Raw genomic sequence first — 57,671 nt, 5'->3', positions numbered from 1 at the left:
CACTCATTAATGTTTCTGGAACATACTTGCCCCCAAAATCACCGAAACGACCTCTATTATCTGGATATGTTGTGTTCACTTTGACTCATCCTCTCCACTAGTTGCTCAATTAACCGTTTGGATTTCTCACCATTTTCTTCAATTCCACTTGATACATCAATTCCATCCGGTTGAAATCGTAATAACTCATCGATATTATTCGGATTGATTCCGCCGGCAATCATAAGCGGAACCTTTTGTTTTTTTGCTTCTTTTTGATAAGCAGGAATTTCGCTCCAATCAAAGGAGTGACCTGTTCCACCCCAAGCCCCTTGAAATTTACAGTCGATAATATAACCATCTACAAGCCCTGAGAAAGCAGCCATGTAAGCTAACGCTCCTTCTCCACTATGAACCACTTTCCAAATGGGAATGTCTACTTTTTCTTTTAATCGTGCGACATCATTAACAGATTCATTCCCATGACATTGAATGACATCAATAGGTAACGCTTCGATTGTTTCTAAAATCGTCTCAGTCGCTTCATTCACAAATAAAGCAACAATCTTTTTACGAGTTAGAGAATCTTGATAAGTGTTAAGCCACTCCGATACTTGTTTAATGGTCACTTGTCGTTTGCTGTTAGCAAAAACAAAGCCAATATAATCGGCTTTGCTTTTTAATGTCACGAAAACATCTTTTTCGGAATGGTTACCACATAATTTAAGTGTTGGCTTCAATCTTTTCTCCCCCAAACAATGTATGAATCCCTATTTCTGGGCTAGCCGCTCGCATTAAAGACTCTCCGACCAAAATTCCATTGGCACCAGCTTGTAAAACGGTTTGAACATCCTCACTAGTTAAAATGCCACTTTCACTCACAAATAGACTTTCTTTCGGAACGATTTCTCCCATTTCCTTCGTTTGTTCTAATGACGTTTTGAAAGTTTTTAAATTTCTGTTATTAATACCAACAATTTTTGGCGTAAAGACATCAAGGAGCTCTTCTAATTCTTCCTTCGCATGGACTTCGACTAAACATTCTAAACCATTTTGATAAGCATAGTCATAAAGCTCTTTTAACTCCCTTGTCGGTACTGTCCCAACAATTAAAAGCATCGCATCAGCCCCAATACGAACCGTTTCATCAATTTGTTCTTTACTAATAATAAAATCTTTTCGCATCACCGGAATCGAAACATGTTTTTTAATCTCGGTAATATAATCTCGTGACCCTTGAAAATATTGAATATCGGTTAAAACAGAAATAGCGTCCGCTCCCCCTTTTTCGTACCCGATCGCCGTTTTGACTGGATCAAAATTGGGCTGGATCACTCCTTTAGACGGGGATGCCTTTTTCACTTCAGCTATTAAACCAACAGAACGATTTTTATTTTGTAATGCTTTATATAAGGAATAGTTTGTTACAACTGCCTGTTCTGGTAAGACTAATGCCGCAATTTCTTCTTTTTTTGTTGCGATGATTTGATCAAGCATGCTGTGATTCCCTTCTTTCGCTTTGTAATTGTAAAAAATGCTCATACACTTCCCCAGCTTCCACCCTTTTTCGAACAACCTCAACCCCTTCTTGAATGGAAGCGACTTGATCGGCACCATAAAGGGCCACACCTGCATTTAAATAAACGATATTTTGCGAGGAATCATTTGCTGTTCCTTGCAACACTTCAAGAATTAACTTCGCACTTTCTTCAGGGGTATTCACTTGAATTTCCTCTAGTTTACCACGAACTAACCCAAATTGTTCAGGCGTTATTTGATAACGAATCCGTTCATTTCCTTTGATTTCAACCACATCGGTAAAAGTCGTAATCGAGCATTCATCAAGTCCTTCTCCACCTGTTACGACTAAAGAATGTTTTGTTCCTAATCGTTGCAATGCCTCGGCCATTTTATCTAGCATCTTTTCATCATAAACACCTAATAATTGGTGTTTCGCTTGAGCTGGATTGGTGAGTGGGCCTAACATATTAAAAATCGTCCGAAACCCTAACTCTTTACGAGGTGTAACCGCATGTTTCATCGATTGATGGTAAAGAGGGGCAAATAAAAAACAAAGATGATGATTCTCCAATGATTTCGCCGCTTCTTCGGGTGTACGCTGAATGTCAATACCTAATTGTTCAAGCACATCCGCACTTCCACTTTTGGATGAGACCGCTCGATTGCCGTGTTTTGCGACTTTTATTCCAAAAGAGGACAAAACAATCGCAACAGTTGTGGAAATATTAAACGTTCTTAATGAATCTCCACCAGTCCCACAAGTATCAATTAAGTGTTCGCTATTATAAGGAATCATTAATGAATGATGACGCATCGCTCGGGCAAAACCTGTTATCTCATCGACGGTCTCGCCTCTAAACCTCATAACCGTAATAAAACTAGCAATTTGTGCTGGGGTTGCGAGCCCATTCATAATCTCATTCATCACTTCCTCGGCACTGGCCTCTGATAATGTTTCCCCATTTAAACAAGCATTTAAGTGTCTTTTAAGCATCGACTTTGACCTCCTCATAGCCAAACATTTTTTCTGCCATTTGTACCGACCTTATTAACGCTTTTGCTTTATTTTGTGTTTCCTCATATTCCTTTAGCGGCACCGAGTCGGCGACAATCCCTGCTCCTGCTTGCACATAAGCTTTTTGATCTTTTAAAACGAGCGTTCGAATCGCTATACAAGAATCAATATTGCCATCAAACCCTAAATAACCGATGGCCCCAGCATAAATGCCTCTTTTGGTTGGCTCCAACTCTTGCAAAATTTCCATCGCTCTTATTTTCGGTGCTCCCGAGACTGTCCCTGCCGGAAAAGAGGACATGAGGGCATCTAGTGGTTTGACACCTGTACGGAGCTCGCCTGTTACTTTTGAAACGATGTGCATCACATGTGAAAATTTACCAATTTCTAACAAAGTAGGTGTTTGGACTGAACCATATTCCGCAATCCGTCCAACATCATTTCGAGCTAAGTCAACGAGCATATAATGTTCAGCCCGTTCCTTCTCATCAGCTAGTAGCTCCTCTTGCAATCTGTTGTCTTCCTCTTGATTTAGACCACGTTTTCTCGTTCCGGCAATCGGATGAATTTCAACATGACCGTCTTGAACTTGCACAAGTCGTTCAGGTGAACTTCCGACGATTTCTAAATCATCAAACTTTAAATAAAATAAATATGGAGATGGGTTAACCATTCGTAAAACCCGGTAAATCTCTAAACCAGATGAACGAACATCAACTTCAAAGCGTTGTGATAAAACCGCTTGGAAAATATCCCCTGCCCGAATATACTCTTTAATTCGTTCCACATCTCTTATAAAACTACTTTTATCATAATTCGATTTTATCTTTTCAAAGCTTACTTCTTGTTCAAAAGCAGGGGATGATTTGATCGATAAACCTCGAATCGGTTGTTCTAATTTTTGAACGATGTTTTTTAATATACTCACCGACTCATCGTATTGACTAGATAGGGTTAATTCAAAATCAATCGGCTTATGAACAATAATCGTCAATTGCTTTTGCACGTGATCATAAGCGATTAATGTTTCACAAAATAAAAATTGATAATAAGGAGCGACGTTTGTTGTATTTGCTTTTAAAACTGGCTCGATCGTTTCAATCGCATCATAGCTCATATATCCAACTGCTCCTCCTTTAAAAGGAATCGGCAAGTCAATCGGAGCTACATCCATCAGGGCCATTGTCGCTTCATATGCTTCTTCAAATGTCTGGCCATGAATGATTGGTTCTTTCTTTTTGGAGTAAGTAATAAATCGGCCATTCTCCTCAACTAACTCATAAAGTGGATTCAAACCGATAAACGAATAATTCGACCAAATCGAGGCTTCATCATGACTTTCTAACAAAAAGCTCACTTCTTCTGTAAGTTGATGAACGATTTGAATAGGCGTTAGTCCGTCCGCAAAAAATTGCTCAATAACAGGGATTGTTTTATGTTGTTTAGCCTGTTCACAAAAAGCTAAATAAGAGGTTTTTATCATGTGTATCGCTCCTTCATAAAAAGAGGGAGGATAAATTAAGGAGGGGTACGAGCACCAAAACATTGGCCCGAAATAGAGAATACATATAAAAAACCCTATGACCAATAGGCATAGGGTGTATATAAACATCCTTTGCTCCGCTCAGCTCTCCTCAACTAATCTCATACTCTTCTCGTCTCATATTTTCATTTCATTATAAATACTTTAAAAACTCTACTCTTCTCACTATGGATTCACTCTTTAAGAATCCTTCTACTTTTAGTTTAAACCGACTCGCTTTGATCCGTCAAGACTAAATCTGGTCTTAATTTTACCGCATCATTTAAATAAATATGAGTAATTTGGTCTTGGGCAACATCTGTATTCACCGTCATCATAATCCGAATACAGTTCTCTAAACTTCCTGGAACAGCTATTTCCCTCGCACACATAACAGGTACATAATCAAAGCCTTCAAAACGGCGTAACGCTTTAGCTGGGAACGTCGCGATTAAATCCTCTGTTACGGTTATAAGCACTTGTGCGACATCTTCTGGTTGTATCTCGTTTTTTTCAATCATTAATGCGAGCAATTCTTCTGTAGCGTCTAATACAACTTCTTCAACATCTTCTTTTACTGTCGTCGCACCTCTGATTCCTCTCACCAATACAATCACTCCCCAAGCATTTTTTCTATTAGCGTTAAAATCTCCTGCGCGTTCACTTCTTCCACTCGTACAGTACCGACCTCTTTCATCAAAACCATCCGAATGATACCTGCATTGACTTTTTTATCTTTTTTCATCGTAGCAAGTAACGACTCCGCCTTTAATGTTTTCGGTAGATTTGTTTGATAGCCCAATTGCATCAACCATTGTTTGAACTCATTAATCGGTAATTTCACCTGATAGAGCTGTTCACTTAATCGCATCGCAAAAATAATCCCAATAGCGACCGCCTCACCATGTGTTGTTTTTCCGTAACCTAATTGAGTTTCAATCGCATGACCAAGTGTATGACCTAAATTCAAATGGGCTCTTATCCCTGCTTCTCTTTCGTCTTCCGCGACAATCTCTGCTTTGACGGCAATCGATCGCTCAAGCAATTGCTCTAAAAGAGAAACATCTAAATCAACAAAGGAATCGATTTTTTCTTGTAACCATTGATAAAATTCGGGCACTTGAATTAAACCGTGTTTAAAAGCTTCAGCAAACCCTGAACGCCACTCTTTCTCTGGTAATGAAGCTAAAAGCTCAGGGTCATAAATAACCATTTCTGGTTGATGAAAAGCCCCGATCATGTTTTTTCCTAAACGGTGATTGATCGCAACTTTTCCTCCTACACTACTATCATGAGCAAGCAAAGTCGTTGGAATTTGTATAAAACGAATTCCTCGCATATAAGTAGCCGCAACAAATCCAGCGATATCACCTACTACACCACCACCTAAAGCAATAATCGTCGAATCTCTGTCTAATCCATTTTCTAGTGCAACCGTTAAAAGCTGCTCAAATTCAACAAATGACTTAGAGGCTTCTCCAGCAGGAACGACCGCTTCGACAAGTGGATAATGATCTTTTAATTGATTTTTCACCGTATCTAAATAAAGTTCGGCGACTGTGGAGTCTGTAATAATAAAAATCGAAGTAGGTTGTTTTTTCCAGCTTTTCAGCATCGGCAAAAGTTTATTAAGGCAACCGGCTTCAATCCATACATCATAACTTTTGGATTCTGTTTGAACCGCGACCTTTCTCATTAAAACTTCCTCGCCTCTTCATGATGAAGGTTAATATTCCGTTCAATCGTCTCGACTCGATCTTGGCCAAACGTTTCTAATAAAACGTTCGCTACTTCCCAAGCAACAACCGCTTCAGCTACGACAGATGCAGCCGGAACCGCACAGCTATCCGAACGCTCTATACTAGCTGCAAACGTTTCTTTCGTTTCAATGTCTACACTTTGTAGTGGTTTATATAAAGTTGGAATTGGCTTCATAACCCCACGGACAACAATAGGCATACCATTTGTCATACCGCCTTCAAACCCACCTAAATGATTAGTTTTACGGGTATACCCTTTTTCCTCATCCCAAATAATTTCGTCATGAACTTGGCTTCCAGGTTTTCTTGCCGCCTCAAAACCAATCCCAATTTCAACCCCTTTAAAAGCATTAATACTCATAACCGCTGCCGCTAATTTCGCATCAAGTTTACGATCATATTGAACATGACTTCCAAGTCCAATTGGAACTCCTTCAATAACGACCTCAACAACTCCACCGATTGAGTCACCTGCTTGTTTGGCTTCATCAATCGCCTCGATCATTTTTGTTGAAGCCTCTTCATCTAAACATCGAACTAACGAAGCTTCAGAACGGTCTTTTAAATCTTGAATGGAGCTATAATTCGTATGTTGGGCTTTCACGCCACCGATTTCTAAAACATGACCACCCACTTGAATGCCAAATGTCGATAAGATTTTTTTTGCAACCGCTCCTGCTGCTACCCGAACCGTTGTTTCACGGGCAGAGGAACGCTCTAATACATTTCGCATATCGCGATGACCATATTTAATCGCACCATTTAAATCCGCATGACCTGGTCTCGGTCTTGAAATTTTACGTTTTACTTCTTTCTCTTCTTCCTCTGATAAAGGTTCCGCCCCCATAACTTTTGTCCAATGGGTCCAATCCTTATTTTCGACTACTAACGCAATGGGTGCACCAGTTGTTTTTCCATGACGAACACCACTCGTTATTTGAACTTGATCCTTTTCAATTTGCATACGGCGACCACGTCCATACCCGCCTTGTCTTCTTGCTAGGTCTGTATTAATATCTTCTGCCAACAATTCTAATTGAGCTGGAACTCCTTCAATTATCGTTGTGAGTTGTGGTCCATGTGATTCACCTGCTGTTAAATATCTCATCTACGTCTCCTCCTCTAACTAACCACCAATCTCTTTATCGCTTTTATGCGTTAAATTATAACATATTTATTTTGATTTGTGTGATTAATTTCTCTTCATTCTATTTGATTATTTAGCCATTCTACCAAAAATAATAAAATACGTCTAAATCATTTTCTTTTTTTTCAGAAAAATATAAGATTCTTTAACTCATTTTCCGATAAAAAAACGTCTCATCTGCTTCTAATTGATATTGTTTAGCTTGAAAGATTTGTTCCGTACTACCAACAAATAAAATTCCACCAGGCCTTAAGGCTTGACTAAACTTTTGATACAGTTCATGTTTGGCTTCCTCCGTAAAATAGATCATCACATTACGGCACACAATTAAATCAAAGCCTGTTTCAAAACGATCAGCTAACAAGTTTTGCTTTTTAAAAACAATCGACTTTTTTATTTCGTCATTAATGCGATAACCAAGTTCTTCACGTTGAAAATAGGTCTTTAATTTCTGTTCGGGCACTTGCTGAACAGAGCGTTCTAAATAAAAACCACCTTTGGCCCGCTCCATAATTTGTTCATCAATATCAGTGGCTAAAATCATCTTTTCTCTTAATTGGACAAAATCTGAAAGCATGAGTGCCAACGTATACGGTTCTTCGCCAGAGGAGCAGGCTGCACTCCAAACTTTTAAGGAATTTGTTTCTTTCATTAATCTCGGCAAAATTTTCGTTTGTAACACATTCCAACGATTTCGATTTCGGTAAAATTCCGAAACATTAATCGTCATTCGCTCAAGAAATTCATCAAACAGAGCAGGACGTTCTTTTATAGCTACAAAAAAGTCCGAAAAAGTAACAAACCCATGTTTATTACGTAAAGTCGTTAATCTCCTTTTCATTTGTGTTTCCTTATATAAAGACAAATTAATTCCCGTTACATTATGTATATTCGTTATAAAATCATGATAATCTCGGTCCATCTTGTTTCTCCCCTTCTCTACATTCCCTCTAATCATATATGCAACAAGAAAAAAATTCTATAAAAAAGAAAAGCGGAGAAAGGCGGTTAGGAACGAGGAAAAATTTAGAACGACTGCAGAAGTCGCTTTTTCGGGGCGTTCCTCTTTCTTTTTTACATATCAACCACGGCCAAATCACTTCCGACGGCCATCCCCTATCTTTTTTACGTCTCATCCGCACTTACTGCAACTAGTAAATTTAGTTTATTTCTTCCATAAGAAAAAACTATCCTCAAATGAAGATAGTTTTTCGACGTATTGATTAAACCCAAACATTAACCGCTTTATCATATTCACAAAGCTCTTCTGCTGTAAAAAAGATTCCGATTTCACGTTCAGCACTTTCAGGAGAATCTGAACCATGGATAATGTTCATTGATAATTGTGCTGCATAATCACCGCGAATCGTTCCTGGTGCAGAGTCAGCTGGGTTAGTCGCTCCCATCATCGTACGAGCTGTTTTAATGACGTTTTCACCTTCCCAAACCATCGCAAAAACCGGTCCAGAAGTAATAAAATTCACTAACTCACCAAAAAAAGGACGTTCACTATGCTCAGCATAATGTTTTTTAGCTGTTTCTTCAGATATGGACATTAGTTTAGCTCCAACTAATTGGAAGCCCTTCTTTTCAAATCTTGTGACAATTTCACCGATTAAATTACGTTGTACGCCATCAGGTTTTACCATTAAATATGTACGTTCCATCTTTTTGACCTCGCTTTCAAAATATAACAAATAAACAACAAACTTAGTATATCAAAAAAATAAAACGCTCTCAAACCTTTTTTTACCAATTTTAAATTTTCAATTTTAGAGAATTCAAAAAGGATGAATGTCTATAAGCACGAACACTCATCCTCTTTATTAAAAAATGTTAAAATTTACGGCGACCAATATATGTAGCAATATCTGATAAATGTTGTTTTGCCTTAATATCTGGTAATAATTCAAGACGTTCAAAAGCCTTCTTTAAGTACAGATCACTTATTTTAGTCGCATATTCAATTCCACCAGAACCTTTGATTTCTTCTAAAAATTTGTGGAAGTGTTCTTTATCCTGATTAGAACCGTTGAAGAAATCATTTAACTCCACTTTTAATTGAGGTTTTTTTGTCAGTGCATAAAGGGCTGGTAATGTCACATTTCCTTGTAACAAGTCACCACCTGCTGGTTTGCCTAGCTGCTTCTCTGTCCCAATAAAATCTAAAATATCATCGGTAATTTGAAAAGACATACCAACAAAATAACCAAACCAATAGAGCTGTTTTTGTACATCAAGATCCGCTTTGGACGCAATCGCCCCGAGCTGTGAACTAATCGCAATAAGTAAGGCTGTTTTCCTTTTGATCCGACGTAAGTAGTCCTGCATAGTTTGTTCCCAATTATATTGATCACGGATTTGTTCAATTTCTCCTAAACAAATTTCAACCATCGCATTAGACATAATTTGATGAATACTCGGATTCACAAAAATAGCCGATGTTTCAACCGCTTTTCCAAAAATAAAATCTCCTGTATACATTGCCACACGGTTATCCCATTGCGATTTAACCGTCTTTTCCCCTCTTCTTAACTCCGCATCATCAATCACATCGTCATGAACGAGTGACCCCATATGAATAAGTTCAAGTGGAACCGCAATATGTTTTAATTTTTCAATATCATATTCACCAAATTTTGCTGCAAGAAGAACAAAAACAGGTCGAATTCTCTTCCCACCTGCTCTAAGCAAATGAACAGAGGCGTCTTCTAAAATCGGATTGGCAGTTTGAACATTTTTTTCTAATTCACGTTCAATCGTCTTAATATCTTCTTTATAGTTTATATAAATATCAGCTAAGTTCATTCACTTCACCTTACTTAGTCAATTTATCTTTCACAGGTTGCCATAATTTAAGGGTCTCTACTGGTTCATCTAAATAACCAAATTGGTAACATAAATCATAAAAAGAAAGCAGACCTTTTTGTTCAGCTTCTGAAAAATCGTATGTTAAGCCGTTAAAGTAATTCGACCAAAACGTAAAATCTCCTGCATGATCTTTCATAATCTGTTCGATCATCGGCTGAAATTGTGTTTGTATCGACATTTCCTTGCTAAATAACAATTCTCGATTTAATAATTCGAGTTCTGTTCTTTTTTCTTCGACAACTTCATTCCTAACCGCTAAAACGGCAAATGTCATCGGTAAACCCGTAAATTGATACCATAATTCGCCGAGATCATACTGATAAATATTCGTTTCTTTACTCCAAGTTGCTTTAATCGCATCATCACCAATTAATAAACAAGCATCAAACTGTGCAAGCATTTTATCATAGTTTGGCTCCTCAACTTCATAGTGAACTGTAAACTGATAAAATTGAGCCAAAATGACTTTTAATAAATGAACGGTCGTTGCAGAGCTTGACGTTAAAGCAATCCTTTTCTCATCTAATTGTTCAATTGGAACTTTAGAAAACAAAAATAAAGAACCAACCGAGTTATAAGAGGAAACCGACAAATCTGGTAAGAGCGTATAATTATGTTGATTTTTTGCATAGGCAAAGCTAGAAATACCACCGACATCAACCTCTGCCTTAGACATAGCCGCATTTAACTGTGCCGGAACTTGAGGAATAAATGTGAATTGTTCTTCTTTTAACTTATCTCTATCAACAAAATAAAAAAGAGGTAGAATATTTGTATAGGATATTTCTCCAATTCGAATCGACATTACTCTCCCCACCTTTTAAACATTTGATGCTCAACCCCAAGCCTATCCAACGTTTTTCCAACTACAAATTTAACTAAATCATCAATCGTTTGTGGCAAATGATAAAAGCCGGGCATAGCTGGCAAAATGTGTGCTCCCATTTTGGTTAACGTCAGCATATTTTCCAAGTGAATTTGATGAAGTGGCGTTTCTCTTGGAACAATGACCAGCTTACGACCTTCTTTTAACATCACATCAGCTGTTCTTTCCAACAGATTTCCTGATGCCCCATGTGCAATCCCTGAAAGAGTTCCCATTGAACAAGGAATAATAACCATACCTTCATTACGAAAAGAGCCACTCGCAATGGAAGCCGCATAATTATGTAAATGATGAACCGTTAAGTTGTGATAGCCATCAGCAAAAAGCTCAGAAAGCAATTGTTCACGATTGACTGTATCTAATAATAACTCTTCTTTAAAAACTTGCCAGCCGGCCTCTGTTATAATAAGATGGACATCAAATTCTTGTCTTAATAGTTCACGTACAAGCGTCACCCCATAAATCGCCCCACTTGCCCCTGTTATTCCAACGGTAAAAATTCTCTTTTTGTTTTGCATCATAGTAATAGCACATCTCCAATCGCAAATACGAACATTTGAATACTTAAAACTCCATTCATCGTAAAAAAGGCGACGTCTAGTCGAGACATATCATCAGCAGAAATAATCGAGTGTTCATAAATCATAATTAACCCAGCGATTATCACCCCAATCAAATAGAGCCAACCTAATGGTGTAAAAAAGTATAACGCTAAAAAGGCTAAAAAACTTATGATATGAAACCCTTTCGCTATTTTTAATGAATTTGCTAATCCAAAGCGACTTGGAATTGAAAAGACATTGTTATCACGATCGTAATCTAAATCCTGTGTGGCATAAATAACATCAAACCCAGCCGTCCACATCGCTACCGCTAAAAATAAAAGAAAGGCCTCCCATGGTAGGGTTCCGGTTGCCCCAACCCATCCACCAAGCGGTGCAATCGCAATCGTCACACCTAGAATGAGATGACAAGCCCATGTAAAGCGTTTCGTATAAGAATAAATAACTAAAAAGAAGACCGCAATTGGTAGTAAATAAACAGCCAACATATTTAATTGAAAAGCTGCAACAAATAAAAGAGCAAATGAAGCAATAATAAAAACAATCACTTCCAGTTTGGATAATAATCCAGCCGGAATAGCTCTTGATTCCGTGCGTGGATTTTTTTTGTCAATTTGAGCATCGATGACACGATTTAACGACATCGCAGCACTTCTAGCCCCAACCATTGCCAGTGTGATCCAAATCCATTGTGAAATAGTTGGTAAGCTCCCATTTATAACGGCACTACCAAGAACAGCCCCAAAAAAGGCAAATGGCAAAGCGAAAACCGTATGCTCAAACTTAATCATTTCTAAGATGATTTTTAATTTTCTAATCACTTTGTTATCCCCAATTCTCATTTACTCAGACGGTTTAATACCGAGGTGCATAGCCGCAACTCCACCGGTAAACGCTTTAACTTCAACCGGTTTAAATCCTACATCAAAAAACATTTGCTTTAATTGTTCACGCCCCGGAAAATTTTTGGTTGATTCGTTTAACCAAGAATATTCTTGATAACTTTTCGCAAATAACTTCCCAAAAACCGGCATAATATATCCGAAATAAAAAAAGTACAATTGCTTAAACCCTGGTATTGTCGGTTGTGAAGTTTCTAAACAAACGACCTTCCCTCCCGGTTTAACCACTCGGTACATTTCTTTAAGTACTTGAGTATAGTCTGGTACATTTCGCAAACCAAAACCAATCGTCACATAATCAAATTGATTATCTTCATACGGTAGTTCCATTGCATTACCGTGGACTAAATTAACTTGCTTTAATTTTAGGTTGTCCACTTTCTCTTGACCGACTTTTAACATATTTTGACTAAAGTCTAATCCTTCAACATGTCCAGTTGAACCAACAGCTTGAGCGAGTGCAATAGTCCAATCTCCCGTTCCACAACAAACATCTAAAGCCTGTTGACCCTTTTGCACATCCATTTTCTTCATCGTGCTTTTTCGCCATGATTTATGACGTTGAAAGCTAATCACAGAATTCATGACATCGTAGCGTTTATAAATCGATTCAAAAACTTGATGCACGCGCTCTTCTTTTGACTGTGTCATTTTATTCACCCTTCTTCTGCAACCTTCTTAGGACTAACCGTTACTTGTAAAACCCCTTCTAACCTTGCAACAATAATTCGTTCAACTGTAGCCATTGATTGACTCATTTGAAGAATTTTATCTTTTAAGACCTCGACTTTTTCTTCGAGTATCATTAAATCTTCAGCATCGTCTGGATGCTCCGATAACAAGGATTGAATGAGCGCATGTCTTTTTCCATTCTTCCAAGCTTTTTGTTCAATTAAAAGCCTTTTCAACAAAAAGAACTCTTTAAATAAGCTCAGCCATTTCCGTTCATCAAAATGTTCAGCAATGTTTTGTAGTAATTTCGATTCAACTGAAATGACTTCGTTTTCTATCTTTTTATACCCTTTTAGTGCAGCTGAGTTTTTATAAAGGTTCATTTTACACTCATTTATTTCTTGAATGGAGCGACTAAAAATGCGGATCATCGGAACATTTTGAGCTTTAGCTAGTAAATAATAATAGAGACTACTATAATAATCCCCTGCTAAAACGGTCAGTTGCCGTTCTTTTATCACTGCATCTGATTTTATTTTATGGAGAGTAACATCCTCATGCACATCTAAGGCTGCTTGTAACAACATAGCGGACAAGATAATCATCTTCACATCTTTATTAGAAAGGTGTGAAGATAGCATGGCATATAAAAAAATAATCTTATCTTCATCTATAATGGGACCCTCAATATGACGCTCCAAATATGTATGCTTTGTTAAGTCATTAAAGCTCTTTTTTATGTCGTTCAAAATCTCATTTAGCTCATTTTTGCTAACCATCAATAGTCCCCCAAATCACTTACCAACTTTACTGTTCGTCCGACCATTCCAATTTAATAGACAATTTATAAACCGCATACTATTATAGCATAATTTTAACGGTCGGACTAATAAAATCAACCTTCCACTAACCATTCGGTATAAGCAAAACCTCTTACTTGACTGAAATTAACAACCCCATTAAATAGTAATACCATCTCGTCCTTTGAGGCCTTATATTAATATGTCCAAAAAAAGATAAACTTGAACAAAATAGAAAAAAGCAGGAAATCCCGCTTTTATTCTTCTGTATCAATTGTCCCGTGTACGGTTTGGATAACAGCTTTACCTCTAATTTTTATCGCAGAAGTGTGTTCGGTAAACTGAGCGATCATAACCTCACCTTTATCAAGCTTTTCAGAATGATGAAAACGAGTATCTGACCCTCGTGTTAAACCGATGACATTTACTCCATTTTCTTTGGCTTTAATGACTATGCTCTCATTTTGATTACTCATAACTTCGCTCCTCTACACTCAACTTTTAATAAAACCTAATACCTCAGCTCTTAATGATGCATCTTCTGCATATTTTCCACGTACAGCAGTCGTAATCGTTTTGGCTCCTGGTTTTTTCACACCACGCATCGTCATACACATGTGCTCTGCTTCGACGACAACAATGACACCATGTGGGGCGAGTGATTCAACAATGGAATCTGCAATCGTTGCTGTAATTCGCTCTTGTAATTGCGGTCTTTTGGCAACCGCTTCAACAGCTCTTGCTAATTTACTTAAACCTGTGACTTTCCCGCCTCTAGGAATATATCCAACATGTGCATGTCCAAAGAAAGGAACAAGATGATGTTCACACATAGAAAAGAAAGGAATGTCCTTAACAAGCACTAATTCCTCATGGTCTTCGCCAAATACAGTTTGGAAATGCTCCTTAGGGTCTTGATTTAATCCTTGAAATACTTCTGCATACATTTTTGCTACTCGTTTTGGTGTATCCTCTAAACCTTCACGACTCGGATCTTCGCCAATGGCTTCTAAAATCATCGTGACAGCTTGTTGAATTTTTTCATGATCTACTGATTGCAACGTCTTTGCCTCCAATTATCCTTTTCTTGTCATAAAGGATGACATACTTAAATATTAGCACATTCTTTTCAAAAAAGGCAAAGAGGAATTCCTATATAACTAGGAATTCCTCTAAATCTTTGTTTATTTTGTCAAAAGTTATCACAACGATTATAAAATAATCGCAATTAATCCACCTGAGCCTTCATTAATGATTCGCTCTAATGTTTCTTTTAATTTGTAGCGAGCGTTTTCAGGCATTAAAGATAATTTCGCTGAAATTCCTTCCCTCACAATGGAATTAAGCGACCGCCCAAAAATGTCAGAATTCCAAATTGATAATGGATTTTCCTCAAAGTCTTGCATTAAGTAACGGACAAGTTCTTCACTTTGTTTTTCCGTTCCTATTATTGGTGCAAACTCTGACTCGACGTCCACTTTAATCATATGAATGGAAGGTGCAACAGCTTTTAAACGAACACCGAAACGAGCACCTTGACGGATAATTTCTGGTTCATCCAAACTCATATCTGATAAAGCAGGAGCCGCAATTCCATATCCAGTTTGTTTCACCATTCTTAAGGCATCAGACACTTGATCATATTCGGATTTAGCATGGGCAAATTCTTGCATTAATTGTAAGAGATGATCTTTCCCTCTTATTTCAACACCAACGACTTCTTTTAACACTTGGTCATACAAGTCATCTGGAGCAAATAAATCAATTTCTGCTATCCCTTGCCCCATCTCAATTCCTGCTAATCTTGCATCATCAATAAATTCATACTCTGCAAATTGGCCAACGACACGATCTACATCACGTAAACGTTTAATATCATTAACCGTCTCACGTACGGACTCTTCATAACTCTGTCTTAACCAATGCTCTTCATTTAAAACCATAACCCAGCTCGGTAAATTTACATTGACCTCATGTACAGGGAATTCAAATAAAACTTCTCTTAATACATTGTTGATATCTTGATCCGTCATGCTTTCGATGCTCATCGCTAATACAGGAATGTCATGCTCCTCTGCTAACTCGCGACGTAACTTATCCGTATCTGGATGATAAGGACGAACACTGTTCACAATCATAATAAACGGTTTGCCTACCTCTTTTAATTCCTCAATCACTCTTGTTTCGGATTCAATATAATCATAACGAGGAATGTCACCAATTGATCCATCCGTCGTCACAACAACACCTAAAGTAGAGTGCTCTTGAATGACCTTCCGCGTTCCAATTTCAGCCGCTTCTTGAAAAGGAATAGGCTCCTCATACCATGGTGTATTAATCATTCTTGGTCCATTTTCATCTTCATACCCTTTAGCTCCTGGCACCGCATAACCTACACAATCTACTAAACGTATGTTTACATCTAACCCTTCATCAACATGAATAGAAACAGCTTGATTCGGTACAAATTTTGGCTCGGTTGTCATAATCGTTTTTCCTGCGGCACTTTGAGGTAATTCATCTTGTGCTCGTACTTTTTCTGACTCATTAGGAATGTTCGGGAGTACGACGAGCTCCATGAATTTTTTTATAAAAGTCGATTTCCCCGTACGAACCGCACCTACTACCCCAAGATAGATATCACCGCCTGTTCTTTCAGCAATATCTTTGAAAATGTCAATCTTTTCCACTTGATCCCCTCCCGATCATGTAAGGATTTGAAATTTATCGATTCCGTTAAAATCTTAGGACACTATCATTCATATGATGTTGTCCTATGACTTATGACAAATGATTGAATCGAATCCTTTCATTACTGCTACCGAGAAGGGGATGCCCTTCAGATACAGAGTACTTCGACATTTCACAAGAAAAAATCAAGCAAAATGATTAAGCCACTTATATCCTTCAACAAAAAAAGCCCCTTCCAATCCTATATATATCAATTGGAGAGAGGCAATAGACCATTTTTTTATAAAACAATTAAAATTCTATCTACTTTAGATAAATCTATTTTTCTAAACTCATATCATATTGTGGTTCACCGTTCTCATCCAACGTATACGCTACAGAACGACTTGGAACAAAGTAAGTGTTTTCTAAGAGGATGGAACGAATATCTTCCCCCTCTTGGAAATCATGTTCATATTCTTGCAATGCCATATTTAAATCAATTCGATAATCGATCACAATTTGACCGTCGTTTGTTAAAAGCAAGGGCAAGAATGTTTCATAATAGGGACTTTTAACGTGAGGTTCACTTGAATATCCAAGCTCTTCGTAATCAAGTTTAAATAAACCGTGATCTAAAACTTCAGCAACAGGAGCATATGAATGTTTACGAATATGTTCACTGACCCTTGTGTGTAAACGCTGAATTTCATTTATGGACGTTAAATCAACGACGCGAACTTGCAGACTATCTTCCACATCCCATAATACGTATTGAAAAACACCACCATTTTCCAAAGCCGTACCAGGTGCTTGCTGTAAATAGCGCGGAACTAATTGATTAAAATCAACGACATAGCGATGATATAAAGGTGTGTTTTCCTCAAAAGTCCGAATTGGCAATACACCTGTATCTTCTTGAAAATTCTCAACGGCTACTCGCACCGATTCTAGTTGATCCGGATAAGCGACCTGATTCTCCATTCTATTTTCCTCTGGATAAAAACATCCAGCCAAATATGTAGTTATTAATAGAACCGTTGTGAGGAAAAATATTTTTTTCATCGTCAATCTCTACCTCATTTCATTTATTTCCAAACTTCCTTAATCAGCTACAGCTGTCGGTCCACCAGCTACAACAATAAAGACGATTAACCCTGCAACACATAAACAAATAAACGAAATCGTTAAGACAACTTTTTGTAGGAAACCTTTTAATTTTGTCCGACTAATTAAAGCCGTCACAACCGATACAAACATTAAAAACATCGCAAAAAAGGAGACATACATACTTAACATCGCTTGAGACATAGTGCCAAACCCCCTAAACCTTCAAAATCTACCTTATAAATTATAGCATACAAACAATTATAAAGTTAAAATGATCACGATGCTAGCCCACATTCAATTACGACAATTTTGTGAAGTCGGGCTTATTTTATCCCCAAAACAAAAAAAGGTTGAAGAAGCGGGGGCACACTTCTTCAACTTAACTAAACCCTTCGAAAACAAAGCCCTATTTATAATGTTCGTTCTATAAAGTATATGCAACCACTTACGAGTTGCGTTCAACATACGCCTAAGAACTTGAACCTATTTTTTATTGAACATTTTGGCAAGAGAAGCAAAATCAGCAGGAACATTATTTTTTAAAATGGCTTGCACTAGCTGGTCTTCTTTTTCTTTCGATACAGGCTTATTAGCAATCTTTGAAACTTGGGCGATTAATTGACGAACAGTCGCTTCATCTTGAAGATTAGCTTGACTTACTGAATTGGCTAATTTCAATAATTGATCAGGCCTTACATTCGTTTTCTTTTGGACATTATCCATAAACGAATGGTCGTTTCTTTCATGCATCGGTGCGACCTCCTTCATACATAGTTTCAACATATCCTATGCGAATAACTAAAAGAGGTGCAAATCCTAATTTGAAGAAGCCTAATAATCGCTTTTCTTAAAGAGAGTAATTAGAAATTTCTTCAACCTCATGCTTTTTAAGACGTCCCATTAATTCCTCGGCCGCTTCTTGTGGGGTCGTTTCTTCAAACAACACTTTATATAACGCTGTCGTAATTGGCATTTCAATTCCTAACTTTAAAGCAAGTTCATACGTTGCTTTTGTAGTTCGAACACCTTCTACAACCATGCCCATTTTTTCTAATACTTCATCTAATGTTAAACCCTGACCTAACATATGACCTGCACGCCAATTACGTGAATGGACACTCGTACATGTCACAATTAAATCACCTAGTCCTGATAATCCAGAAAAAGTTAGTGGCTCGGCCCCTAACTTCACACCTAGCCTCGCCATCTCCGCTAAACCACGTGTCATAATTGCTGCTTTCGTATTATCACCGAGCCCTAATCCATTAGTCAGACCACAAGACAAGGCGATAATATTTTTAATCGCACCACCAAGCTCAACCCCAATTAAATCAGGATTTGTATAAACACGAAAATGCTGATTAATAAATAAATCTTGTACTTTTTCCGCGGCCTTAATATTATTTGATGAACTCGTAACGGTTGTCGGTTGGCGTAAGCTCACTTCTTCAGCATGACTAGGGCCTGATAAAACGACAATATCCCCAAGTAATTCTGAGCCATCAAACTCCTCTTCGATCATTTCTGAAATTCGTTTATGAGTGCCAGGCTCAATCCCTTTGCTCGCATGAATAATCGTCGCTTTTGTATCGATAACTTCCTTTAAGCTTTTAATGGTTTCACGAATCGCTTTCGTTGGAACAACAATTAAGATATTGTTTACACCACTAACTGCTTCTTTTAAGTCGGTAGTGCCTTTAATTGAATGAGGCAATTCAATATTTGGTAAATACTTTTCATTTGTATGCTTTTGATTGATTTCATTTATTTGGTCTTCTCTTCTCGCCCAAATGGTTACTTCATGCTCATTGTCTGCAAGGACTAGGGCCAAGGCACTCCCCCAACTACCTGCACCGATAACAGCAACTTTTGACACATCATCATCTCCTATCAAATCCAAATCTTTTAAATGACTTATTTATTATTTTTGAACTTCTGTTTAAAGAAACATTTTCCCTATCGATCCTATATCTCAAATAACCAAAAAGAGCAGACGGAATACACTTAGGCTCCTGCGAGACCATCGGGGTGACCCCGTAGCTTAATAAAAGCGTAGAAGCTACCCAGGGTAACGCGGAAAGCAAAGAGTATTCCGTCTGCAGGTTAAAGCCAACAATTTCTATGGAGATTTCCATTTAAAATATTCAAACAATGAATGACTTTTTAACTTTTTTGCCCAATTTTATTTTCAGAGCCATTAAAAATCCGCAAAACATTCGTACGGTGGCGCCAAATTGACAGAAGTGCTACAACAAATGTCAAATAAATAAAGACAATTGGATACTCATAATAAGGCAATAAAAAGAATGTCGCAACAGGCGTTAACAGGACAAATAATAACGATCCTAAAGAAACATAACGAGTAAAGATAATACTTAAAATCGCAATTAAACCAGCTATAAGGGAAGGCCAAAAAACAAGTGTTGATAAGACTCCTATCGTTGTGGCAACCCCTTTACCACCTTTGAAATTGTAATAGGCAGGCCAATTATGACCGATAATGGCTGCAACTCCACCAAGAACAGGAAACCAGCCAAGATCATTCGTAGCAACCATATATCCAAACCAAACAGCTATAATCCCTTTAAGAACATCTAAAATTAAAACAGCTATCGCTGGTCCTACTCCTAAGACACGCAATGTATTAGTGGCACCTGCATTTCCACTTCCATGCTGACGAATATCGACTTTTTTAATCTTTTTAGCAATAATATAACTAAAACTAATCGACCCTACTAAATATCCAAATACAATGGTAACGACTAATAAGATACCCTCCATATTCTCCCCCAAAATGATTTAATCGTTCTTTTTTCGAGCTAGAATTTTAATTGGTGTCCCCTCAAATTCAAATGTTGCACGTAATTTATTTTCTAAAAATCGTTGATATGAGAAGTGCATAAGTTCAGGTTCATTTACAAAAAACACAAAGGTTGGTGGTGCAACTGCCACTTGTGTCACATAGCTAATTCTCAAACGCTTCCCTTTATCTGTCGGTGTAGGGTTCATCGCAACCGCATCCATAATCACATCATTTAAAACATGTGTTTGCACACGTAACAGATGGTTTTCAGCAACTTTATTAACAGCTGGTAATACAAATTGTAATCTTTGTTTTGTTTTAGCTGACAAGAACAAAACAGGAGCATAACTTAAGAATAAAAATTCATCCTTAATTTTTTGTTCAAAGTTCTTCATCGTTTTGTCATCTTTCACAACGGTATCCCATTTATTGACGACGATAATAACGGCACGACCTGCCTCATGAGCATATCCTGCTATTTTTTTATCTTGTTCGATGATGCCTTCTTCTGCATTAATCACGATTAAAACGACATTAGAACGCTCAATCGCTTTTAAAGAACGTAAAACACTATATTTCTCCGTTGATTCATACACCTTACCTCTTTTTCTCATCCCAGCCGTATCAATAAGGACATACTTCTGTTCATCTTTTGTAAAAGGTGTATCAATGGCATCCCTTGTTGTTCCAGGTATATTACTAACAATTACCCGCTCTTCACCAAGCATCGCATTCACTAATGAAGATTTCCCAACATTTGGTCTACCAATTAAAGAAATACGAATCGTTTCCTCATCATAATCTTCTCCATCATCCTCAGGGAAAAAATTAATAACCGCATCCAATAAATCGCCTAAACCTAAACCATGCGAACCTGAAATCGGATATGGTTCACCTATTCCAAGTGAGTAAAATTCATATAATTCTTCACGCATTTCAGGATTATCAATTTTGTTAACTCCTAAAACAACCGGTTTTTTTGAGCGGAATAATAATTTCGCTACTTCTTGGTCCGCACCTGTAATTCCTTCTTTTCCATTCACAATAAATACAATAACATCCGCTTCTTTAATCGCTAGTTCCGCTTGCTCCCTCATTTGCACGAGCAAAGGTTCGTCTCCTAGTTCGATTCCACCTGTATCAATTAAGTTAAAGTCACGGTTTAACCATTCACCTTTACTGTATAACCAATCTCTTGTTACTCCAGGCATATCTTCTACAATTGCAACTCGTTCCCCAACAATTCGATTAAATATTGTCGATTTTCCGACATTCGGACGACCTACAATAGCCACTACTGGCTTCGTCATAGCGTCACGACCTTCCTTTTTAAACTTTACATTGTAAATACATTCGTAACTCATTCATTCTACTAAAAGTTTATTAGCTTGTACACATTATTTCCTGAAAAGCCTTTTTTTTATCCATTTCAACATTCGAGTGAATGAGTTTCCCTACTATTTTATGCATCCACTTTGACGTTATTCGCTCTCTGCAATTTTTGTCCTGACCTAGTAGACCTTCTTAATGCTGGATATAAAACCTCTTGTTGTTGTTTACCTGCTCTCCACTGTAAAAAGAGCTGTTTCATACTACTTAGCATATATCTTATTAAAGCAATACATACAAACATACTCATAGTAAAAGTGACCACATCTAAAAAAAGCATTCGACCAATTTCGGCAAAACCAAAAAAATAATGTTTCACAAACCCTGCTAGGCACTCTCCTTGTAACATTCCGACTATAGACGTAATGACCTTATCCTTAATCGAACCTAAATGGAAGGAGGCAATAATAAAACTTATCGCCGCTAAATAAAGTCGGTGATCGATAAAAAGAACGACTGGATCAAACAACGTAAATACGTCAAAAGTAGCATAAGCGATAGCTAGTAGACTAGATAAAACAATCAAATACATTATTTTTGGCCATTTATAAAAACGCAAAAAATAACAAATAAACATAAAAGCAGGGATAAGTGCTACCCGAAACGAAAAACCATCCCAATACATTTGCAACGGCATAATCGTAACGATTATTAACAAACAAACAGTGAACCAAAAACGTTTGGTTGTTTTATTAAAAAAGAAGGTCAAAACAATCCATAATAACCAAGCAACCCAATAAAAATACATTCCTTCCAACTTCTCACTCCCTTTCCGGCGAATTCATTCTATTAAAAAATAAGTCTTTCATCTTCTTTTTAAAATTATCGTCTAAAAGAAAACTTTCTAATCATTAAAATAACATTTAAGTGAAGAAGGAACCTCCTCATGACAAAGACGAAGACACTGAGACACTGGCTGTTTGTAAAGTAAAGGTTACATGAGTTAGTTGTACTCCGCCAACTGCATACCCTACGCGTTCCGCGGGTGAACCGGGAACCTCCTCGCTTCGCTTGCGGGGTCTCCCGTATTTCATTTATCCCGCAGGAGTCTCCGGGTATTTCGCTGGCTCCGTTTTGGAATTCAGAAAAAGATTTTGGCGAACTATTAGCAAATAACTTTGGATGAAGTTACCTCTCTTTTGGTCATAGTATCCTACTCCTTCAGTGGCTTCTCCTTTTCTTCTGCAAGAGTCGGGAGCCATTTCTGACATAAGATCTATTTTTGGTATCACAAATAACCATCCATCATGATATTTTTCAGATGGATGGTTATTTCCGTTTATAGTTTGCTATTATTTGGAGTGAGAAGGGTTTCTTCACGAATAATCGGTGAACCCTTTCACTCATGTTTCCTTGGCATGGATAAGAGGACGTTTGGAATAAATATTGATGAATTTCTTCTAATTCGACATGCTCATGAAGAGAATCATTCCACTTTTTCTTTTTGATTGGTCAAACAAGAGTATACGAGCAGATCGCTCCCCCCTGTTCGAGATCCAAAAAAAGCTGTTGATTTTACTATTTTTCAGTAAATCAACAGCTCAAAACGTCTCTTATGATTTATATTTTTTTAATTGATCGCCAATCATATCACCTAATGAGAAACCACTAGATTCTTCTTCTTTGTGGTTTTCATAATCAGCATAATGATCTTCTACATCTTCTTCAATCAAAGCACGAATACTTAACGAAATTCTCTTTTCGTCAAGGTTAACATCGAGTACTTTAGCTTGAACTTTTTCACCTTCCGTTAAAACTTCTGAAGGCGTACCGATATGACGATTGGCAAGTTGAGAAATATGAACCAAACCTTCAACTCCATCAGCTACTTCAATAAAAGCTCCAAATGAGACTAAACGTTTAACCGTTCCTGAAACAATATCCCCTTGAGAGATGGTTCCTTCAATTTTTTCCCATGGACCAGGTAAGGTATCTTTAATGGATAAAGATACTCTTTCACTTTCTGTGTCAACAGAAAGCACTTTCACTTTTACTTTATCCCCTTCTGAGACAACGTCCGATGGTGACTCAACACGATGATGGGCAAGTTGAGAAATATGTACAAGACCATCAACACCTCCTAAGTCAACAAAGGCTCCAAAATTGGTTAATCTTTGAACCGTCCCTTCGATCACGCTCCCTGGTTCAATTCCTTGTAGCAAATGTTTTTTCTGCTTTTCAACTTCCTCATCTAAAACAACACGTTGAGATAATATTAATTTATTATTATCTTTATCTAGCTCAACGACTTTTAAACGAAGTGTTTTCCCTTTATAATCCGAGAAATCCTCGACATAATGGCGTTCAACTAACGAAGCTGGGATAAATCCACGCACTCCAAGATCCACAACTAAGCCACCTTTAACGACATCAGCGATGATCGTCTCAATAACTTCGCCCGTTTCAAAAGAGCTTTGTAAAGAAGCCCACGCCTTTTCAGCTTGTACCGCTCTTTTGGATAAAACCAGCTCATCGTCCTCTAACTTTAACACTTTTAACTCAACTTCATCATCTACAGACAAAACATCAGACACTTTTTCGACATGTAAACTAGATAATTCACTAATCGGAATAACTCCATCTACTTTATAACCAACATCAACAAAAGCTTGTTTATCCTCTACTTTTGTTATTTTCCCTGAAATGACATCACCTACTTCTATCGATTTCATTCCAGCCACTTCACTGTTCATTTCATTAATCATTGACTTTTTCCTCCTTCAACCATAAAGATCTCATTTGAATAAAGTGCATTCTTATAAAATAACTTCCACACATTGTGAAAGGAATTAACGTTCAGTGTGTTCGTCGATTAACTTTTGAATCTCATTCATAATCACTTCTGTTGCTTCTTCAGCTGTTAATTTATTTTGTCGATGTTCATCAAAAGGAATGGGGTCTCCATAAACTAATTGCAGTGGCTTAAATTTCTGATAAGGACCAATAACGGCACATGGAATAACAGTTGCATTAGAGCGTAAAGCGAAAAAACCAGCACCAGCTAAGCCTTTTCCCAATTTTCCATCCTTACTCCTTGTCCCTTCAGGAAACAGTCCAAGCATCTCTCCATCCCTTAAATATTGAATCGCCGTTCTTAATGCTTGCTTATCACTCATACCTCTTTTGACGGGAAAAGCCTTTAACCTTGGTAAAAGACTTTTTAAGATCGGCTTTTCAAATAATTCTTGCTTTGCCATATAATGAATAGGTCGTTTAATATATGACCCAAGTAACGGTGGATCAAAATTACTAATATGATTACAACATAATAAGACACTACCTTCATCAGGTATGTTTTCTTTACCCTTGATGTTTACTTTGTAGGCCGTTGACAGAAAAACACGACAAAACGCTTTACCGAGTTCGTAGATACTCATTTATGAAATTCGCTCCTTCGCTAAATCAATAATGGCCTCTACCACTTCGTCAATCGTTAAACTTGTCGTATCTAGTTCCTTTGCATCTTCAGCCTTCTTTAATGGTGACACTTCTCTTGTTGAATCAAACTCGTCTCTTCTTGCAATATCCTTTTTTAATTGCTCCAAATCAGAGTCAATTCCTTTTTGAACTTGTTCCTCATGACGTCTCTTAGCTCGTTCATCTACAGAAGCCGTTAAAAATATTTTTAATTTTGCATTTGGAAGCACATGGGTTCCTATATCTCTTCCGTCTAATACAACTTGTCCTTCTTTAGCAAGTAAGCGTTGACGCTCTACCATTTCTTTACGTACAGCTTGATGACTCGCTGCTAATGAAACATGTTGATTCACTTCATTTGAACGAATTTGTTCAGTTACCTCTTCGTTATTTAAAAGAACCTTTGTATAAGCTTTTTCATTCAAAAGCTTAATCGTTAAATTATCGAGTAATTGTCTCATTTTTTTGCCATCACTTAAGGAGATATTGTCTTTAAGTGCAGCATACGTTAAGGCACGATACATAGCTCCTGTATCAATATATAAAAAAGATAATTTCTCAGCCACTAATTTGGCTACCGTACTTTTACCAGCACCTGCAGGGCCATCAATGGCAATTGCTAAACGTTCTTCCATTTCATTACACCTCATCCATGTCAACACAACATTCATTTACAGTACTTTTATCAGTTTGATACTATTTTTATATTTTATCATATTCTTAAAAGACGGTCTAACGTATATGTAGAAAATTCTCTGAACTTAAACCTCTTCTTTTTGAACGAGCTGACGTTTAAAACAAAATTGGATGATATGTTCTCTTGTTTGAACAGGAATATCATAAAATTCACAAGAAATAAGTTGTTCCTTGTATTAAAGCTATCGACTCGGATGATTTTTGCTTTTGTATTAACATACTTCGGACCACCCTTTCCAACATTTAAAGCGAGTGATAACGATACTACTTGGTTAGGTATGAATTTTTCTTTTAGTGGAAAAAAGAACGAACAACCACCACCACTTAAATCAAAGGTCACAGCTAGTATCGTCGACCCACTACTGGAAACGACCATCTCCAAAGAGGTTTTTACACGGACATATTCACGCCTTTGTATTCGTTTATACTCCCCTCGAGGAGTGCGTCTTAAGATAAGAACCGGAATTTGCATGATTTTACGACCTATGATTTCAGTTTCAAATTGGTAAACAGCCGTATCTTTCCCTATATAAAAAGCAAGAAATGATGTCCCCTCTACAAAAAAACTTTGTTTCTTTGTTAATTCACTTATCGGATAATCAATCACAAGATCATGGTTAAAAAAATCAACAACCGTGGACGAAAACTTTTCCGTTTCTAGTTTTATTTTATCTGATTTTTCTGTTAATTACAAAAAGATTGACTTACCGATTTCAAACAAACTTATCACTTCCTTTACTATTAATGGTTCTTCTATTATGACACGATTATAGATGATTGAAAAAGGGTTTGCTCCAAACATAACAACACCCTCTAAAGTCGAACCTTAGAAGGTGTCCAGTTTAACATTTCGTTTTATTTATGACTGATATTGATGCATCGATTCAGCTTGTGGCATTCTCTCAACAAGTTCTTCTTCTCCATCTTCTGCATTAATAAAAATACGATAGGTTTCATCATTTAAAAGCCCGTAAAACTCATAGCATAACACTTCTTCACCAATGTCATTTTTAATTAAACCTAAATGCTCTTCCATTACTTCTAAACGAGGGTTCAAATTCGCTTCTGCTTCTTCTCTAGTAATGGACGGACTTGGTATATGACGTTCTTTATGATTAATTAAATAGTCTTTTGCTTCATACCCGACTATATCGCCATCATCTAAGGCGACTTCAACAGCAATGGAATCTGTATAAACTCGAACCTCATCTTCAACATAAACAAATTTAAGCATCCCAACTGAGTCATACTGTTTACTATCAACGAGCTGCATTTGGTCAAAGTCTTGTTCCTTTAAATATTCACTTGCTTTTTCAGATGCCTCATTTAAACTTACATTCACTTCCCCGATGTCTCGTGCTTGCATAAACCAGATCGGGTGTCCACCGTGTACACTGATATCCATATAATAATTCGTTTCATGCTCTGGATCATCAATCGCGAGCGTATACGCTTCATAAACTAACCCTTCACCAGTTTCCGAAATATGAATGGTTGCATTTTGACTCATATTTAAGTAGTCACTTGCCACCTTTTTCGCTTCTTCTTTTGACACTCGCTTCCCATTTAACGCTTTTTTGAGCTGGCCATTAATATCTTTCATAGCGGCGTTTTCAGGACCCCACTCAAGCTCACTATACCCTTCCACCGATTTATTCATCACTTCAAAATGAGATAGGACCGTATTATCTCTTGGCTCATTTTGGGCAGAAATTTCTTTTTCAATGTCTAGCCAACTATGACCATTCGCTAACACTTCTGCTTGAGTTTGACGTATTTCTTGACGAATTTCCTTTGAAACTTGATAAAGCTGTTCCAAGTTTTTGTATTCTTTATCTGTCAACGGTTCTTTGTCTAAATCGCGAATCGACGTTCGATAGGTCAATTTACTTAGATTGTATAAAAACTCCTCTGTTTGACCAATATCAATCGATGCAAGCGGTAATTGCCCCATTTCTTCTTGGGCCAAACTAGTCACTCGCCAAACTTCTGCTAATGAAGGGGTGAGCTGTCTTCTCGTATTCATTGCTAATGTTGAACCTAACTGATCCTCGATTTGGTCTAAATGAAACGCTAAATCATGAAAAGCGCGTTGATAATTATTCTCCGCCTGTGTCGCTAATACTTGTTTTTGTCCTTGTTCTTGAAATGCCCAATATCCCGTCGCAATTAAAGCAATACTCAATAGACCGATCAGAACATTACGTACCATAATCATTCACCTCCATAATTTAATGACAGAAAATATGCTTACCGATTTTTTTAATTTGTGGCCTGGTCCAAATCCAACCAGATGTAGCCGTATCCGGATTAAAATAATAAAGAGCATTCCCTGTAGGATCTTGACCATTTATCGCATCGAGTACAGCTTTTCTTGAGGTTTCATTTGGTTCTAACCAAATTTGTCCATCCGCTACGGCCGTAAAAGCACGCGGTTCAAAGATGACATCAGAAACTGTATTCGGAAAAGATGGACTGTTTACTCGATTTAAAATAACAGCTGCAACCGCCACTTGCCCAATATATGGTTCACCACGCGCTTCACCGTAAACGGCTTGAGCCATAATTCGTATATCATTATCTGAATACCCTGCTGGCACATTTGTTGCCTTGTCAATTGTAGCCTCATTATCTTGCTCTGTCGGCGTCTCTGGAGCTGGAGCTTCGCCATCTGGTTGCTCACTCGGTTGTCCTCCTGGTTGTGGCTGTTCTCCTTGTTGTCCACCCGGTTGTGGTTGCCCACCAGTTTGACCACCTCTACCCGTCGAACCAGACTTACTTCCCTTTGGACCTTTTTGGATTGATTTTGGCGTCCCACCATAATGAGTAAATTTACGCCCTTCCTTAATCGACTGCTGCACATGAGCACGGTTGTAGTTCGTCGAATTCACGAGTTTATCTTTCATTTCAGGTCCGACTAACCCATCAATATCTAAACCAAATTCATATTGATAATTTCGGACCGCCCAATACGTACCCCAACCGAAAACGCCATCGATTTTTCCATTATAATAGCCAATGTATTGAAGCCTTGATTGCAACTCAATCACATCTTCACCCGTTGCCCCGTGCTGAATGACTTGCTCTGTAAAAGCTTCCGCTCGGTCCGTATGACTCCACATTAATAATGCGGTAAAAATAAGCATCATGCTCAAAACTCTTTTCTTATCAAACAGATAATGAACCATGTTGTCTACTACCTCCCTAAGATGTACAATCTGTTAAGTTTTTTAATACCACAATCACTATAAGTAGTGTCTATCATCTTCCTTTTTTTATTCAATGAATCAGTAAAAAATGGTTATAAAGCCAAACAAGTAAAATTCCACAAATAAAAAAAGACGGTTTCATTAGGCATTAAAGGCTAATGAAACCGTCTCATTTTTATTCTATATAACTAATTTAAAGCACATTAAAATACCTTCCCTCCGGATGAGCAAACACCATCGCGGTCACACTTGCTTCTGGTTCCATCATAAATCCGTCGGTCAACTCGACACCAATTTTTTCGGGTTGAATCAGTTTAAATAACTTGGCTTGATCTTCTAAATTTGGACAAGCTGGGTATCCAAAGGAAACTCGTACCCCTTGGTATTTAGCAGCAAAACGCTCGGCCATCGTAAAATCGAGATGATCAGGAAAGCCCCATTGGTCCCGCATTAATTGATGGACACGTTCAGCAAAACCTTCTGCTGTTTCTAAGGCAGCCGCTTGAATCAGATGGCTTTCTAAATAATCGCCTGCATCCTTTGCTCGTTCAGCCATTTCCCGCACACCTTTACCTGCTGTTACGGCTAAAAATCCGACATAATCAAGTTCACCACTTGAAACAGGTCTTAAATAATCAGCCAGACATAAATAAGGTTTTTGCTGTTGGCGCGGGAATGAAAAGCGTTCAATCACATTTCGTTCGATTGGGTCATCATAAATCAAAATATCATCACCATCAGATTGAGCTGGGAAAAAGCGATAAACGGCATTTAATTGAAGAAGCTGATCTCGTTTAGCTCGGAATAAAAAATCATCAACCTTTTCCTTTAACTGCAATGCTCGCTCATCTTGTTCCTCTAATAGACGACTGACTTTTCCTTGTAAACCTAAATGTCGCCCTAACAACATTTGCATATTAATATAAGGCTCGATATGGGAGAGCTTATAATCCCTTAAAATATGAGGTTCTAAATCATTCGGTTTAAAAATGGGAGTCGTCTGTGAAACCTCGGAACGAATTGGTCGTTCAGCTACGGCAACAGCTACCGGTTTCCTTTTACGAACCTCTTCTTTTTTGGCACGTACTTCTTTTAATTCTGTCGCTAAAATTTCTTGCTCACCTGGTTTAACAAGGCGATTGGCAAGCTCTAATCCGTTCATCGCATCCTTGGCATAAAGCACTAGACCGTCATATTCTGCTGCAATTTTTGTATCAGTAAATTTTCTTGTTAAAGCCGCTCCACCAACTAGTATTGGCACCGAAATTTCCTGCTGGCGTAAATCCTGTGCCGTTAAGACCATTTGCTGGGCTGATTTGACTAATAAGCCTGATAATCCAACAGCATCTGGCTTTTCTTTTTTTACGGCCTCAATAATTTCATTTGAAGTCACTTTAATGCCGAGATTCACAATCTTGAAGCCATTATTCCCTAAGATGATTTCCACTAAGTTTTTGCCAATATCATGGACGTCACCTTTGACCGTAGCGAGAATGATTTTCCCTTTTCCGTTATCTCCTTCTTTTTTCTCCATAAATGGTTCAAGATGAGCAACAGATGCCTTCATCACTTCTGCACTTTGTAAAACTTCCGCAACAATTAATTCATTATTATTAAACAATTTCCCGACTTCATCCATCCCGTTCATTAAAGGACCGTTTATAATATCAAGTGGCTCTTCATATTTCGCTAAAGCCTCATCTAAATCCTTAATAAGTCCTTCTTTAGAGCCTTCTACGATATAACTAGCAAGACGTTCTTCTAATGATAAGTTAGAGATTTCCACTTTTTTCTCGGCCTTTTTCCCACGATAAAAGGCGGTAAAAGTCGCTAACGTTTCATCTGTTGTCTCAAATAAAAGCTGTTTCGCCATGTCTTTTTCTTCTTCTGAAATCGAAGCATACCGTTCAAGCTTCTCTGTATTGACAATCGCGTAGTCTAACCCTGCTTGTGTACAGTGATATAAGTAAACCGCATTTAATACTTCCCGACCAACAGGTGGTAAACCAAACGAAACATTACTCACACCAAGAATCGTTAAACAATCGGGTAGTGCTTCTTTAATTAATTTGATTCCTTCTACAGTCGCTTCTGCGGAACCAATATATTGCTCGTCCCCTGTACCGACTGGAAAAACGAGTGGGTCAAAAATAATGTCTTTCGGGTTAAGCCCGTACTTTTCAACTAAAAGCTGATGGGAACGTATGGCCACTTCAAGTTTGCGCTTTGCTGAAACAGCCATTCCTTCTTCGTCAATCGTTCCAACGACAACTGCTGCTCCGTACTTGTGTACCAATGGAGCAATTTTTTCAAAACGTTCTTCCCCGTCCTCTAAGTTAATTGAATTTATAATTGCTTTCCCTTGAGAATAAGTAAGGGCCGTTTCAATCACTTCTTCATCGGTCGAATCAATCATAAGAGGAACCTTCACTTTATTCACTAAGAACTTAAGGAATTCCTCTACATCCTCTTTTTCTTCACGATCTGGGTCCGCTAAACAAACATCAATGACATGAGCCCCACGTTTCACTTGGGCACGAGCAATTTCAGAAGCTTCCTCATATTTTCCTTCAGCAATTAATCGTTTAAATTTCCTTGACCCAATAACATTTGTTCGCTCTCCAACAAAAAGTGGACGCATACTATCATCATAAAGGAGCGGTTCAATCCCAGAAACCGCATGGGCATGACCATCATTTAATTTTCTTGGTTCATATTTTAAAAGCACTGAACGCAGTTGCTGAATATGAGTCGGTGTCGTTCCACAACAACCGCCGACAACATTTAGCCAGCCCTTTTCAGCAAATCCTGCTAATTTTTTCGCAAGTGATTCTGGTGATTCATGATAATGGCCTTCTTCATCAGGTAACCCCGCATTCGGGTAACAACTGACGTATCCTGTCGATAGCTCTGATAAAGAACGAATATGGTCACGCATAAATTCTGGACCGGTTGCACAGTTCAACCCAACAACGACCGGCTTCATATGTTCAAGTGATAAATAAAAAGCCTCAATATTTTGTCCCGCAAGCGTCGTGCCCATCGGTTCAATCGTACCCGATACCATTAAAGGAAGTTTAACGGCTAATTCTTTAAAAGCCTTTTCAATCCCAATAAAGGCCGCTTTGACATTACGCATGTCTTGACTCGTTTCTAATAAGATGAGATCGGAGCCACCTCTGATTAAACCTCTCGCTTGGATAAAATAAGAATCAATTAACGCTTCAAAAGTCGTGCCGCCTGTAACCGATAATGATTTTGTTGTCGGCCCCATTGCCCCAGCAACAAATCTTGGCCACTCAACCGTTGAAAATTGATCCGCTACTTTTTTGGCAATTGCTGCGGCTTGATAACTTAATTCTTCCGCTTTAAAACCGAGGTCATAATCATCTAAAACGAGATCCGTTGAACCAAAGGAATTCGTTTCAATAATATCAGCTCCAGCCTTTAAATAATCATAATGAATTTTTTCAATTACATGTGGGGCTGTTTCATTTAAATATTCGTTACACCCTTCATATTCGTCTCCACCAAAATCCTCTGCTGTTAGTTCTGCTTGCTGGAGCATCGTCCCCATTGCTCCGTCCATAATGAGGATTCGACGTTCTAGTTGTATTTCAAATAGTGATTTTGTCATCTACATTCTCCTCGATTCCGTACACATTCAATTATTGTAATGTTGTTTCTTTTTGCTGTTGCTTCTCTTGAATATATTGGGTCAATTCAACCGACATCTCATATCTTAAAAACGGCGTAATTAAATAGATGCCATTAAAATGATCAAGGGTCGCATCAATTAATGTTTTCGCAATAGTTAACCCTTCTTGCGCCGACTGTTCCTTATCATCTTCACATTTTTTCATCGTTTCTCGAATCGAATCGGTTAATTTAATTCCTGGAACTTCATTATGCAAAAATTCTGCATTTCTTGAACCTGTTAAGGGCATAATTCCAATATAAATTGGCTGCTCAATATGCTTAGTTAATTTAGCTAGCTCCTCAATTTGTTTTTCGTTATAGATCGGCTGCGTCATAAAATAGTCCGCACCACTTTCAACCTTTTTCTCCATTCGAGCCACAGCTTTTTCTAAATGACGAACATTTGGATTAAAAGCCGCTCCAACTGAAAAATTCGCTTTTTGACCTAAGTCCTTACCAGAAAATGAAATGCCCTCATTTAATTGTTTGATCATCGAAATTAATTGAAACGAAGTCATATCATAAACGGAGGTTGCTCCAGGAAAGTCACCTATTTTGGTCGGATCACCAGTTATCGCTAATAGGTCTTGAATACCTAAAGCATGTAAACCCATTAAATGTGATTGCAACCCTATTAAGTTCCGGTCTCGACAAGTCACATGGACGAGTGGTCTCGTTGTATATTGAGCTTTCATTAAGGAACCTAAAGCCATATTATCAACACGAGGAGAGGCTAACGAATTATCAGCCAATGTCACTGCATCAACACCTGCATCAGTTAATGCCTTTGCCCCTTTCATAAACTTCTCAATCGACAGACGTTTTGGTGGGTCTAATTCTACGATGATTGATGAACGTTTTTTGACAATATCAGGCAATGTTTCTCTCGTTGGACGTGCATGGTTTTGTCTCGAATCAACTTTTAAAATGGATTTGACCTTTTTTTCGTTCACTGGTTTATTCAATTTAGCTACTTCGGCAAATGCTTTAATTTGCTCTGGAGTAGTCCCGCAGCACCCGCCAATTAAACGCACACCTTGTTCAATAAACTTCTCACCCATATCGGCGAAATAATCTGAATTCGATTGATAATAATAGCGCCCATCACGGAAATCTGGTAAACTCGCGTTCGGATAAACAGCTAAATAAGCACCTTTTGGTAAAGAAACCGTCTCGATCGATTTTAACATATGAAACGGACCCATCCTGCAGTTTAACCCAACAACATTTGCACCTGCTTCAATTAATTGCTGAAAAGCTTTTTCTAGTGGAACCCCTCCTTGCATCACCCCGACCTCGCCTAAAGAAACATTGACAACAAGTACTTGATCGGTTAACTTTCTCGCAAGCTGAGTGGCCATTAATGCTTCCTCAAGGTCATAAAACGTCTCAAGTAATAATCCATCAACCCCCTCTTTTAGAAGCTCTGTCATTTGTTCAAAAAAGGCGGATTTAATTTCTGCTAACGTCCATTCCTCATTTTTATAACGACGTATTCCTCCTACTGTGCCGAGCACATAAATCTCATCACTCGCTACTTCGCTCGCAATCTGGACACCTGCTTTATTCAATGCTCGCACTTTATCTTCTAATCCGTATTTTTCTAACTTCAATCGATTGGCCGCATACGTATTCGTTTGAATCACATTCGCTCCAGCCGCAATATAAGCTTGGTGTACAGCCTCAATTTTTTCAGGATGTAACAAATTAATCTCTTCAAAACATTGATCAATTCCTTGTTCATAGAGGATAGTTCCCATCGCTCCGTCACCAACAAGAAGATTGTTTTGTAATTTCTCAATTAAATTCAAACTCTCTCCCCCTCTTCTAACTTAAGAACAGCCTCAAATGCTTGCTCTAGATCAAATATTAAATCTTCTACTTTTTCAATCCCAACTGAAAAACGTAATAATCGATTACACACACCATTTGCGATTCGAATCTCCTCTGGAATATCCATATGAGTTTGTGTCGCCGGATACGTCATCAAACTCTCAACTCCACCAAGACTTTCTGCAAAGGAAACGAGCTTTAATTGCTGTAAAAATGGATTGACCATTTCCTCTTCTAAAATTCGAAAGGAGAGCATTCCACCTTTACCAGGGTACAAAACATCTGTGACAGCTTGATGATTTTCTAAAAAACTAACGATTGCTTTTGCATTTTCTTCATGTCTTTCCATTCTTAAAGCTAATGTTTTCATGCCACGAATCAATAACCAAGAATCGAATGCAGGTAAAATTCCGCCGATCCCATTATGATAGTAAAAAATTTTCTCACAAAGCTCTTCCCCTTTAGCAGCGATAAGACCGGCAATCAAATCATTATGTCCACCTAAATATTTAGAAGCACTATGAATGACGATATCAGCCCCTTCCACTAACGGTTGCTGCAAAAGTGGTGTATAAAAGGTGTTATCGACAATTAATAAGAGGTCGTATTTTTTAGCAAGTGTGGCCAACTCAGAAATAGATGCTTCCTGCATGAGTGGATTGGTTGGCGTTTCGATAAAGATCGCCTTCGTTTTTTCTGTAATGACTGATTCCACTTCTCTAATATTTCTCGGATCAGCATAGGCAAAAGAGATTCCCCATTTGCGCCAGCCTTGCTCAAACAGTCGATATGTACCGCCATATAAATCCTTCGCAGCGACAATTTCATCACCTTGTTCAAAAATGGAGAAAACGGTTTGAATGGCTACCATTCCAGAACTACATGCAAAACCGCGATCCCCTTCTTCTAAAGTCGCAATTGCATTCTCAACCACTTCTCGCGTTGGATTACCCGTTCTCGCATAATCATACCCCGTCGACTCACCAATTCCTGTATGACGATAAGCTGTTGACAGATAAATCGGTGTGTTAATCGTCCCTGTTCGGTCATCTAATCGGTTGCCAATCTGTGCTAAAGTAGTTTCTAAATTTTTATTTTTTGTCATCTATGTTTCCCCCACTCTATTATTGTCATTGGATGTCTTTAGCAAATATAATGAAAACACCTTCTTCCAATTAAGAAGAAGGTGTGATAAAAAATAAAATCGACGAACTCCTCCTTATCTTTCAAGCATCATGCTTGATGGATTTAGCACCTGACCCATTTCGGCTGGTTGCTGAGACTTCTTCGGGCCATTCCCTCCATCTCTCTTGATAAGAAACTCCATATTCAAATTTTCATTTTTTGTATTGAACTAAAATTACAATAATTCAAACATTTTTGCAAGTGTTTTTTATTTTTCTGGTGTCGCATCAATATGAAGGCTTGACTCATTTCCACATACACATCGTTTAAAACCCGTTTCATATTGCCCTTTTTCTGTTCTCTTTCCTCTTAAAATAAATTTTTCACCACATTGAAAACAACGAATCGTCACTAAATAACGAATATCTTCCAGAAAGAACACCCCTTCCCTTAGCGATCTAATTGGTTCGCTAATTTAACTTTATGTAGGGCAAACCACCATAACAAAATCATAAAAGGTATAATCGCGATTAAAAAATACATACTGACTAAATTAAGAATAAGATCATAAAGACTATGAAGAGCGACTGGCACTAAGAGGGCCATTAATAAATAAGACCCTTTGTTCTCGCTTTCCATTTTAGACTTCCCCAGATAATAGCCCATAATAACACCAAAGAGAGAATGACTCGTAACAGGTAATAATGCTCTTCCAAGAGCCGTTTCAACACCATAAGCTAAAAGGTAAAAAACATTTTCTACCGAAGCAAAACCAAGTGAAATCGCTACCCCAAAAATAATCCCATCATAATGTCGTTTAAATTTCGCATGCTGATAAACGATAAAAAATAATAAAAACCACTTAAAAAATTCTTCAAAAAACCCATATAAAATCACAGATTTTGATATAGGATCCGTAAAAAAACCTTCCACTACAAATGCATATTGCAAAACCATAACTGGAAAAACTAAAATGGCTCCTATAACAAATGAACGTAAAACCAATCCATTAATATCTTGAGAATATTGATGGCGTAAGTAAAAATAGGATAAGAGTGCCATTCCAGGTGCAATTGCCGCTGTTAGAACTGCAAACAATATAGGTCCGACCCTTCTCTCAAATTTACATCAACTTTGAAAAATAAAACGTTAGGAACAAGCTTCAATACACGTTATAATATAATCGTAACATGAGCTGAAATGAATGAACAGAGGTGAGCTTAAATGAAAAAAATCTTAATCATACATACAGGTGGAACGATTGCTATGCAAGAAGATGATAGTGGTGCTGTTACCCCATTTGATTCTAATCCATTATATTCCACTATTGAATCGCTAACAAGTATTGCCGATATTGAAAATGATGACTATTTAAACATCCCATCTCCTCATATGACGCCATCTTTAATGCTTGAACTGGCAAATCGTATCAAAAAGCGAGTAAGAGACGAACATTTTACAGGAGTCGTAGTCACACATGGGACAGACACTTTAGAGGAAACAGCTTATTTATTAGACTTGCTTTTAAATTGGGAAATTCCAGTCATCGTCACCGGTGCAATGCGTTCGAGTAATGAATTAGGTTCAGATGGTCCACATAATCTGATTGCAGCCGTCAAAACAGCCGCTAGCGAACAAGCCATTAATAAAGGCGTACTAGTTGTTTTCAATGACGAGATTCATACAGCCAAAAACGTCACAAAAACCCATTCTAGTAATATAGCGACCTTTCAAAGCCCACAATATGGACCTATTGGCATCATTACAAAACAAACCGTCAGCTTCCACCATACTTTATCACAACGAGAAAGCTACAATGTGGAGAGACTTACCAAAAAAGTTATTCTGATGAAAACGTATGCGGGAATGCAAGCAAATATCATTGACGCCATAACTCAATCCGGAATTGATGGACTTGTCATTGAGGCATTTGGCCAAGGCAACGTCCCACCAGCCATCGTTCCTGCACTAAAAGATACGATCGACCGTGGCATTCCAGTTATTCTCGTATCCCGTTGTTATAGTGGCATTGTTCAAGATGTTTATGGTTATGAAGGTGGCGGCAAACGTTTAAAAGAACTAGGTGTCCTCTTTACGAACGGATTAAACGGCCAAAAGGCTCGTTTAAAATTAATGGTCGCACTAGAATTAACAAGTAATCAAACAGAATTGCAAAATCTGTTTTTAAAATGAGAAAGCTCGTATTTAAGCCTCGACGATATCAAAATCGTCGAGGCTGTTTTTTATTAAATTGAATACTATAATTCCTTAGCTAAAATGGACTGAACGATGTTGTCCCCATGGAAACGACCATTTTCAATAAAAATTTCATTTGCGTTATTTCCTGCTGCTATAACACCTGCAATATATAATCCTTCAACATTCGTTTCCATTGTCTCTACATCAAATTGCGGCCTTCCACTCTCGTCATCCACCACGACCCCAACATGTTTCAAAAATGCATGGTCTGGATGATATCCAGTCATCGCAAACACAAAATCAGCTTTTGCTCGTTTTATTTCACCTTCAACCGAATAAATCACTTCTTCTTTTGTTATTTCGACGACTTCTGCTCCAAAGTGATGGGCAATCATTTCATTTCTAACAAGTGCATCATATTCAGGTAATATCCACGGTTTGACACTAGAAGAATATTCAAGTCCACGATATAAAACCGTCACATTGGCACCCGCTTTTTCTAATTCAAGTGTCGCATCTACCGCTGAGTTTTTACCACCAATAACGACGACATCCTTGCCAAAGAAAGGATGAGCTTCCTTGAAATAATGAAAAACATGTGCCGAGTTTTCACCCGGAACATGTAAATAGTTAGGTGAATCATAATATCCAGTCGCAATGATGACATATGCTGCTTCGTATTGATCTTTTTCCGTCACGATTTTAAAAGAATGACCTATTTTATCAACCGATTTCACTTTTTCAAAAGAATGAATCCGTAGTTTTTTTCTTCTAACGACATCACGGTAATATGATAAGGCTTGATTTCTTTTTGGTTTTCGCTCTTCGGTTACAAAGGCGACATCTCCAATTTCTAAGCGTTCACTCGTACTAAAAAACATCTGGTGTGTTGGAAAACGATAGATCGTATTGACAATGTTTTCTTTTTCAATAATGAGTGGGTCAAAGCCTGCTTCTTGACAGGAAATAGCGGCGGCAAGCCCACATGGTCCAGCTCCTATAATAATGATTTTTTCCCTTTTCATTTACCCCACTCCATTTCGTTACCACACAATCACAAGAGCTTCCTTCACCATTCTCTAAAGCCCCTGTATTGCCATTTATTTCTCTAAAGATAACGTGACTAACTTTTCAATCATATCATCATAACTTAAGCCGATTTCTTTTGCTGCATCGGGATAAAGGCTAGTCGGCGTCATTCCTGGTAATGTATTCACTTCTAAAATAACTGGTTCGCCTTGGTCTGGAATGATAAAATCAACTCGTGAATAAATATCACACCCTAATACTTGATGAGCAAGAACGGCGTGTTTTTGAACATACTCTGTTTGTTCAGCAGAAATTCTGGCTGGAATAATATGTTCACTCATACCAACTGCATATTTTGCTTCATAGTCATAATGTTTATTTTTTGACACGATTTCTACGACTGGTAATGCTTTTTCAGCGCCTTTATTACCAAGTACAGCAACGGTTACTTCAATACCTTTAATAAATTCTTCCAGCAAAATCGTTTCATCTAATTGAAAAGCTTCCTTAATGCCATTTTTAAGCGTTTCTTCATCTTCAGCAATCGTAATTCCAATCGTTGAGCCTTCTTGATTCGGTTTAACAACGACTGGGTAATCTAATTCACAAATAAAGACCTCTTCTTTAAAGCTATGTTTAAACAATACTTGCTCTTTAGCGATTTTTGTACCTGCCCGATTAAAAAAGAGCTTCGATTTTGCTTTATCAATCGCTAAAGCCGAACCTTGCACACCTGAACCAACATATGGAATTTTTAGCATATCTAATAGGGCTTGAACTTTTCCGTCTTCACCATACCGGCCGTGTAAACCAATATAGACAATATCGACGTCTAACTGAATAATTTCTTCTAATTCGTTTGGATTAAAGTCGATTCCAACCACTTCATGTCCTTTATTTTTTAAAGCCGCAATAATTCCTTTACCTGATGAAAGCGATACTTCACGCTCTGCTGAAACTCCTCCATATAACACCGCAATTTTCATAGATGTCTCATCTCCTATTTATATATGTACATTAGTTTATTCGCCCACATGTTTTCTGGTCACTTGATACAAACCGCATCATTATTTTAACAGAAAGGAGGCAATAAGAAAAAGAAAACTCACCAAGCGGCAAGCCTTTTTCATATAGAGTAGAGGTGATAGCTTCTTTTCCGCTCTCTATTTAACCATTACTAATAACTCAACTTTCGCATCGAGAAAATCCGTTCAACGAGTTGGCAGAGCGAAAGGGAAGCTCTTAAACAAATGCCCTTGACACGTTTAAAAAGCGAGAACGCACTATCACACCAAACGGATAAACTGTGCATCTAGAAAAAATATACAATGTACAATGCGCTTCGGCTGTCGCTCCCAAACAGACACTCTGCGTCCTTGCCGAGAACCTCATGAGCCTCCTCAGCACGCTTGCGGGGTCTCATTGGACGGTTTATTCCTGCGGGAGTCTCCGTGTCTGTTTGTCCGCTAGATCATGGAATCGAATCTAGGTTCAGTTTTCTCATTGAATAAAAAAATAGTCCTTACTTCAAAGTACAGTAGCTTGAGAATGATTTTTCTCCTTCCATGACTAATTCCGTTACAGTTGTAAACAAATCAGTGTTGATGCTCTGTACATTAGCTAGATGATCGAGCTTGTTTATCCTGTCTTTTCATGACTACAGACTTAGGAAAAAATAGGTGGCAACTCCCTATTTAGTTTCATAACCAACAAAGTGAAGAAGAAGGTCCTTCTGCGTTAAAAATAGCTGATTGAGAATGGCCATATCATCAAGCATCTCCACGACACTTAGCGGACAAAACCATACGGAGACTCCCGCGGGAATAAACCGTGGAGCGAGACCCCGCAAGGCTTGCCGAGGAGGCTCGCCAGGTTCCCGCAGGACGCGGAGTATGGTTTTGGGAGCGACAGCCGAAGCACTTCATTTTAGTGAACAGTTTCCTTCAACAGCCTACGAAGAGATGTGTTCAGACTGTCAACGATTGAACCGTCCATGTAAAGTCAATTTGAGTATGGTATCGCCCTAAAATCAATCTCTATCAACGGTTAAGAGTCAATCATACTCTGCAAAAGTTGAGTAATAAAAAAATAAAAACTCAATGACTGGGAATGTCACCAAGTTTATTTTTGCACAAAGGATTGATACAGCTTGTATATTGCTTCAAATTCAATAATTTCTTTCCCATACTCTTTAATTCGATATATAGAAGCCGTAGATGAATTTCCGTATTCAGATAATAAAGAGATAAAAGCCTCTTCTTTTAACTGTTCAATATCAAATTCCTCAAACTTTAAGAAGTACCGATTTTCAAATGAATAAAAGGAACCACCGATTACCCCAAAAGCATATAAACGCTCAGCTAACTGTATAACATCCTCTAAATCATAAAATTCGAATAAAATATCTTCACTTTCATCAAGTGTTACTTGCATTTCAATATATCCTTCTTCAAAGGCGTCCAAATCAAAATCATCATCAACAGCACCTTTTGTAACGATAATGACCATACCTTGTGCAGGCATTGCGAAAACTTCAACAGCAATTGGACCATCGATCTTAAAGCCTAATTCATCATCTGCTTCAAGCATCATATCACGAAATAAATCATGAACTTTAGGCACATCCTGCCATAGATCTTCTTTTGTAATACCTCTTTCATTCATATCATCGAAAGTTAAGAATGCTTTAAATTTATTTATATCTAAACGTTCTAACCGCACTCATGTCCCTCCTTCATTACGCAAAACAATATTCATCCCTTAAAGGAAATGATGCTTAATAAAGCCATCCTTTAAACTACAAACGTCCAAATGAAACCGTTCATATGAGTAAAAGACCTCTTACCATACGGTATGTGAGAACACAAAAGAAGGTTCTAGTTCGTTGACCGTGTACAAACCTAATTATCTATTATTATTTTCTTTATCCAACTATTCACATCGTCAAAATTTTTCTCTATTAAATATCGTGTCCATTTATTATCCTGAAGTTGCCAAAAAGCGGATCCAACTACCCCAATCGTAAGAGCGCGTTTTTTTTCCTCTAAGGTCAAAAGCAACTTTTGGGTGTTCGCTACATTCTTTTCATGTGTACATGATGTAATAAAAATAGACGCATCCGTTTCGTTTAAAATTAATTCTACATCTTCAGCTGGGATTCCTTCTCCTAAATAAAGGACAGAAAAGCCTTTTCTTCGCAAAAATAAAGATAAAGATAATAACTCTAAATCGTTTGTTTCACCTGGTCCACATACGAGCAATACTTTTGGTAAAAAGGTATTTAAGGGCAATCCTTGATAAATTTGACCAATTTTCACTCGAATAAAAGTGGAAGCAAAATGCTCATGTGCCTTTGTAATCTCAGCTTCTTTCCATAAAGCTGCGACTTTGCTTAAAGTCGTTTCTAAAATTTCAGTTGACACTTTTTCAAAACTAAATAAACTAAAGGCATTATTTAATAATTGCTGAGCTTTGTCCTCATTAAAAGATAAAAGAGCACATAATAACTCTTTCGTTAATTGTGCGGTGTAATCCTCACTTGTGGACACACTTCGTTTACTAGTTGGCTCTTGTTCTTTTTTCAGTAAATCGACAGCTTGTCCGATCGTAAAACCATGATTCACTTTATTGATAAGCCATTTTAAGATTAAAACATGTTCTTCTGAATATAGGCGATGTCCTGCTTGATTTCTAATCGGCTCGATAAATTGATAGCGCCGCTCCCATGCACGTAGTGTTCCTGGCTGAAGATCGAGCATCTTCGCTATTGCTTTTATGTTATACTTTCCATCCGTAGAAGCCATGCTCCCTCTCCTATCTTAACTAGCTCCATTAACAGGCAGAATGATATGATTGCCTCATAAAGTATAGCGAAACATAAATCATGTGTAAACAAAGGTGTTCCTAATCGCTTTTTTTGAGTTCTAATAAATGGGTTTCGCTTTTAGCTCCAAGTCTTAATGGCAAAATCGATGTTCCGTAACCGTTGCTAATAAGGGTAGTTAAAGACCCGTCCGTTTTAATCGTTCCCAATTTTTCCAACGCTAAACCAAATAAACGAATTTGTCCCCCATGTGTATGCCCAGACAATAGTAATGAAAAAGGGTGTTCACTCGGTAAATAAGATTCAACGAGCGGAAAATGGCTAATTAAGATCGTAAAAACCTCTTCAGAAAGTTGACTATAAGCCTCTAAATGATCAATCGGCTTATCCAACTCCTCCACTCCAAATAGGACAATTTCTGCGGTTCCCTTTTGTATTTTCATTTGTTCATTTTTTAAGACATGAACGTTATATTTATTAAACAATTCCGTCAGCTTTTTCACATCTACTTCTACATCATTGTTACCCCAAACAAAATAAACGTCGGCTAACTGTTTTAATTTTAAAATATTCTCCTCTACTCGTGCCATCGGAACTGCACTTTCAACAAAGTCACCGCCAATAATAACGAGATCACATTCGCCTTTTAAGGAATCAATCATTTTCGAATCAAGTTGACGTCGATGGACATCTGAAATAAAAAAGATTTTATACCCATCAAAAGAGCTTGGTAAATGGTTAAATGAGAGTCGTTGTTTCAATACACGATTTTGGTTCGCTTCGTAATACATATAGGCTAATGTTGTCGTAATCCCTAGTCCAATGAATGTTAATAGTGATTTCTTCATCTAATTCTCCTCCTAATACGATTGGCATGATAAACTCCCACCCTCAACATACGTGAAGATGGGAGTTTATCGTTACCTTTCATAAGATTCCATTCTTCGTGGAAAATTATGATTCAACCCAATTCATATTTTCAATAATCGATTGACTATATTCGATAATGGGTTGTACTGTACTTGCGTAATCGATTATTACGTACACAATCGAATAATCTACTTTGCTTTCCACTATAAGATATATTAAATCGTCTCCATTTTCAAAATGCATTTGTTCAAATTGTCGATCCGAAGAAAAATAGAGAGGGACTTCCATTTCGACTTCTTCTAATTGATTATTTACAGCAAAACCATTCAAAAATCTCGATAATGATTCCTCATCACTCACTTCTTCAATTACAAGAAATGGCTTTTCATTCGTTTCTGCATTCTGAAAAGAAACATATTCCCGTTCAACTGACATCGTAACGGCCACTGGAACCTCTGTCCAAAAATGCATTTGTCCGGATTGAATTTCAACAAGCTCACTATATGGTTCTTCAAATGAGTCATCCGACCTATTTTCCATATCTGATTCTGACTGGAATATTTCAATCTCCATCTCTTCTGCTTCTTCGCCAACAGCCATATCATATTCCGCACTCTCAGAGGAATCAGAGGAAGATAATTGAAGATCGCTTATCATTTGAGTAAAAACATAACCTATTCCGAGAAACAAAAGAATTCCCGCACAAAGAGAAGCCCATCTCCAATATGGATTTCCTTTCCTTTGTAATGGTTCTTCTTCGACTTCCTCTCTTTTTATTCTTTCCATAATTTGATCAGCTGAATTTTGAGATGGAAGCTCATCATATTGTTTTTTTAAGTTTTTCATCTTTTTCTCAAAAGGCTCCAAACTCATAGCTGTTCACCTACTTTTTTATACTTTTCCTTTAATTTTTTTTTCGCACGTAACATCCTTGATTTGACCGCTCCTTCACTTACATTCAATACATCGGCAATTTCGTTATAACTTAAATCATGAAAATAATGTAAGATAATCGGAACTTTATACTTAGAATCTAAATCTTGAATATAATAATGTAATTCCCTTGCTTCTTCATCAAAATGTTTCTCTAGATAAACAGTCGAATCTTGTTCTTGGTTTAATTGCTTTACTTTCCGTTTTTGCCTTTGTTCATGACGATAAATATCACGAACCACATTTAAAGTTAACGAATACAACCATGTCGTAAACTTACCATGTGTATACTTTGGCAAAAACCGATACACTTTTATAAATACCTCTTGGGTGACATCATCTATTTGGGCGTGTGACACACCAAGTTGATAACAAAACTTTTCAACGGTTTTTAAATGGATTTTAATTAAGTGGTGAAAAGCTTCTTCATCACCTTTTTTCGCAAGAGCTAACCATTCTTCTTCCATCAGAACTAATGACCTCCTACAGCGACGACCGAGCATTTATGAAGAGGATAATAAGATAATTCCCTTATGTAACGCTCAATAAGTCTTATACGTTTCATTTTTTTGTTCAAACACAAAGAAAACTCGTCAATTGACGAGCCAAGGCAGCTAGACATAGTTTCCCTTAACTAGGCATTTCAAAACGCTACCTCATCGTCTTCTCAACTGCCGTATGATTCATCTTATGTGAAAAGAAAAGGGTAAGCCCTCATTACTGACTTACCCTTTTCTAGTTATAAAGTACTATCTACCTTTAATTTCTTTCTTGATAAATAAGCTAAGGCTGACGAGGCTAGCAATTTAGCTGCCGTTAAAAGTGCAGCCTCGTCAATATCAAATTTCGGATGATGGTGTGGATAATGAATCCCTTTTTCTTTATTTCCTGCTCCTGTAAAAAAGAATGTACCTGGAACATGTTGTAAATAATAGGAAAAATCTTCCCCTCCCATTACAGGCTCCATTTGAAAAAACGTTTGTTCTGGAAAACTAGCTGTTTGGACACGAGCAAATTCACTCGTTTCATAAGGTTCATTTACAAGTGCCGGATACCCTTTTTTATATAAATAAGAATAGCTTGCTCCCATCGCCTCACAAATCCCTTTAGTTACTTGCTCCATTCGTTCGATAATATAATCTTGCAAATCCAAATCAAACGTACGAACCGTTCCCACTAATTTAGCCGTATCAGAAATGACATTAAAAGACTCACCAGCGTGAAACGAAGCGACCGTAACAACCGCCGACTTTAACGGATCAACATTTCGGCTCACAATTTGTTGCAATGTTTGCACAACAGAGCTGGCAACTGTAATCGAATCCACCGTTTCATGTGGAGCGGCTCCATGTCCACCTTTTCCTTGAATGACGATTTCAAAACGATCGGCAGCAGCCATCGCTGGACCTTCGATATAACCTATTTCACCAACTTCAAAAGGTGACCATAAATGAGTACCATAAATAACATCAACACCTTCTAAACAACCATCCTCAATCATTTGAATCGCTCCACCTGGTGCTATTTCCTCCGCAAACTGATGAATCAAGACGATCGTTCCTTCCAATTCATCTCTGTATTTCATCAATGCTTTTGCGACCAATAAAAGGCTTGCTGTATGTCCATCGTGACCACAAGCATGCATTACACCTGGGGTTTTAGAGGCAAAAGATAGACCTGTCTCCTCTTGGATCGGCAATGCATCAAAATCAGCACGAAGAGCAACCGTTTTACCTGGCTTTGCCCCCCGAATATAGCCAACAACCCCACGGCCACCAACACCTGTTTTTACTTCCACACCTATATCTTTTAAATATGTAGCAATTTTCTTCGGTGTCTCGACCTCTTCAAAGGACAGCTCTGGATATTGATGAAGCTCTCGACGAATTTCAATCATTTCTTCTTCATGTTGTTCTAAATAAGCTAATACTCGTTCAATCATTTTAGCACCTTCTAAACTCTTTTTCTTTTATTTTACTCTTCTAACTTCAAAAAGAAAACGATATTTTTCGAAAAATGAAACAACGAACAGTTTTGTATCTTTAATCAAACGTAAAAAAGCTGACACCCGATAGGATACCAGCTTGATTCATTACATTATTAATCTGTTAACTGAGAAAGTTTTAACATATAGTAGGCCATTGCAACTGCTACAACCATTGCCAACAAACCGATTCCTAACACTGCTGTAAGTTGAACTAATGTCATGAATCAACACTCCCTATCTATTAAAAATAGCTTTTCTATAAAAAATTATAGCATGTTCATTGTGACAAGCGGCCGTCAAAATGTGACAATTTTTAAAACAAGCTTTTATTCCTTCCTTATGAATGGACAGTCGATTCTCATTTTTATGTAAAAATAACAAAATTAAAAAAGGTTAGAAAATCCAACAAATTAATTGAAAAATCAAAATAAAAGACGTATACTAAAATTTAAGAAGGTTAGAAAACGCTTTCAAAAGTGAGTATGATTTGTTTAAATGTTCATCGTTACTTGTATAAAAAAACAGGATGGAGGGATACAAAATGAACTTATTAAAGTTAACGGATAAATCTTTGAGTACAAATGCTGATTTAATCTTTAGTCAACAATTTGGTCTACCGATTGAAGTATACTGTTCAAAAAACAGCGAAACAATTGCATTCGGTCAAATTCAAGATTTTAATGAAGATTTTATTATGATTTGTGGCAAACTTTATCGCCGCGATACAAATCTCTTTTTTGGAATTCGCCATTTAAGTGCTTAATGTTTTATCCGCTTCCTAGTCGCTTGATCATTTATCCACTTTAACAACGTCCACTCGTCCAGCCAATTTCTTTTACAATGATAGAAAGCATCTTCTATTCATGTAGAAGATGCTTTTACTTATAAAAAAGGTTAATATCATGCCTTTTTTCAATTGTCTTAAAAAAACGATGCCTTTTTTTCCATTGAATATCATCGTTCCAAATCTCTGGACTTCTGTCAATCATTTCAAAACGAAGCTCTTCAAATTCTTTTTCAGCTTTTTTCTCCTTTTTTTGAAAATACCTCACTTGAAAAATTCCCGTTACAAGTAAAAGAATCAAAAAGATCGTTGATGAGTCCATCTGTAATAATTGATGATAAGAAAACCCCGTTCTTAAACGTCCAAACAGAAAAGAATAAAGGGAAATCACCGAAATAATCGCTAATGCACTCAAAACAAATATCGACCACATTTTAAGTGATTTCTCCATTTTATCAAGCTTTTGCTTCCTTTTTATTAATTCTTGTAACATCTCGTCAAAAAAAGCAGGCACTTCAGAACTTGTAGAATTCCTTTTCATAATAAAGCCCTCCCTATTTGAAAATATGAGAGGACGAACCCTTTTAGAACAAGCCACTAAAAAGTTGTTCAAACCATGATGGATATATTAAAACAGACGCAATTAATAAAATAAACAACAGTAATAAAACACGCACCAATAATAGTCGAAAACTCATTTTTCGTTTTCTCACTACTCTTTTTTTCTGATGTTTATTGCTACGTGGTGGGAGCTCTTTGGGTTCTTCTATTAGCTCAACATTGTATTCATACTCCACTTCTAGTTCTTCTTCCGATAATTGACCTACATATTTACGAGCCGCACGTGACTTTTCCATTATGATGTTCCCCCTTTTATTAGCTCAAATTTGATGATCAAACCTAACACTAAATCAATTAAAAAATGAATAAAAATCGTCACCCACAAATTACCTGTCCACATATAAACGATTCCAATTAAAAAACTAAGTACAACGACTCCCAAAAATAAGACAGGTTTTCCTAAATAACGAAAATGTAAACCTGCAAATACAAGACTAGCCACGACTAATCCAAAAGTCGTTTGGATCACCCCTCTAAAAAACAACTCTTCTGCTAATGAAATCACTAAACATAAAACAATCATTTGTGGAACAGATATGCCTTTAAACAACTTTTCATTAATTCCACCGTCATCCATTGCTTCTTTACTAAAAAGAAACGTTAGACCAACATTTAAAATGACAGCAATAATAACCACAATCAAACCCAGACCAAAAATCGCTTTTATATCCCACTTAAACAATAAAAGCCAGTCTGAAAACTGATTAAATAAGAGAAAACTAAGAACAATTGCAAGGAAAAAAAGAAACAATTGGGTTAAATAAACACTTACAACAATTTCTCTTACCGTTAAATCTTTAACTGTTACCGCTTGTTTCTCCATTTTATAAACCTACTTGTAATAGTTTTTGAGCTAATTCCGTTTCCCACTTAAACGACTCTTCTTGTGATTGCGGTTGCTCTTTAAAAAAATAGTGCTCTTGTTCAAACCCACATCTGTCACAACAGTAATCGATGTTCTTTTGTTGGAACTCATCAAAAAAAGCAAGCATTTCTTTCCGCCGACAATTTTGGGTGTTAATCCAACGTTCAAACGTATTGAGTTTATTTTTTCTTACATTTTGTCTAGAATCAAAAATCCGAACGATTTCTTCTTTTAAAGAGTTTAAAGACATTTTTTGTACCTTTCCCTCGATAAGGAAACGATATGTTTCAAAGTGGTATAAAAGAATTTTTCCACTTGTTTCTGAACATTCATATGCTGCTAGTATACTCAACCAGTGCTCTTGAGAGAGCGTTTCTAATTTTGCAATGCTTTTAATAATCCCTTCTATCTGCTCAGGATGTAACTGTTCTAGCGTAATTAAATTGTTTGCTAATTGATGGTCTTCAGAACTCGCTAATAAATAGGCAATGCTAGCTTTCCCGTCTCTACCAGCTCGGCCAATTTCTTGTAAATAAGACTCCAGTTCCGTCGGGTAATGAAAATGAATAATATAACGAATATCCTTTTTATTAATTCCCATTCCAAAAGCACTTGTACAACAAATAAGTGATAATTGTCCATTCAAAAACTGCTGCTGTATTAATAACCTTTCCTCATTAGACATTCCACCATGATAATGACTCACTTTTTGATGTTGTTGCTTTAATAAATAACTGACCTTCTCCGTCCATAGACGACTTGAAAAATAAATCATTCCTGGTCCTTCTAAACGTTCGACTAACTCCAATAATCGTTTCAGCTTATCATCCGTATGCAAAAATTTCTCGACCCGAAAAGCGATATTTGCTCGTTCAACCGAATGGATATGTTCTGTAACGTCCGTCAAAGCTAATAACTGTTTGATATCATTTCTAATTTCCATTGTAGCAGTAGCGGTAATCGCTAATGTTGGCGGATAATGAAGGGCCTTTCTTACGTCTTGTAAACGAATATAGTCAGGTCTAAAGTCGTGCCCCCACTGTGAAATGCAATGAGCTTCATCAATAACAAATAAATCGATCTTCATTTGCTTTAATTGGTTCATAATCGCTTTATTTCGAAGCATTTCCGGAGCTAAATAAATCATTTTATAGTCAGGAAGATGTTCGATCAGGTGTTTTTTTTCCGCAAAAGATAAAAAGCTATTAATCGCAACAACCTTTTTAATCCCATTTTTTTTCAATTGCTGAACTTGATCCTCCATCAATGATAAAAGGGGCGATACGATAATCGTTGTTCCTTTGTTTAATAATGCAGGTAACTGATAGCAAATCGATTTACCCGCTCCCGTTGGTAACATTGCGATGACATCTTGTTTGCTTAAAACCGTTTCAATGATTTCCTTTTGACCCGGTCTAAAGCTATCATAGCCGAACCATTTTTTTAAAGAATCAACTAAATTCATGCTCTCGTTCCCTTCGTGCTAAAACTAAACGAATCATAAAATAATCAATAGTATCAGGAAGTTTCCTTTTGATTTCTTTCAATTTTATGGAAGATGTTTCATTGATTGCTTCATTGATTAAGTTCCAATTTTGTTCATTTATAAAAGCTTGAACCGAAAACCGCTCTTCAATATGAGCAAGTTCGACAATATGATCTTGTATCGTTGTTACTTTTAATTGTCTTCTTTTACTAATTTCATTGATCGTAAAGCCCATTTCTAGCCATTCCTTCGTTTTTTTCGTAGAGCTTGTTAAGTGGTTGTCCTGATTTTGATCAGCAATCAAAGAAGCTAGTAAAGGGAATCGAATCGAATCGTTTTGTTCTGTTAGGACGGTTAATATTTTATGAAGGGATGCTAAATGAAGCAGCCTTGCCTCTTCACTATCTATTAATAAAAACTCGGCAGCTTGATTTAATGTATAACCAATCTTCTCTGCACTTGTTATTTGTAGTACAAATAGGCTCGCTTGATCATTTGAGCATGTTTGTAAAATCGCAAAAAGTTCTTGATAAAGCTCTTGCAAGATGTTGTCTAATGGCCGTTTAAGAGAGATTATTCGCTTTTTAACAAAGGTTTGCACAGCCCAATCTGAAACGACCGGCACAAAAGGGGATCTACTTTTAAGCGATGTTAATGATTGACTAAATAAAATAAGTCTCAGCCAAAAGAGTCGATCGATCTGATAATAAGTCCAGCCATGATAATCCGATAAAAATGAACTATTTTTTTGCTCTCGTTCAATCCATTCTTTTCCTTTTTTTGTCACAACCATTGTCTGGTTATCATTTTCTATAATATAACCTTCCTTTATTAAAGTAGTGGTTATCGTCTCAAATTGTTGTTTGGATAAAAAAGATAAGATGCCAAAAAAACGTTGTACTTTAAAAATATGAACATCTTGGATTGTTTGAGCTGATTTTTTTCCTTGGAGGATATGGTATATACCCATTACACTTCTTTGACCTTGACATTTCCAAAATACGATTAAGGAAATCAATGCAGACGATTTGACCATGGCATAACCCCTCCTAGTCATATGAACTTGCTCTTATTTTATCAAAGAAACCTGAGAAAAACGTCCTATTTCGTAAAAAAATGTTGAAATTTCGCTCGACTTATTGAGTCTGTTTCATGAGAATATTTTCTTTTGTGAGATCAAGCTGTTGAAAAGTTTTACATTTGGCTTTAAAATAGATGAAGACAAAAAAACAGTCTACTTCAGAAGACATTGTACTTTAAGAAAAATGTCATACCCTTTAGAGAGACTGATTATTGATAATAAAATGGAGGGTTTTACCTAATGGCTAAATTTACAATTGTTGATCAAGATACATGCATCGCTTGTGGAGCATGTGGTGCTGCAGCCCCTGATATTTATGATTACGATGATGAAGGGATTGCTTTTGTTATTTTGGATGATAACAAAGGGGTAACAGAAGTTCCTGACGAATTAGAAGAAGATATGATCGATGCTTTAGAAGGCTGTCCGACAGATTCAATTAAAGTAGCGGATGAATCCTTTGAAGGTGACCCACTTAAATTTGAATAGATAAACAATCGATGCGACTAGTCTAAAAAATGGGACTGGGACAAAACCACTTAAAAAAGAGTTAGATGACTAGAAATGACGGTCATCTAACTTTTTTTAATGGAAATTACTTATTTTATATTACAAAAGGAATGAGAAGATTCATCCTCTCTCTTAGCGGACGAGCTATGCGGAGAGTCCCGTGGGCTCTATTGGCAGGGTCGAAAACCACCGGCCTATGATTTTCGGGAGCGGTGAATAGAACGCTATCTACTACGAACCCAATAAATGTTACCTGTTTTTCGTATCAGAGGTGTTTTTTCTCCCAGCCTCTTCATTAATATGTATAGAACTGTAGTGGATGGCGTTCATCATTTAATTGAAAGTATCCCTGAGGAAGCTTTTTATGAATACTGTTGTGAAACATGGCGTCCTACGTATCATCCTCTTTTTCAGTTAAGAAAAGAACATCAGATTAAGAGCGGAACAAGCAACGATGATCATTGCTACATAACGAATCGTGCTCGCAGGTAGTTTTGAAAAGGAACGAACACCTAAACTTGCTCCTAATAAAACAGCAATGAATCCTACGGCAAAATAGATAAAAAAGGATGGAGAAAAATCACCGTTAAATCCATGAGCTGTAACCGTCAGTATACTCGTCACAAAAAATACGGCTTGTAAATTTGCATTGTATTTTAATTTATCTGCATACACCATTAAGAAATAAAAAACAAAAAAAGGACCCCCAACAGCAAATACCCCTCCTATAAACCCGCCAACTACACCTAAAATAATGGTTAAAATTTTCGAAGGTTGTTGATATACCATATGAGGCTTTTTATTCAATAGCATATAGACCACCATAGCCAGTAGGACAAAACCAAGCCAGCTTTTTAATACGTCAAGCTCTCCAAAGTTTGTTAACACAAAAAAACCACCGATTCTCCCTACAATCGCGGCCATCAATATGAGTATTAACCCTTTTAAATCAAGTGCACGATAATGGCTGATTAAAATACGTAATGTTAAAAAGACAGTTAAAGCCATGACTAATAATGTACTATCTTTCAAAGTAAATAAATACGGCAACAATCCCATCGCAATCAAACCAAATCCAAAGCCACTCACACCTTGAATAAAACTACCAACAAAAACAATTATAAAAATCATCAATAATTCAAACACTATGATTATTCCTTTCTCATTAAAAAAGCTCCATTAGAAAACGATAAAAAAAGGACTGTACCTAAAAGTATGAAAATGAGCTTTGAGGGTTCAGTCCCTTTTTGAATGTAATTGAAATGGGAGGCAAGACACCGCTCCCGAGATTGGGGCACACCCCCTCCGGCGGGCGCTGAACTAACTGTCTACGCCAGTGGATTTCAGCCTGCCCTTTCCTCCTGCAGGAGTCGGCCCCCATCTCGTCCGCTAAATTTACGTTCTACCTAAAAAGGCAAAAGAAAAAAATCACTCTTTCCTTTAGAGTGGACTTACCAAAATACAAACCAAAGGGGAACGATTTTTATCTGTAACCGAAAGGCTAGTTTCCAAGATTATAACATGAACCCACTCTCTCCTTAAAACGTACGAACCGATATGGCTACATAAGAGACTTCAAAATTTATGAGTATTAATCATATGAAGGTTGTTCCTCTATCCTAGCGGCCGAGTCATGCGGAGACTCCCCGTGGGAAGTAGTGGCAAAACCGAAATCCACTAGCAAAGCTAGTTCGGTGCCACCTCACAGGACGCGGAGACTCCTGCGGGAAAGTGGGTGACGGGAGACCCCACAGCGATGAGCGAGTTATCATGAACGAAACTAGCCCCTTACTCGTAACAGCGTAGGTTAATTTGGTTAGAATGATTAACAGAAGAATTAACCAAACCAAATCAGAGCTACATTACGAAAGGAGCTAGTTATTATGAAGGATACCATAAAATACGTTGGTTTAGACGTATCAAAAGAAAAAATTGCGGTAGCGGTGGCGGAAGAAGGTCGGGATGCCCCTCGTTATATGGGGATGATTCCGCATACACCAGAGGCGATTAAAAAGCTTATCAAAAAATTAGGAGAGGTCGACACGCTCCGTTTTTGTTACGAAGCGGGACCGACTGGATATGGGCTGTATCGCTTATGTGTATCTTTAGGGGTCTATTGTGAGGTGATCGCTCCCTCCTTGATCCCCCAAAAAGCAGGAGACCGAGTCAAAACGGACAAAAGGGATTCTTTAAGGCTCGCCCAACTTTATCGTGCGGGAGAACTAACGAACATCTACATTCCGACGCCTGAAGATGAAGCGTTACGTGATTTAGTTCGAGCACGTGAAGATGCCAAAGAAGATGAATTACGTTCCAAACATCGCTTAACAAAGTTTCTCTTGCGTAATGAAAAGCGTCCACCTGAAGGGGTGAAAAAGTGGACGAAGAAGTATTACGCTTGGTTAGATGCTTTGACATTTGAGCACCCAAACTTAAATCTCGTTTTTCAAGAGTATTACCATCAGTTAAAAGAGTTGGAACAAAGATTGAAACGATATGAGGAAGGAATCGAACAAGAAGCAGAAGAAGGCGTTCATGCATCAGCTATTCAAACGTTACAATCTCTCAGAGGGGTTGCTTTAATCACGGCTGCGAGTCTCGTGGCAGAAATAGGATCTTTTGAACGCTTTGCCACCCCAAGGCAATTCATGTCCTATGTCGGTTTAGTACCGAGTGAATCTTCAAGCGGAGATAGAAGGTACCAAGGGAAGATTACCAAAACGGGAAATCGTCATGTCCGTCGCTTATTAGTAGAATCGGCCTGGAGTTATCGTTACCAACCAGCGGTAAAAGGTCGTTTGAAAAAGAGGTTGGAGAAGCTTGATCCGTCCATACAAGCTCTATCGTGGAAAGCACAGAATCGACTGAACCAGCGCTACTATCGTTTATTATCGCGTGGAAAAGAAAGTGGGAAAGTCATAACAGCGGTGGCAAGAGAGTTAGCAGGATTTATTTGGGCTGTTAGCCGACATGTGCCTAGCACCGCCGCTCAAAGCCAACTAAACAAAGTATAAGAAATCAACAAAATAGAGAAATCAATATCAACTAGATAAGAAGGATAGGGCTCGAAGGCAAAGAGTAACACCGGGAAGGAAAATCCACGTGCCTCCTCTGTGCTATCCCGTTTTAGGGAGAACGCACGCCGCGAGTTAGTGGAATGGCCTTTATACGGAAAGATACTATGTGAAAACCCACGGATATCAGGATGAAAATCGTCGTTAACGTTTTTGCCTTCGTGCCGTGTCCTTTTCTTCACAAAGATCCGACTTTTAGGAGGGAATAAAAGACGATTATCTTTAGCTAACCTTAAGTGTCTCAACTACTTAGAAGGCCAGTCAAGGAACCCGCTTGACAGACCTCCTAAGAGTTGAAGTGGAGTAGTTAGGCTAAAGAAAGGACATTGAAAGCCTAAAAGGCTCCAAGCCATCCATTTTTAAGAAGCAAATACCGCTTCTCTAGTTAAGATTGGCCAAAAACGGATAAAACCTTGGTTATGAGGAGGGCCCTTGACAGTTTCGTTCATATCAGGAGGCTCCCGACTCACCCGCGGACGCGTAGGGCATGCAGCTCGCGGAGTATGGCAAACTCATGTAACCATAATTTAACGCGTAGACTGTTTTTCAGTGGCCTCTAGGACGCGGAGCATGATTTCCGGGAGCGGCGAACATCGCTCAATGTCCACCTAGCTAATCTCATTCAAAAATAAGCTAATTAAGGGCTTTTTGAACAGCTCCAACAAATTTATTCCGCAAATAGATTATTTTCTACACCGACGATATGGTTCAGCATTTTTTCATATGCTAATTCTGGGTTTTGCTCTTTTATCGCTAAATAAATTTCGTAATGCTCTTTATATAAAGAATGAAGCTTTTCTTTATCACTATATAGAAATTTTTCTCGCGCTTCCTTCATGGCTGTTTTCATTGTTTCAGAAACCGTATCTAGAAAATTTTTAAGCATTTCATTTTTAGTTGCATTCACGACACATTTATGGAATTTAATATCAGCTAGTTCCCCTAACTTACCATCATCTAAATTTTGCTCCATCTCCTCTAAGACTTGTTCTAAAGAAACAATATCATCTTCTGTTCGTTTTGTTGCCGCAATTTTGGCAGCTCCGGTCTCAACCATTTTTCTAATTTCGAATAGTTCACGTAAATCTTCTTTTCTCATCCATTCAACTGATGGCAAGACAGCTTTAGCTAAATTATGATCAATCTCTTTAACAAAGGTCCCTTCCCCTTGTTTAATTTCTATTAACCCAACCGCCTTTAATGCACTTAATGCTTCGCGAATCGCTGAGCGTCCTACTTGGTATTGTTCTGCTAACTGTGGAACAGAGGCCAAACGTTCACCAGGTTTTAATTGTTCGTTTTTTATTTGTAATGTTAGTTGTTCTGCAATAATTTCGTAAATCTTTTTTGGCTTTATATGACTCGTTGACATAATTCTCCTCCAAATAAACCGATATATCAATAATCGATTTCCACTATCATCTCTCTTTTATTTTAGCCTTGAATGCCATTTGTAGCAAGAGACTTGCCGATATTACACTTAGAGAGTCAGTCCTTCTAATGCTAATAAAATATTATTGGACCATATTTCTGCAAAAGCATCATTTGGAAGTGGATTCATTCCATTCCCTACTTCAATCGTAAAACCTGGTCTACGCTTTTCTAGAATAAACCAATCCTTATAACCACCGTCACTATCTGCTGTATGAATGGGCGTATATGAGCTAGCTAATGAGAGCTTCTCAACCATTTGTTCACTTTCAGGTGGCTCATAACCACGGTATCCCCAATAAATAACTTGCCCTTGCGAATGGAAAGCTAATACATAAGCAAACTCTTTTTGCATCGTCAGTTCATAAACAGCAATCGCCTCTGGCTCTGTCAAAGGAGCTATTCCACTATAATGTCTTGACCAAGGTTTTTGCGGACTTTCCTTTGCTTCGATTTCCCAACCTGCTGGCCATTGATGATTCAAATCAACACCACGAATATTGCTCGACCAATGCTCAAATCTTTTTTGTCCTTTATTTATCTCATTAATCATTTTGTAATAAGGATGTTCTTCATAAATACCTTGCTCAACTAGTTCAATTCCATCAGGGTTTACCATTGGAACGACCGTTAACGTTACTTCTTTTAACATCTTCATAACAGAATAATTATATAAGGACCTTTTCTTCTTATTAGCCTCTGCTAATGTAAATAAAAAACGAATCAAAAACTTTGACGTATGAGCCTCATTCGCGTGCCATCCCCCTGAATAAAAAACTTGCTTTTCCCCCGTGCCAATTTCAAACTGATAAAGCGATTTCCCCATCACTGAGCGTCCACATTCTTTAGCCTTTACACCTAAGTCTTGTAATTTCAAAACATCTTTCTCTAAATCAGATGGTCCATATTCTGTTTCAAAATGAAATGGATCGTACTCATTCATTTGAAGCGGTGGAATCTTTAATTGTAAACCAGGACGAAGATAAGTTTTTTCATTTAAAATAGTCGGATTATTTAAGAGCAAATCAAATGGTCTTATTTGAAATGCTAACGCCACTTTTGAAATGGTATCACCTTGTTTAACAACATAATTCATTCGACATTCCCCCTTCATTTATAAGTATGAATCGAACAAGAAATTAAGTAAAAAGATTTCTAAGTAACTCAACTTTCGCATCGAGAAAATCCGTTCATCGAGTTGGCAGAGCGAATGGGAAGCTCTTAAACAAATGCCCTTGACACGTTTGAAAAGCGAGAACGTACTATCACACCAAACGGATAAACTGTGCATCAAGAAAAAATATACAATGTACAATGCGCTTCGGCTGTCGCTCCCAAACAGACACTCCGCGTCCTGCAGGAACCTCATGAGCCTCCTCAGCACGCTTG

57 protein-coding genes and 1 riboswitch (1 of these 58 running past the window's edge) are annotated in these 57,671 nt (G+C 37.6%); of the genes, 4 read left to right on the top strand and 53 right to left on the bottom strand.

Features of this window, described 5'->3' with window-relative positions; genetic code table 11:
• The 37 genes from trpB to prsW all read right to left on the bottom strand — a co-directional run.
• Nucleotides 1–79 carry the start of a tryptophan synthase subunit beta gene (trpB, locus tag AA0017_RS07420; RefSeq protein WP_413380518.1) on the bottom strand. The gene continues 1,133 nt to the left of window position 1, outside the view, so the window shows 79 of its 1,212 coding nt (coding positions 1–79); the start codon lies at nt 77–79; the stop codon falls past the left edge of the window.
• The gene (locus AA0017_RS07415; protein WP_413380515.1) at nt 57–719 is read right to left on the bottom strand and encodes a phosphoribosylanthranilate isomerase; all 663 of its coding nucleotides are present in this window, start codon (nt 717–719) and stop codon (nt 57–59) included. The genes trpB and AA0017_RS07415 overlap by 23 nt, the downstream gene beginning before the upstream one ends.
• Entirely contained in the window at nt 703–1,476 is a 774-nt protein-coding gene (gene trpC / locus AA0017_RS07410) for an indole-3-glycerol phosphate synthase TrpC (RefSeq protein ID WP_413380512.1), read from the bottom strand. The genes AA0017_RS07415 and trpC overlap by 17 nt, the downstream gene beginning before the upstream one ends.
• On the bottom strand, nt 1,469–2,494 hold the full coding sequence (gene trpD / locus AA0017_RS07405) for an anthranilate phosphoribosyltransferase (protein WP_413380509.1): 1,026 nt from the start codon (nt 2,492–2,494) through the stop codon (nt 1,469–1,471). Before trpD ends, trpC begins: the two co-directional genes overlap by 8 nt.
• Nucleotides 2,487–3,998, bottom strand: a complete 1,512-nt coding sequence (gene trpE, locus AA0017_RS07400; protein ID WP_413380506.1) for an anthranilate synthase component I — start codon at nt 3,996–3,998, stop codon at nt 2,487–2,489. The genes trpD and trpE overlap by 8 nt, the downstream gene beginning before the upstream one ends.
• Before the next feature lie 263 nt (nt 3,999–4,261).
• Nucleotides 4,262–4,645 (bottom strand): chorismate mutase, encoded by a 384-nt coding sequence (aroH, locus tag AA0017_RS07395; protein ID WP_413380503.1) that lies wholly within the window; start codon nt 4,643–4,645, stop codon nt 4,262–4,264.
• Between the two features lie 5 nt (nt 4,646–4,650).
• Nucleotides 4,651–5,733, bottom strand: coding sequence for a 3-dehydroquinate synthase (gene aroB, locus AA0017_RS07390; RefSeq protein WP_413380501.1), 1,083 nt, complete (start codon nt 5,731–5,733; stop codon nt 4,651–4,653).
• A complete protein-coding gene (gene aroC, locus AA0017_RS07385; RefSeq protein ID WP_413380499.1) occupies nt 5,733–6,905 on the bottom strand; it encodes a chorismate synthase in 1,173 nt (390 codons plus the stop codon). Before aroC ends, aroB begins: the two co-directional genes overlap by 1 nt.
• A 184-nt stretch (nt 6,906–7,089) precedes the next feature.
• Nucleotides 7,090–7,866, bottom strand: coding sequence for a CheR family methyltransferase (locus tag AA0017_RS07380; RefSeq protein WP_413380497.1), 777 nt, complete (start codon nt 7,864–7,866; stop codon nt 7,090–7,092).
• 301 nt (nt 7,867–8,167) lie between these two features.
• Nucleotides 8,168–8,611: a nucleoside-diphosphate kinase gene (ndk, locus tag AA0017_RS07375; RefSeq protein ID WP_413380495.1), complete on the bottom strand. Its 444-nt coding sequence runs from the start codon at nt 8,609–8,611 to the stop codon at nt 8,168–8,170.
• Between the two features lie 169 nt (nt 8,612–8,780).
• Nucleotides 8,781–9,752 (bottom strand): heptaprenyl diphosphate synthase component II, encoded by a 972-nt coding sequence (gene hepT / locus AA0017_RS07370; RefSeq protein ID WP_413380492.1) that lies wholly within the window; start codon nt 9,750–9,752, stop codon nt 8,781–8,783.
• A gap of 10 nt (nt 9,753–9,762) precedes the next feature.
• Entirely contained in the window at nt 9,763–10,620 is an 858-nt protein-coding gene (locus AA0017_RS07365; RefSeq protein ID WP_413380490.1) for a menaquinone biosynthetic enzyme MqnA/MqnD family protein, read from the bottom strand.
• Nucleotides 10,620–11,222, bottom strand: a complete 603-nt coding sequence (locus tag AA0017_RS07360; protein ID WP_413380487.1) for a UbiX family flavin prenyltransferase — start codon at nt 11,220–11,222, stop codon at nt 10,620–10,622. Before AA0017_RS07360 ends, AA0017_RS07365 begins: the two co-directional genes overlap by 1 nt.
• On the bottom strand, nt 11,219–12,085 hold the full coding sequence (locus tag AA0017_RS07355) for a UbiA-like polyprenyltransferase (protein WP_413380484.1): 867 nt from the start codon (nt 12,083–12,085) through the stop codon (nt 11,219–11,221). Before AA0017_RS07355 ends, AA0017_RS07360 begins: the two co-directional genes overlap by 4 nt.
• 21 nt (nt 12,086–12,106) lie before the next feature.
• Nucleotides 12,107–12,817 carry a demethylmenaquinone methyltransferase gene (locus AA0017_RS07350; protein WP_413380482.1) on the bottom strand — a complete coding sequence of 237 codons (711 nt, stop codon included), beginning with the start codon at nt 12,815–12,817 and terminating at the stop codon, nt 12,107–12,109.
• A gap of 5 nt (nt 12,818–12,822) precedes the next feature.
• Nucleotides 12,823–13,617 carry a heptaprenyl diphosphate synthase component 1 gene (locus AA0017_RS07345; protein ID WP_413380480.1) on the bottom strand — a complete coding sequence of 265 codons (795 nt, stop codon included), beginning with the start codon at nt 13,615–13,617 and terminating at the stop codon, nt 12,823–12,825.
• A gap of 278 nt (nt 13,618–13,895) precedes the next feature.
• Nucleotides 13,896–14,114, bottom strand: coding sequence for a trp RNA-binding attenuation protein MtrB (mtrB, locus tag AA0017_RS07340; RefSeq protein ID WP_413380478.1), 219 nt, complete (start codon nt 14,112–14,114; stop codon nt 13,896–13,898).
• An 18-nt stretch (nt 14,115–14,132) separates the two neighbouring features.
• Nucleotides 14,133–14,699, bottom strand: a complete 567-nt coding sequence (folE, locus tag AA0017_RS07335; protein ID WP_413380476.1) for a GTP cyclohydrolase I FolE — start codon at nt 14,697–14,699, stop codon at nt 14,133–14,135.
• Between the two features lie 150 nt (nt 14,700–14,849).
• The gene (spoIVA, locus tag AA0017_RS07330; protein WP_003323177.1) at nt 14,850–16,328 is read right to left on the bottom strand and encodes a stage IV sporulation protein A; all 1,479 of its coding nucleotides are present in this window, start codon (nt 16,326–16,328) and stop codon (nt 14,850–14,852) included.
• 319 nt (nt 16,329–16,647) lie between these two features.
• Nucleotides 16,648–17,373, bottom strand: a complete 726-nt coding sequence (locus tag AA0017_RS07325) for a hypothetical protein (protein WP_413380474.1) — start codon at nt 17,371–17,373, stop codon at nt 16,648–16,650.
• 39 nt (nt 17,374–17,412) lie between these two features.
• A complete protein-coding gene (locus tag AA0017_RS07320; protein WP_413380471.1) occupies nt 17,413–17,619 on the bottom strand; it encodes a DUF2768 domain-containing protein in 207 nt (68 codons plus the stop codon).
• A gap of 282 nt (nt 17,620–17,901) precedes the next feature.
• A complete protein-coding gene (locus AA0017_RS07315; RefSeq protein ID WP_413380469.1) occupies nt 17,902–18,168 on the bottom strand; it encodes a stage VI sporulation protein F in 267 nt (88 codons plus the stop codon).
• Between the two features lie 97 nt (nt 18,169–18,265).
• Nucleotides 18,266–19,294, bottom strand: coding sequence for an NAD(P)H-dependent glycerol-3-phosphate dehydrogenase (locus tag AA0017_RS07310; protein ID WP_413380466.1), 1,029 nt, complete (start codon nt 19,292–19,294; stop codon nt 18,266–18,268).
• Nucleotides 19,295–19,581: 287 nt separating this feature from the next.
• On the bottom strand, nt 19,582–20,199 hold the full coding sequence (gene plsY, locus AA0017_RS07305) for a glycerol-3-phosphate 1-O-acyltransferase PlsY (protein WP_413380463.1): 618 nt from the start codon (nt 20,197–20,199) through the stop codon (nt 19,582–19,584).
• An 18-nt stretch (nt 20,200–20,217) separates the two neighbouring features.
• Nucleotides 20,218–21,531: a ribosome biogenesis GTPase Der gene (gene der / locus AA0017_RS07300; protein WP_413380460.1), complete on the bottom strand. Its 1,314-nt coding sequence runs from the start codon at nt 21,529–21,531 to the stop codon at nt 20,218–20,220.
• A gap of 152 nt (nt 21,532–21,683) precedes the next feature.
• Nucleotides 21,684–22,367 carry a hypothetical protein gene (locus tag AA0017_RS07295; protein ID WP_413380458.1) on the bottom strand — a complete coding sequence of 228 codons (684 nt, stop codon included), beginning with the start codon at nt 22,365–22,367 and terminating at the stop codon, nt 21,684–21,686.
• Between the two features lie 796 nt (nt 22,368–23,163).
• Nucleotides 23,164–24,315: a 30S ribosomal protein S1 gene (gene rpsA, locus AA0017_RS07290; protein ID WP_413380455.1), complete on the bottom strand. Its 1,152-nt coding sequence runs from the start codon at nt 24,313–24,315 to the stop codon at nt 23,164–23,166.
• 84 nt (nt 24,316–24,399) lie between these two features.
• On the bottom strand, nt 24,400–24,987 hold the full coding sequence (locus AA0017_RS07285; protein ID WP_413380453.1) for a lysophospholipid acyltransferase family protein: 588 nt from the start codon (nt 24,985–24,987) through the stop codon (nt 24,400–24,402).
• Nucleotides 24,988–25,662: a (d)CMP kinase gene (cmk, locus tag AA0017_RS07280; RefSeq protein WP_413380451.1), complete on the bottom strand. Its 675-nt coding sequence runs from the start codon at nt 25,660–25,662 to the stop codon at nt 24,988–24,990.
• 77 nt (nt 25,663–25,739) lie between these two features.
• Nucleotides 25,740–26,390, bottom strand: a complete 651-nt coding sequence (locus AA0017_RS07275) for a flagellar brake protein (RefSeq protein WP_413382452.1) — start codon at nt 26,388–26,390, stop codon at nt 25,740–25,742.
• Between the two features lie 192 nt (nt 26,391–26,582).
• Complete coding sequence (gene ypeB, locus AA0017_RS07270) at nt 26,583–27,935, bottom strand: germination protein YpeB (protein WP_413380449.1); 1,353 nt, start codon at nt 27,933–27,935, stop codon at nt 26,583–26,585.
• A gap of 19 nt (nt 27,936–27,954) precedes the next feature.
• A complete protein-coding gene (sleB, locus tag AA0017_RS07265; protein WP_413380447.1) occupies nt 27,955–28,911 on the bottom strand; it encodes a spore cortex-lytic enzyme in 957 nt (318 codons plus the stop codon).
• A 214-nt stretch (nt 28,912–29,125) separates the two neighbouring features.
• Nucleotides 29,126–32,569, bottom strand: a complete 3,444-nt coding sequence (gene metH, locus AA0017_RS07260) for a methionine synthase (protein ID WP_413380445.1) — start codon at nt 32,567–32,569, stop codon at nt 29,126–29,128.
• Between the two features lie 31 nt (nt 32,570–32,600).
• Nucleotides 32,601–34,442 carry a bifunctional homocysteine S-methyltransferase/methylenetetrahydrofolate reductase gene (locus AA0017_RS07255; protein WP_413380443.1) on the bottom strand — a complete coding sequence of 614 codons (1,842 nt, stop codon included), beginning with the start codon at nt 34,440–34,442 and terminating at the stop codon, nt 32,601–32,603.
• Nucleotides 34,439–35,569 (bottom strand): methionine biosynthesis PLP-dependent protein, encoded by a 1,131-nt coding sequence (locus AA0017_RS07250; RefSeq protein ID WP_413380440.1) that lies wholly within the window; start codon nt 35,567–35,569, stop codon nt 34,439–34,441. Before AA0017_RS07250 ends, AA0017_RS07255 begins: the two co-directional genes overlap by 4 nt.
• 111 nt (nt 35,570–35,680) lie before the next feature.
• A riboswitch (SAM riboswitch) is annotated at nt 35,681–35,784 on the bottom strand.
• Between the two features lie 73 nt (nt 35,785–35,857).
• The gene (locus tag AA0017_RS07245; RefSeq protein ID WP_003323196.1) at nt 35,858–36,031 is read right to left on the bottom strand and encodes a hypothetical protein; all 174 of its coding nucleotides are present in this window, start codon (nt 36,029–36,031) and stop codon (nt 35,858–35,860) included.
• A gap of 8 nt (nt 36,032–36,039) precedes the next feature.
• The gene (prsW, locus tag AA0017_RS07240) at nt 36,040–36,687 is read right to left on the bottom strand and encodes a glutamic-type intramembrane protease PrsW (protein WP_413380437.1); all 648 of its coding nucleotides are present in this window, start codon (nt 36,685–36,687) and stop codon (nt 36,040–36,042) included.
• 126 nt (nt 36,688–36,813) lie between these two features.
• Between prsW and AA0017_RS07235 the strand changes: the two genes are divergently transcribed.
• Nucleotides 36,814–37,782: an asparaginase gene (locus AA0017_RS07235; RefSeq protein WP_413380435.1), complete on the top strand. Its 969-nt coding sequence runs from the start codon at nt 36,814–36,816 to the stop codon at nt 37,780–37,782.
• Nucleotides 37,783–37,847: 65 nt separating this feature from the next.
• On the opposite strand, the gene AA0017_RS07230 is transcribed toward AA0017_RS07235, so the two are convergent.
• From AA0017_RS07230 to AA0017_RS07195, 8 genes are all read right to left on the bottom strand, one after another.
• Nucleotides 37,848–38,813, bottom strand: a complete 966-nt coding sequence (locus AA0017_RS07230) for a YpdA family putative bacillithiol disulfide reductase (RefSeq protein ID WP_413380433.1) — start codon at nt 38,811–38,813, stop codon at nt 37,848–37,850.
• A gap of 75 nt (nt 38,814–38,888) precedes the next feature.
• Nucleotides 38,889–39,803, bottom strand: a complete 915-nt coding sequence (locus AA0017_RS07225) for a D-alanine--D-alanine ligase (protein WP_413380431.1) — start codon at nt 39,801–39,803, stop codon at nt 38,889–38,891.
• A gap of 1,135 nt (nt 39,804–40,938) precedes the next feature.
• Nucleotides 40,939–41,538 carry a genetic competence negative regulator gene (locus AA0017_RS07220; protein WP_003322423.1) on the bottom strand — a complete coding sequence of 200 codons (600 nt, stop codon included), beginning with the start codon at nt 41,536–41,538 and terminating at the stop codon, nt 40,939–40,941.
• Between the two features lie 179 nt (nt 41,539–41,717).
• Nucleotides 41,718–42,620, bottom strand: coding sequence for a MerR family transcriptional regulator (locus tag AA0017_RS07215; protein ID WP_413380428.1), 903 nt, complete (start codon nt 42,618–42,620; stop codon nt 41,718–41,720).
• A gap of 100 nt (nt 42,621–42,720) precedes the next feature.
• Nucleotides 42,721–43,488: a metallophosphoesterase gene (locus AA0017_RS07210; RefSeq protein WP_413380426.1), complete on the bottom strand. Its 768-nt coding sequence runs from the start codon at nt 43,486–43,488 to the stop codon at nt 42,721–42,723.
• A gap of 106 nt (nt 43,489–43,594) precedes the next feature.
• Nucleotides 43,595–44,383 (bottom strand): hypothetical protein, encoded by a 789-nt coding sequence (locus tag AA0017_RS07205; protein WP_413380424.1) that lies wholly within the window; start codon nt 44,381–44,383, stop codon nt 43,595–43,597.
• Nucleotides 44,380–44,910, bottom strand: coding sequence for an RNA polymerase sigma factor (locus AA0017_RS07200; RefSeq protein ID WP_413380422.1), 531 nt, complete (start codon nt 44,908–44,910; stop codon nt 44,380–44,382). Before AA0017_RS07200 ends, AA0017_RS07205 begins: the two co-directional genes overlap by 4 nt.
• 272 nt (nt 44,911–45,182) lie before the next feature.
• Nucleotides 45,183–46,385 (bottom strand): amidohydrolase, encoded by a 1,203-nt coding sequence (locus tag AA0017_RS07195; protein WP_413380420.1) that lies wholly within the window; start codon nt 46,383–46,385, stop codon nt 45,183–45,185.
• A 586-nt stretch (nt 46,386–46,971) separates the two neighbouring features.
• On the opposite strand from AA0017_RS07195, the gene AA0017_RS07190 reads away from it, so the two are divergent.
• A complete protein-coding gene (locus AA0017_RS07190; RefSeq protein ID WP_413380417.1) occupies nt 46,972–47,193 on the top strand; it encodes a hypothetical protein in 222 nt (73 codons plus the stop codon).
• 115 nt (nt 47,194–47,308) lie between these two features.
• Here AA0017_RS07190 and AA0017_RS07185 read toward each other — a convergent pair whose 3' ends face one another.
• From AA0017_RS07185 to AA0017_RS07165, 5 genes are read right to left on the bottom strand one after another with little or no spacing between them, the layout of a single operon-like run.
• Nucleotides 47,309–47,755: a DUF2663 family protein gene (locus AA0017_RS07185; protein ID WP_413380415.1), complete on the bottom strand. Its 447-nt coding sequence runs from the start codon at nt 47,753–47,755 to the stop codon at nt 47,309–47,311.
• 43 nt (nt 47,756–47,798) lie between these two features.
• Nucleotides 47,799–48,071, bottom strand: coding sequence for a hypothetical protein (locus AA0017_RS07180; protein ID WP_413380413.1), 273 nt, complete (start codon nt 48,069–48,071; stop codon nt 47,799–47,801).
• Entirely contained in the window at nt 48,071–48,658 is a 588-nt protein-coding gene (locus tag AA0017_RS07175) for a CPBP family intramembrane glutamic endopeptidase (protein ID WP_413380411.1), read from the bottom strand. The genes AA0017_RS07180 and AA0017_RS07175 overlap by 1 nt, the downstream gene beginning before the upstream one ends.
• 1 nt (nt 48,659) lies before the next feature.
• The gene (locus tag AA0017_RS07170; RefSeq protein ID WP_413380409.1) at nt 48,660–50,165 is read right to left on the bottom strand and encodes a RecQ family ATP-dependent DNA helicase; all 1,506 of its coding nucleotides are present in this window, start codon (nt 50,163–50,165) and stop codon (nt 48,660–48,662) included.
• Nucleotides 50,152–51,222 carry a helix-turn-helix domain-containing protein gene (locus AA0017_RS07165; protein ID WP_413380407.1) on the bottom strand — a complete coding sequence of 357 codons (1,071 nt, stop codon included), beginning with the start codon at nt 51,220–51,222 and terminating at the stop codon, nt 50,152–50,154. Before AA0017_RS07165 ends, AA0017_RS07170 begins: the two co-directional genes overlap by 14 nt.
• 285 nt (nt 51,223–51,507) lie before the next feature.
• Between AA0017_RS07165 and AA0017_RS07160 the strand changes: the two genes are divergently transcribed.
• Nucleotides 51,508–51,756 carry a ferredoxin gene (locus tag AA0017_RS07160; protein WP_003322436.1) on the top strand — a complete coding sequence of 83 codons (249 nt, stop codon included), beginning with the start codon at nt 51,508–51,510 and terminating at the stop codon, nt 51,754–51,756.
• A 435-nt stretch (nt 51,757–52,191) separates the two neighbouring features.
• Here AA0017_RS07160 and AA0017_RS07155 read toward each other — a convergent pair whose 3' ends face one another.
• A complete protein-coding gene (locus AA0017_RS07155; protein WP_413380405.1) occupies nt 52,192–52,923 on the bottom strand; it encodes a sulfite exporter TauE/SafE family protein in 732 nt (243 codons plus the stop codon).
• Nucleotides 52,924–53,660: 737 nt separating this feature from the next.
• Between AA0017_RS07155 and AA0017_RS07150 the strand changes: the two genes are divergently transcribed.
• Nucleotides 53,661–54,791, top strand: a complete 1,131-nt coding sequence (locus AA0017_RS07150; protein ID WP_413374642.1) for an IS110 family transposase — start codon at nt 53,661–53,663, stop codon at nt 54,789–54,791.
• A 727-nt stretch (nt 54,792–55,518) separates the two neighbouring features.
• Here AA0017_RS07150 and AA0017_RS07145 read toward each other — a convergent pair.
• Together AA0017_RS07145 and AA0017_RS07140 are read right to left on the bottom strand one after the other, a co-directional pair.
• Complete coding sequence (locus tag AA0017_RS07145; protein WP_413380403.1) at nt 55,519–56,223, bottom strand: FadR/GntR family transcriptional regulator; 705 nt, start codon at nt 56,221–56,223, stop codon at nt 55,519–55,521.
• Nucleotides 56,224–56,331: 108 nt separating this feature from the next.
• Nucleotides 56,332–57,378 carry a M14 family metallopeptidase gene (locus AA0017_RS07140; protein ID WP_413380401.1) on the bottom strand — a complete coding sequence of 349 codons (1,047 nt, stop codon included), beginning with the start codon at nt 57,376–57,378 and terminating at the stop codon, nt 56,332–56,334.
• Nucleotides 57,379–57,671: the final 293 nt, after the last annotated feature.

It is taken from the genome of Alkalihalobacillus phoenicis, from assembly GCF_047302405.1.
Taxonomy (GTDB): domain Bacteria; phylum Bacillota; class Bacilli; order Bacillales; family Bacillaceae_D; genus Alkalihalobacillus.
Note: the sequence above shows the minus strand (reverse complement) of the source record. Positions and strands in the feature narration are given on the sequence as shown.

Bases quoted from the DNA above. Each gene is read 5' to 3' on its own strand.
- trpD (WP_413380509.1), bottom strand. From the start codon at position 2,494: ATGCTTAAAAGACACTTAAATGCTTGTTTAAATGGGGAAACATTATCA.
- AA0017_RS07325 (WP_413380474.1), bottom strand. From the start codon at position 17,373: ATGAAAAAAATATTTTTCCTCACAACGGTTCTATTAATAACTACATAT.
- AA0017_RS07185 (WP_413380415.1), bottom strand. From the start codon at position 47,755: ATGAAAAGGAATTCTACAAGTTCTGAAGTGCCTGCTTTTTTTGACGAG.
- AA0017_RS07380 (WP_413380497.1), bottom strand. From the start codon at position 7,866: ATGGACCGAGATTATCATGATTTTATAACGAATATACATAATGTAACG.
- AA0017_RS07320 (WP_413380471.1), bottom strand. From the start codon at position 17,619: ATGTCTCAAGCGATGTTAAGTATGTATGTCTCCTTTTTTGCGATGTTT.
- AA0017_RS07175 (WP_413380411.1), bottom strand. From the start codon at position 48,658: ATGGAGAAACAAGCGGTAACAGTTAAAGATTTAACGGTAAGAGAAATT.
- AA0017_RS07200 (WP_413380422.1), bottom strand. From the start codon at position 44,910: ATGGAAGAAGAATGGTTAGCTCTTGCGAAAAAAGGTGATGAAGAAGCT.
- AA0017_RS07365 (WP_413380490.1), bottom strand. From the start codon at position 10,620: ATGTCGATTCGAATTGGAGAAATATCCTATACAAATATTCTACCTCTT.
- sleB (WP_413380447.1), bottom strand. From the start codon at position 28,911: ATGGTTCATTATCTGTTTGATAAGAAAAGAGTTTTGAGCATGATGCTT.
- AA0017_RS07160 (WP_003322436.1), top strand. From the start codon at position 51,508: ATGGCTAAATTTACAATTGTTGATCAAGATACATGCATCGCTTGTGGA.
- rpsA (WP_413380455.1), bottom strand. From the start codon at position 24,315: ATGATTAATGAAATGAACAGTGAAGTGGCTGGAATGAAATCGATAGAA.
- AA0017_RS07150 (WP_413374642.1), top strand. From the start codon at position 53,661: ATGAAGGATACCATAAAATACGTTGGTTTAGACGTATCAAAAGAAAAA.
- plsY (WP_413380463.1), bottom strand. From the start codon at position 20,199: ATGGAGGGTATCTTATTAGTCGTTACCATTGTATTTGGATATTTAGTA.
- trpE (WP_413380506.1), bottom strand. From the start codon at position 3,998: ATGATAAAAACCTCTTATTTAGCTTTTTGTGAACAGGCTAAACAACAT.
- AA0017_RS07165 (WP_413380407.1), bottom strand. From the start codon at position 51,222: ATGGTCAAATCGTCTGCATTGATTTCCTTAATCGTATTTTGGAAATGT.
- AA0017_RS07350 (WP_413380482.1), bottom strand. From the start codon at position 12,817: ATGACACAGTCAAAAGAAGAGCGCGTGCATCAAGTTTTTGAATCGATT.
- AA0017_RS07170 (WP_413380409.1), bottom strand. From the start codon at position 50,165: ATGAATTTAGTTGATTCTTTAAAAAAATGGTTCGGCTATGATAGCTTT.
- AA0017_RS07190 (WP_413380417.1), top strand. From the start codon at position 46,972: ATGAACTTATTAAAGTTAACGGATAAATCTTTGAGTACAAATGCTGAT.
- AA0017_RS07225 (WP_413380431.1), bottom strand. From the start codon at position 39,803: ATGAAAATTGCGGTGTTATATGGAGGAGTTTCAGCAGAGCGTGAAGTA.
- AA0017_RS07345 (WP_413380480.1), bottom strand. From the start codon at position 13,617: ATGGTTAGCAAAAATGAGCTAAATGAGATTTTGAACGACATAAAAAAG.
- AA0017_RS07140 (WP_413380401.1), bottom strand. From the start codon at position 57,378: ATGAATTATGTTGTTAAACAAGGTGATACCATTTCAAAAGTGGCGTTA.
- cmk (WP_413380451.1), bottom strand. From the start codon at position 25,662: ATGGAAGAACGTTTAGCAATTGCCATTGATGGCCCTGCAGGTGCTGGT.
- aroB (WP_413380501.1), bottom strand. From the start codon at position 5,733: ATGAGAAAGGTCGCGGTTCAAACAGAATCCAAAAGTTATGATGTATGG.
- metH (WP_413380445.1), bottom strand. From the start codon at position 32,569: ATGACAAAATCACTATTTGAAATACAACTAGAACGTCGAATCCTCATT.
- AA0017_RS07145 (WP_413380403.1), bottom strand. From the start codon at position 56,223: ATGTCAACGAGTCATATAAAGCCAAAAAAGATTTACGAAATTATTGCA.
- ypeB (WP_413380449.1), bottom strand. From the start codon at position 27,935: ATGGTACGTAATGTTCTGATCGGTCTATTGAGTATTGCTTTAATTGCG.
- AA0017_RS07215 (WP_413380428.1), bottom strand. From the start codon at position 42,620: ATGGCTTCTACGGATGGAAAGTATAACATAAAAGCAATAGCGAAGATG.
- AA0017_RS07180 (WP_413380413.1), bottom strand. From the start codon at position 48,071: ATGGAAAAGTCACGTGCGGCTCGTAAATATGTAGGTCAATTATCGGAA.
- hepT (WP_413380492.1), bottom strand. From the start codon at position 9,752: ATGAACTTAGCTGATATTTATATAAACTATAAAGAAGATATTAAGACG.
- AA0017_RS07285 (WP_413380453.1), bottom strand. From the start codon at position 24,987: ATGAGTATCTACGAACTCGGTAAAGCGTTTTGTCGTGTTTTTCTGTCA.
- AA0017_RS07315 (WP_413380469.1), bottom strand. From the start codon at position 18,168: ATGCATGAAAGAAACGACCATTCGTTTATGGATAATGTCCAAAAGAAA.
- trpC (WP_413380512.1), bottom strand. From the start codon at position 1,476: ATGCTTGATCAAATCATCGCAACAAAAAAAGAAGAAATTGCGGCATTA.
- ndk (WP_413380495.1), bottom strand. From the start codon at position 8,611: ATGGAACGTACATATTTAATGGTAAAACCTGATGGCGTACAACGTAAT.
- AA0017_RS07210 (WP_413380426.1), bottom strand. From the start codon at position 43,488: ATGAAGAAATCACTATTAACATTCATTGGACTAGGGATTACGACAACA.
- der (WP_413380460.1), bottom strand. From the start codon at position 21,531: ATGACGAAGCCAGTAGTGGCTATTGTAGGTCGTCCGAATGTCGGAAAA.
- AA0017_RS07195 (WP_413380420.1), bottom strand. From the start codon at position 46,385: ATGATTGAACGAGTATTAGCTTATTTAGAACAACATGAAGAAGAAATG.
- mtrB (WP_413380478.1), bottom strand. From the start codon at position 14,114: ATGAGTAATCAAAATGAGAGCATAGTCATTAAAGCCAAAGAAAATGGA.
- AA0017_RS07235 (WP_413380435.1), top strand. From the start codon at position 36,814: ATGAAAAAAATCTTAATCATACATACAGGTGGAACGATTGCTATGCAA.
- AA0017_RS07360 (WP_413380487.1), bottom strand. From the start codon at position 11,222: ATGATGCAAAACAAAAAGAGAATTTTTACCGTTGGAATAACAGGGGCA.
- AA0017_RS07230 (WP_413380433.1), bottom strand. From the start codon at position 38,813: ATGAAAAGGGAAAAAATCATTATTATAGGAGCTGGACCATGTGGGCTT.
- AA0017_RS07205 (WP_413380424.1), bottom strand. From the start codon at position 44,383: ATGAGTTTGGAGCCTTTTGAGAAAAAGATGAAAAACTTAAAAAAACAA.
- aroC (WP_413380499.1), bottom strand. From the start codon at position 6,905: ATGAGATATTTAACAGCAGGTGAATCACATGGACCACAACTCACAACG.
- AA0017_RS07250 (WP_413380440.1), bottom strand. From the start codon at position 35,569: ATGACAAAAAATAAAAATTTAGAAACTACTTTAGCACAGATTGGCAAC.